Here is a 57,671-nt window from a genome sequence, read left to right as displayed (position 1 = left end):
AGAAATGAGTGAAGAAGACGGTATGAAGGTTGCCGACCTTGAAACTGAATTTGCTGAAATGGACGGTTACTCTGCTGAGTCTAAAGCAGGTGAGCTTTTATTAGGTGTTGGTATTGCTACTGAGCAGCATTATGGCCCAATGTCTGAAATTGCACCGGGTTTTAAACTGCGAGTGTTACTTGCACAGGTACTGTTTTCTGACCCAGATATCATGCTACTTGATGAGCCGACAAATAACTTGGATATTTACACTATCAAGTGGTTAGAAGATGTACTTAATCAGCGTGATTGTACTATGATCATCATCTCGCATGACCGTCACTTCTTAAACTCAGTGTGTACGCATATGGCCGATATAGATTACGGTGAATTGCGCATTTACCCAGGCAACTACGACGAATACATGTTTGCAGCAACGCAAGCACGTGAGCGCCTATTAAGCGAAAATGCCAAAAAGAAAAGCCAAATTGCTGAGCTTCAGCAGTTTGTATCGCGTTTCTCGGCTAATGCTTCTAAAGCTAAGCAAGCAACATCGCGTGCTAAGCGTATCGACAAAATACAGTTAGACGAAGTAAAAGCATCTTCTCGTCAAACACCGTTTATTCGTTTTGAACAAGAAAAGCAGTTATTCCGTAACGCGCTAGAAATGACAAGCCTTAGCCAAGGTTTTGAAGACAACACCTTATTCTCAGGCCTTGAAGGTTTAGTAGAAGTAGGTGAGCGCATTGCCATAATTGGTGAAAACGGCGTGGGTAAAACAACCCTACTTAATACACTTTCAGGGCGCTTAGCACCTAAAGGTGGTGAGTATAAATGGTCTGAAAACGCAAATATTGGCTACTACGCGCAAGATCATGCTGACGAATTTGCAACAGACATGAATTTGTTTGAGTGGATGGAGCAATGGCAGCAAGAAGGCGACGACGAGCAAGTTGTTCGTAGTTTCTTAGGACGTATGTTGTTTTCCCAAAACGATATTAAAAAGTCAGTTAAAGTAATATCAGGTGGTGAGCAAGGCCGTATGTTGTTTGGCAAAATTATGATGCATAAACCAAACATATTATTAATGGATGAGCCAACTAACCACATGGATATGGAATCTATCGAGGCGCTTAACTTAGCCCTTGAAGCTTACGAAGGTACGTTATTGTTTGTATCTCACGATCGTCAATTTGTATCATCGGTAGCGACCCGCATATGGGAAGTTAAAGACGGCAAAATTATTGACTTTAGAGGCAATTACGCAGAATACCTAGCGAGTAAAGAAGCGTAAGCTCTTTTAACTCGTAAACTTTAAAAGCCATGTTTAAAACATGGCTTTTTTTGTTTTTGGCACTTTGTATTAGTCGCAATTAATGTGACTTTGGGTATAATACCCGCCTAAAACCGGACATAAGTCCGCTATTTTAAAATACATTACTGAGGAGTATTTATGACTGTTGGCATTATTATGGGTTCTAAATCAGATTGGCCAACCATGGAACACGCAGCACTTATGCTAGAAAAATTTGGCATTGAGTACGAAACCAAAGTGGTATCAGCCCACAGAACTCCTCAATTACTTGCAGATTATGCAAGCTCAGCGGCCGACAGAGGCATTAAAGTAATTATTGCAGGTGCTGGCGGCGCTGCGCATTTACCGGGTATGGCTGCTGCTTTTACATCGCTTCCTGTACTGGGCGTGCCAGTTAAATCTAAAGCGTTAAATGGTGTTGATTCGCTACTTTCTATTTGCCAAATGCCAAAAGGCGTAGCAGTAGGTACATTGGCTATTGGTGAGCCGGGCGCTGCAAATGCTGGTTTATTAGCGGCTCAAATTTTAGGGTGCCAAAACCCAGAGATTTTTGCAAAAATTGAAGCATTTCGTAAAGAACAAACCGACACTATTTTAGCTAATCCAAACCCTGCAGAGTAATAATGACTATTTTAATTTTAGGTGCAGGCCAGCTAGCACGTATGATGAGCTTAGCCGGTGCACCACTTAATTTAAATGTGGTTGCTTACGATGTTGGCACCCAAAAAATTGTTCACCCGTTAACTGGCGAAGTGTATACAACCACGCTTGAACAAGCTATTGAATCAGCTGATGCAATTACCGCTGAATTTGAGCACATTCCAGATGATGTACTCACGCTTTGCTGTAACAGTAATAAGTTTTACCCAGGAAAAGCCGCTATTAAAACCGGTGGTGACCGTGCTCTTGAAAAAGCATTGCTTGATAAAACAAATGTAACCTGTGCGCCGTATCAGCTAATTACCGAAAAAGCGCATTTAGAACTTGCCGTTAAAACCTTAGGTAAGCCACTGGTTATTAAAACATGCCAAGCAGGCTATGACGGAAAAGGGCAATGGCGATTAAAATCTGATGATCAAATAGCACAAATTTGGTCAGAAATGGCTGACTTTATAGCATCAGGCACAGAAGATGCGCCGCATACAATTATTGCTGAAAAAATGATCCCGTTTGATCGTGAAGTTTCTATTATTGGTGCGCGTGATAAACACGGTAATGTCGCTATTTATCCGCTAACTGAAAACGAGCACACCAATGGTGTGTTAACGCTCTCTATTGCGGGTAAAAATAATCATCAGGTTGAACAACAAGCTATAGAGGCATTTACTAAAATAGCGAATGAGCTAAATTATGTAGGTGTGTTAGCCATTGAGTTTTTTGATGTGCAAGGCACATTATTAGTTAATGAAATTGCGCCGCGAGTTCATAACTCAGGGCATTGGACGCAACAAGGTTGTCACTGTTCTCAGTTTGAAAACCATATGCGTGCTGTTGCAGGCCTGCCACTTGGTAATACAGAACTTAAACACATTACAGCGATGATCAACGTGTTAGGCCAGCCAAGTATTCCAAGTGATGTACTTAAAACGGTTGATGTAACGAGCCACTGGTATGGTAAAACAGCTAAGCCAGGTCGTAAAATGGGCCATATTAATGTATCGGCGGTTAATATTGGTGAGCTTGCAGACAAACTTGGCGAACTGACAGAGTATCTACCTGAGCAAGATTATCCTGGTATTTTAAAAGCAGCTGCCAATTTAGTCCTCAGCGAATAGTTATTATACCTTTATATAAATACCGGCTTAAGCCGGTATTTTTTTGTCATAAAAATGGGCTTTGAATATGCAATACTGTTAAAGTCTAATTTTAAATTTGTGAATTAAAACAATGAAACTAAAAACAATATATGGCGTTCTAGCCATTACTTCATTATTTAGCTTAAATGCATTTGCATCGGAATCTCTTCGTATTGCTACCTTTAATGTAAGTATGGATGCAACTAATCACACGCCAAAAGGTGAGCAAATTAAAAGTGATGCATTAGTTAATGCACTTAAAGCCAACCACCAGCAAATTAAAAACATTGCTGAAATTATTCAGCGTGTACGCCCAGACATTATTTTACTCAACGAATTTGACTACATACCTAAAGAGCAGGGCGTTGAGTATTTTAAAAAACATTATTTAAACGTTAGCCAAAATAATCAGCAAGCTATTGATTTCCCATACAGTTTCATAGCCCCCGTAAATACAGGGTTAGCCACTCATTTTGATTTAGATAACGATGGTAAAAGTACTGGCATAATGGCTGATGCACAAGGCTTTGGATTTTTTGAAGGTCATTATGGCATGGCTGTGTTGTCTAAATATCCTATCGATTTTGATAAAGTAAGAACGCTGCAAACCTTTAAATATAAAGACATGCCAGACGCTCAAATGCCAACAGATTCTAAAACAGGTGAGAACTGGTATAACAAAAACGAGTGGCAAGCACTTAGGCTAAGCTCTAAATCGTTTTGGGATTTACCTATTAACGTAAATGATAAAACCATTCATGTTATTGCATCTCACCCAACACCGCCTGTATTTGATGGTGACGAGGACCGAAATGGTAAGCGTAATCACGATGAAGTAAGGCTAATTGGTGATTACGTTTCAAATGCCAAGTATATTTACGATGATAAAGGCGAAAAGGGCGGTTTAAAAACTTACTCTCGTTTTGTTATTTTAGGCGATTTAAATGCTGCACCAGAGGGCGATAAAGCACGTACAAATACCACCGATCAACTACTTAAAAACCCGCTTATTAACGCTCAATTTGTTCCAAAAAGTGAAGGCGCTAAAGAGCAGTATGATGCGCCTTATGCACAAAATTACAGTGCTAATTGGCAAGCGCGTGTTGATTACGTACTACCGTCAAATTATGGCTTAAAAGTTAAAGACGGTGGCGTGTTTTGGCCAACTAAAACCAGCGATGAATATCGTTTAATTAAAGACAGAAACGCTTCAAGCGATCATCGACTGGTGTGGCTTGATTTAATAGTTGAATAGCGTCCACTAAATAAAGGGGCGCTAGTAAACTGAGCTTTACCCTGTTTAATGGCTATTTATCTTAAAAAATTGCAATAGCTTGAGTGCTTCTGCTTAAATACGGCTTAATTATAATAACCGTATAGAAGCACTATGATTTTTAATCTTTCTTCATCTAAAACGTTAGTGGCATTGGCCGTCGCCTCAAGTGTTATGCTTGCCGGCTGTAGTGCAACTGCTAATACTTCCTCTTCACAGCAAAGCGCTTTGCCAGCAACTAAAGTTGCTGCGGTTGTAAACACACCAGCAGATATCGGCTCGCAAAATATAACGCTTGAGCAAGCAATGGCCGATCCTGATTGGATGGGTAACAAGCCTGAAAATGCCTATTGGGCAGCTGATTCTTCTACTATTATCTATGCTCAAAAACAGCAAGGTAGTACGCTTCGCGATGTATATAGCCAATCAGTTACAAGTCAAACAGCGCAGCAAGTAGCGCTTAATAAATTACATACGGTTGGGTCATCAAAAGCTGTTTATTCAAAAAATAAAACGCTTGCTGCTTACACTTTTAAAGGCAATGTATTTGTTAAAAACCTAAAAACGGGTGAACTTAAACAAATTACAGCCACGTCAGCTAGCGAATCTAAGCCCCAGTTTTTAAATAATGGTGATTTAGTTTACCGCCAAGGTAATGTGTTTTTTAAGGTTGATTTAAAAACAGGTTTAACTACTGAGCTTGCTAACTTAAAACTTGCTGATGAGCCTAAAGGCATTGAAGAGCCAAGCACCTATATTGCTAAAGAGCAGCATAAACTGATCAAATTTGTGGCGCTTCAACAAAAAAATAAAAAAGATAAGCAAGCACGTAATGAACAAATTAATGAACAAAACGATTCAATTGCTAATACGGCTTACTACTTAGGTGACGGTAATAAAGTTGCAGAGGCTCAGCTTTCGCCAAATGGTGATGTGTTATTAGTTGTTGTACAAAAACAAACTGATTGGCGTGGTGACGGCGATATTATGCCAAATTACATCACTGATGATGCAACCATTGAGCCTAAAAAAGCACGCCGTCGAGTAGCTGATGCTAAAGAAGAAACCTCAAAGCTTGTCTATATAAATTTAGCTGATAAAGAGCAAACATCACTTAGTTTTAATACTTTACCGGGTTTTGATGAAGACGTTTTAGAAAAAGTTAAAAAAGAAAATTATGCACGTGATGGCAAAACATATAAATCTGAAAAAACACCACGTGGTATTAATTTAATTATGGACTGGGGTTTTGAGCAAAGCCCAATAGTGTGGAACGATGATGGCTCGCAAGTCGCTATTATGCTTGAAGCATGGGATAACAAAGACCGCTGGATAGCAACGGTAGACTTTGAAAGTAATAAACTTGTATCGCAACACCGCTTGCATGATGACGCGTGGATTGCTTACGCATTTAATAACTTTGGCTGGCTACATAATTCAAATACGCTTTATTACCTTTCAGAAGAATCTGGCTACAGCCAGCTTTATAAAAAGCCATTAAATGGTAAAGCAAAGGCGCTAACACAAGGTAAATTTGAAGTATCAAACTTAACGCTAACAAGTGACAACAGCGCAATTTACTATAAAGCTAATGTTGAACACCCGGGCCTTTATGAAATTTATCGTGTTGATCCACAAACAGGTAATAATGAGCAAGTTACCGATTTAAACGGTATGACTGATTACACGCTAAGCCCAGATGAGAGCAAGTTACTTCTAAATCACTCTACCATAATGAAACCAACAGAATTGTACGTTGCAGATGCTAAGGCAAATACTACTGCTACGCAGTTAACACATACAGTTTCTGATGAGTTTTTAGCTAAAAAGCTAACCGCACCTAAAATTGTTGCTGTACCATCGAGCCATACTGATCAACCTATTTATGCAAAAGTGTATTACCCAAGTGATTACGTAGAAGGCGAAACGGGTAAAACACGTAAAGCGGTTATTTTTAATCACGGAGCTGGGTATTTACAAAACTCTCATATGGGTTTTTCAGTGTATTTTCGTGAGTTTATGTTTCATTCGTTACTTGCTGATGAAGGCTACATAGTAATGGACATGGATTACCGTGCATCTAAAGGGTATGGCCGTGATTGGCGTACTGCTATTTATCGTCAAATGGGCACACCAGAAACACAAGATTTAGCCGATGGTGTTAAATGGATGGCGCAAAATGCGAACGTTGATACCAAAGCGGTAGGTACATATGGCGGGTCATACGGCGGCTTTATGACCTTTATGGCATTGTTTACAGCACCTGAGTTGTTTCAATCGGGTGCGGCGCTTCGCCCAGTTACCGATTGGGCACATTACAACACAGGTTACACAGCGAATATTTTGAATCACCCGGATGTAGACCCTATTGCTTATGAGCGAAGCTCACCAATTTACTACGCAGAGGGATTAAACAAACGCTTGTTGATTAACGCCCCTATGGTTGATGATAACGTGTTTTTTCAAGACTCAGTGCGTTTAGTACAACGCTTAATTGAGCTTAAAAAACAAAACTTTGAAACAGCTATTTTCCCAGTTGAACCGCATGGTTTTGTGCAGCCTTCTAGCTGGTTAGATGAATACCGCCGCATTCATAAGCTATTTAAAGAAACGCTTTAATCTTAAATTTTTAAATTGAAGTATAAAAAACGCCGCGTTAACTAACGCGGCGTTTTTATTAATATTGAAAAGCTTAATCGCTATTTTTTAAGTATTTTATCGCCAAAGGTATGCCAAGTAATGTACCGCCTACAGCACCAATTAAATGCGCATCTATTGCAACAGTTGAGTTAATTAACTTGCCTATGTCGGCATTTGGGCCGCTAAATTGCTCAAACGCTATTTTTATCCATACACCTATAAACAACAAATAACCCGACTTAAGCCCTAACGTGACATCTTTAACAGCTCCCCAAATAATTACACCATGAAGTAGGGCGCTGAGCCCTGTATAGATATGAATGCTTGGGCAAAACCAATAAACACCGAGTCCACACCAAAGAGCCAGTAAACAGATATTAGCGGTATACCGTGAAGGAGTCGTGTATTCGCCGTGCAGCAACCAAATCAGAAATATACCACTGCAATTTAAGCTTAAATGAGCCCAATTAGCATGTACAAACTGACTGGTAAAAATTCGCCATACCTCACCTTGTTCAACAAGGTTACGGTTAAATTCAAGTAAATTGTTTAAATCAAATGCAGCAAAAATGGTACTAAAAAGCATCAAAAATAATGGCGGTAATAAATAACGAGGTTGAAAAGGTAAATTAAGCATTTTATTGTAATTTTTTAGTCAAAATTTTTGCATATTGTGCCCGTTTAACTTTAAGATGCCAAATACAACTACGTAATTAAGTGTTTTTAGTATTTTTATGCATTTTAAACTTAACTCATTATTTGCCATTGGCTTGTGTGCAGTAACACTGCCAACAATAGCCAAACCAACTCAAGTCGAAACACGCGAACCAGAAGCCACTACTGCCATTGTACAAAAGCAATTGGTTACTGGTGAAAAGTATATGGTTGCGGCAGCAAACCCCTATGCGTCTAAAGCGGGTCAACAAATTTTAGCTAAAGGTGGTAGCGCAGTTGATGCTGCTATTGCTACTCAACTTGTACTTACACTTGTTGAACCACAGTCGTCGGGGATTGGTGGCGGTACATTTATGATGTACTACAACAAAGCAAACAATAAACTGACCAGCTTTGATGGCCGTGAAACTGCACCCGCAAATGCAGACGAAACACTGTTTTTAGATAAGCACGGTAAAGCCGTTAAATGGATTGAAGCCGTAGTAGGTGGTCGCTCTGTTGGTGTACCGGGTATTTTGCATGCATTTGCCAATGCTCATAAGCAATATGGCACATTACCTTGGCAGGAGCTTTTTAAACCCGCCATAGAACTTGCAGAGCAAGGCTTTGAAGTATCTCCCCGTTTACATGGCCTATTAGCGCGTCAGTTAAACCCGGGTGTACTTAGCATGCCAGTTATCAACGAATACTTTTACCCAAATGGTAAATTGATTGAAGCAGGCACTATTAAAAAAAATCAGCCACTTGCTGATTTATACAAAGACATAGCTAAACAAGGCATTGATGCATTTTACAAAGGCGATAACGCCAAGCAAATGGTAAATGCTGTTCAGCACTCTAAAATTGCACCTGGTAAGCTTAGCGTACAAGACCTAGCTGAGTATAAAAGTAAAGAACGCGATGCCGTGTGTATTGAATACCGCGCATATAACGTATGTTCAATGGCACCACCAAGTAGCGGTGGTGTAGCTGTGTTACAAATGCTTGGACTTTTAGAGCACAAAGACATGAGCGCGCTTAAACCAAACGGCGAAAAAGCGATTCATTACTTTAGCCAAGCATCACGTATTGCTTTTGCCGATCGTGATATGTACATGGGCGATCCTGATTTTACTCAAGTGCCTACCAAAGAGCTTTTAAACAAAGATTACATTGCATCACGTGCCAAACTAATAACCGAGCAAGATACAAAAGCAGTAGCAGGAAACCCTGTTGGTTATTTAAGTTACGCAATGGATGACTCGTATGAGCTTCCATCTACTTCGCATGTATCTATCGTTGATGCGAAAGGTAACGCTGTTTCAATGACCAGTTCAATTGAAATGGCATTTGGCTCTACAGTTATGGTGAATGGTTTTATTTTAAATAACCAACTAACTGACTTTTCACTTTCTCCGCGTAAAAATGGCAAGTTGGTAGCAAACCGTGTAGAAGCAGGTAAACGCCCGCGTAGCTCTATGTCGCCGGTAATGGTATTTAATAAAGATGGCAGCTTACGTTTGGTTGTAGGCTCACCTGGTGGCAGCCGTATCATAGATTACGTTGCCCAAGTTGTTGTAGGCGTTATTGATTGGGATCTAACCGCGCAAGAGGCTATAAATTTGCCGCGCACCACTAATCGTAACGATTACACCAGCCTTGAAAAAGGCACAGCCCTAGAAGCCATTGCGCCTGCACTTACAAAACGCGGCCATAATGTACGCGTGCTTGATTTAAACTCAGGTTTGCATGCAGTTGAAGTTAAAAATAATACTTTATTTGGCGGTGCCGACCCACGCAGAGAAGGTGTTGCGCTATCTGATTTAACAGACAAAAACGCCACTATCAAATTTTAATTTATGTATAATGCACATGCAGGCAGTGAGGCCTGCATGTGTTTCTCTCAATGGTCTGACAAGCTTAATTGTCATTGCAATTAAACCTTTAACAATGATAATGACAGATCATAACTTAAGACTCCGTTAAAGCCTGGAAATATGACAACTAATACTGATCCTAATTACTTATATATTCATCACTCTGGCCCTGGCCTAATTGAAACGCCGCTATTAAACAAAGGCAGTGCCTTTAGTAAAAAAGAACGCGAAAATTTCAATCTAGCTGGTTTACTTCCTCCACGCTTTGAAACTATTGAAGAACAAGTAGAGCGTTGTTATCAGCAGTATTCTAGCTTTACCGAAAACTTAAATAAGCATATTTATCTGCGTGCCATTCAAGATAACAACGAAACATTGTACTACCGATTAGTACGCGATCATCTTGAAGAAATGATGCCTATTATTTACACGCCAACCGTTGGCGATGCATGTGAAAAATTCTCAGATATTTATCGTAGTGCCCGTGGCTTGTTTATTTCGTACGAAGACCGCTTTCAAATTGACGACATTTTACGTAATGCGACGAAAGGTAAAGTGAAAGTAATAGTGGTAACTGATGGTGAGCGAATTTTAGGCTTAGGCGATCAGGGTATTGGCGGCATGGGTATTCCTATTGGTAAACTATCACTTTACACAGCTTGTGGCGGTATTAGCCCAGCTTACACGTTACCTGTAATGCTAGATGTAGGTACCAATAACGAAAAACTACTTAACGACCCAATGTATATGGGCGCACGCCATAAGCGTATTGCGCAAGACGAGTACGATGAGTTTTTAGATTTATTTATTAAAGCAGTTAAACGTCGTTGGCCAAGTGTATTACTTCAATTTGAAGATTTTGCACAGCCAAATGCAATGCCTTTACTAAAGCGCTACCGTGATGAAATTTGTAGCTTTAACGATGACATTCAAGGTACCGCAGCAGTAACTGTTGGCTCATTATTAGCAGCGTGTCGTGTTAAAGGCTCTACGCTTAGTCAGCAAAAGGTTGTTTTTGTTGGCGCAGGCTCTGCAGGTTGTGGTATTGCTGAACAAATCATTAGCCAAATGGTATTTGAAGGTATAAGCGAAGCACAAGCGCGTAGCCAAGTATTTATGGTTGACCGTTTTGGTCTTGTATCTGAGGGTATGGAAGGTCTACGTGATTTTCAACAAGCACTAGCGCAGCCTACAGCAAGCTTGAGCGAATGGACTTACAGCGGTGAATACGCATCACTATTAGATGTTATGCACTGTGCTGCACCTGATATTTTAATTGGTGTTTCTGGCCAACCTGGTTTATTTACTGAGCAAGTAATTCGTGCAATGCACGCTAGTTGTGAACAGCCTATTATTTTCCCATTAAGTAATCCATCTAAGCAGGTAGAAGCGCACCCAGCCGATGTAATTGAGTGGACAGACGGTAAAGCACTAGTAGCCACGGGTAGCCCGTTTGATCCTGTTGAATACAATGGCGAAAAATTCCCAATTCCACAGTGTAACAATAGTTATATTTTCCCTGGCATTGGTTTAGGTGTAATAGCGGTAAAAGCGACGCGCATTACTGATGCAATGCTAAGTGTATCTAGTGAAATGTTAGCGGAGTCATCTCCTCGTGCAAATACAGGTAAAGGTAGCTTACTACCAGCACTTACAGAAATTGAAACGCTAAGCAAACGTATTGCATTTGCTGTTGCTAAAAAAGCGATAGAAGAGGGCGTAGCACTTGAGTTATCTGACGATGCGCTATGGGCTGCTATTGATAGAAATTACTGGTTACCTAAATACCGTAATTACAAACGCTGTAGTGTTTAATTACGGTACTCGTAATTTAAAGTAAATAAGGCTGTACGTTAAGTTACAGCCAATAACAAAAAACAGGCAATTGCCTGTTTTTTTGTGCTTGTTCATTTATTGTTAACCACGTAGGCTCTTTAATAGAGTTAATTAAATACAATGGATAACGCTATGAAATCACTCACACTCTTTTTAGGCAGTGCATTAGCTTTAACTGCTTTTAGCTTTAATACGCTTGCGGCCTCAACACCAGACGCACCTCATATTTATGTTAAAGGTGAAGCAACCTTAACTACAATGCCTGATTATGTTCAGCTAAGTGTTGGCATTACTGAAATTGATAAAGACCTTATTGCAGCTAAAAACAAAACAGATACCGCAATGGCTAAAGCAATTAAGCTAGTTAAAAAAGTTGGAGTAAAAGAAGGGGATATTAATGCAGGCCATATTTCAATAAATCGTGAAAGCCAATATAACCGCACATCGGGTACACACGATTTTAAAGGCTTTAGAGTATCGCGCACACTCACTTTAAAACTAAGTGATATAAAAAAATACCCAGAGTTATTACAAAGCTTAGTAAACAACGGGATAAACCAAATTAATCAAACACAATTTTTAGCTAGTAATTACAATGAGCTTCATAAAAAAGCGCAAAAGCTTGCTATTAAAGATGCCCGCGATGCGGCAAAAGAATTTAGTGAAGACTACGGCGTGCAGCTTAAAGGGCTTTATACAGCTTCGCTTAGCCCAATGAATGTGCCATCTCAGCCTTATATGCGCGCCGAGCAAACAATGATGAAAGCAGATAGCGCACCAGATAACTTTGTACCCGATGCCTACCACGCTGGTGAAATAAAAGTGACGGCTTCAAGCTATGCTGTTTACTTTATAGAGTAACTATCTGAACAGTCACTAAAACTGTGATTAATCTTGGTGGCGCTCAAAACGCGCCACTAATTCCTCACCTTGTTGCTCACTTATTCGGGCTATTGAATTAAGCATATTTTTAATTTCTTGCCTGTCGTACTCATTCGTCACTTGCTCATTAATGTCATCTACTATGGCGTTTAAATAGTTAAATAAACTATTACGCGCATCTTCATCGTTATGAGCCACAAACAAAATGTTTTTAAATGCTTCAAGCACGTTAGTCATTACATAGGCATCGCTTTTAGCGTAATTACGCAGTGGCGTAAAATTATCGTGTAATAGCTCATCAAAACTTGTTTCGTGTATAAATAGTAGCGGATCGTTATCGCTGTGCTTAAACGAGTAATTTGTGTCACTAAGCTCTAAGCGCTTAATAAGCAAAATACTCAGCATATCAATAGATTTAACCGCAGTACCCGGATCGTTTATCCCTGGACTCATTGCTTTAACCGCTATTTCAGAAATTTGCGTTAAACCATAACGATAATGATCGCTAATATACTCTTCTATATAAAAAATAAAGCAGTCTAAAATTTTAGCTATTAGCTCTTCATCGGCTGATATGTCTTTATCGCATTTTAAAAACGGATAACCCTTAACTGTAAAGTAACCTTGATTTACAGAGATATAAATACGAATGTTTTCTTGCTCTAAAAGCGCACAAAGTTTGTCGGTGTGAACGCCCTTGTAATAACCCTCTGTTGTACTTTTAATTGAATGCCACTGCGTAAAATCTGGGAAGTCATTAAAAGGACACTCTGCTTGCCTAGCTTGTATGCTTTTTATCTCTGTTTTAGTTTGTCTAAACAAGCCATTTAATACGTTATCAACCTGTATTGCTTTAGAAATTGAGTGAATAAAAAATACAAACAACCCTAGCGATATCAAACCAAATACCAGCGCAAATAAAACCCCTAAAGAGGGTATTGCTGTATCGCCACCTTCAAGCTTATTAATATTGATAAGCATAATAATTGAGTAAATTATGCTACCTAAATAAAAGCCAAGCACCATTTGGTGAGATTTGCGGGTAATAAGTCCAGGCACAACACGTGGCGATAAACTTGCACTAGCGGAGTTTAAAACCACCATAACCATAGAAAAACTAAATACGGTAAGCGATATAATACTGCCCGCAAGAGTACTTAAAATGGTGCGCGCATTTTCAGCGCTATCAACTAAAACCACTGAAATAAATGACTTTATTTGTTCAACCGGCGCTACATATTCAAGTGACATAGTAATAATGGCAAACAGTAAAAAACCAATAGAAAATAACGAGGGATAAAAACCAATACTGTTTATCATTTCACGATAACTATCGGCTACTTTACGAGGTACAAACATAAAATCCTTATGTGAGCTTAAAAAACTATTTAACTACATTAGCATAGTTGAGCATTAAACTTCTGATAATGCTTATCAAATTATATGTTATTATTGCACGCTAAAATTGCGAGCCTAACGGCTAATGTAAAATTCAAATAATAAATGACAGGAATACACTGTGATCATTTCAACTTATGCTGCTTTACTTGCGTTTTATTACATCTACCTGAGCTTTAATGTGATTAAAGTGCGTAAAAAAGAGCAAATTTCACTTGGTGATAACGGTAACGCTAAATTACAGCGTGCAGTTCGCGCTCATGCAAATTTTATGGAATATGTACCCTTTACTATCATTTTGCTTTTTTTAGCAGAATATCAAGGCCTTGCTAGTCATTACTGCAACATATTGGGCGCCGCGCTACTAATAGGGCGCGTGTTTCATAATTTAGGCATAGTAGAGGCAAGATTTAAGTATCGTCAAATAGGTGCTGTAGTTACATTTTTAGTCATGGTTATTAGCGCATTTTTACTGCTTGTTACACGTAATAGTTAAATGAATAAACTATTTATAATTGGCCTTCCGCGTACTGGCACGACAAGTGTGTGCCATGCGTTTTTAGAGCTTGGCATTGCAACAGCGCATACTGCCTACACGCAAGCTTGTTTTAAAAATGCTACGGCGATTGCCGACACCCCCATATTTAACGACTACCAGGTACTTGATAAGTACTATCCGGGTTCTAAATTTATTTACCTAGAACGCGAACTAAGTGCGTGGTTGCCTTCTATTAAACAGCTTTTAATGCGTATGTATACTAATTTAACGCGCGGCGATGGTGGTTTTAATATTCATATAAAGCGCTGTTATTTAAATACCTTTAGTGAAATGTCGCTTGAAAATATTAACGATGATAGTTATTTAGAAAATTGCTACACCAGCCATTTTGAATCAGCTCAAAGTTACTTTAAAAACCGCCCGCAAGATTTTTTATCCATTGATATAGCTAAACCTGCAAGTTACAAAGCACTGTGTGATTTTTTAGAATTAACAAGCGATAAAACAGATTTTAAAAAAATGAATATGGGCGGAAAAGTAACTGCTTGGAATGATATAAAGCACGCCTTAAAAGTAGAGTCGACGGCGAAAGGACGTATAGATAAACATTTGCCTTATCAGATTTAATTTTACCAACAGCACCAAGATTTTTATTACAAAATACGCTAAAATCCCCGCATTATTTTTTAAGTAGTACAGAAAATGTTTGAATTAAAATACCAAACCCCATTTGAATGGACCGAAGTTGTTTTAGCCGACTTTAATACTTTTTTGCAAGACCATGCCGCTGCTGAAAAAAAAGCATCGGGTATGGCTATGTCTATGCTTTCGCATTACCCAGACAAACGCAAACTTGTAAAAGCGATGACCGACTTAGCGCTTGAAGAGTTAATACATTTTAAACAAGTACTTAAGTTACTTATTGAACGCGATACTAACTTAGGCGACGATAAAAAAGATCCGTACATCAAACAAATTCGTGCTTTGTTTAGACATGGTCGCGATGGCTTTTTAATGGACCGACTTTTAGTCGGCGGTGTTATTGAAGCCCGCGGACATGAGCGTTTTTCGCTTGTAGCTCAAGCACTCCCTGAGGGTAAAGAAAAAGACTTTTATGTAGCGATTGCGAAGTCAGAAGAAAAACATAAAAACTTATTTGTTGAGCTTGCTTACGAATACTTTGATAAAGAAGAAGTTGATGTAAGGCTAGAAGAGTTATTAGTTGCTGAAGCTAAAATTTGTGCAAGTATACCGTTTACAGCAGCACTTCATTAACTAACACAGTAGTTAATTAAATGAGCGCAGTATTTTACTGCGCTTTTTGTTTTATTAGAACCGCTATTTATTTACCTATTATTGTTGATTTGCAATTTGCGAATCAAAATCAAAAACCTTTCTTAGTTTTTATCTAACCAACTAAAAAATAAAGCTTATTTCCTTGGGCTCATACTTGCTAACTAGTTATACCAGTCCGCTTAATTAAGTGATCTATTTTGAGGATGGAAAAACGTGTTGTTAGCTAGGCAAAAAATTTGATATTTAGTTGTTCTAAATGAAAATTTTTTAACGCAGGTAGCGACACGTTTAGCCCCGCAAAATGATTAAGTATTATTGCGGATTGGTATTAGTCAGGCAAATTGAGGGAAAGGCTTATGTTTAAATTTATTTTTATATTGCTACTGATACCATTTACAGCGCTTGGCAATGAAAGCCATCTAGCTTACATAGAAAACGCTAATGGTGAACGCGTAAAAAAAGTATCTCATTTAGTTAAGTGGACTCATACACGATTTGTATTTAACCGTGATATTGCGCGCATTGCATTAGGGCATGAAACAACCCTTGATGTTAATGTAGTAGATGGGCGCGAGCTTTTAATTTTAGCTAAAAAGCTTGGCCGCACTTCAATGATGGTTTGGTATGACGATAAAAGCTCAGAAACGTTTTTACTTGGCGTAACTGAAGATTACAGTGTACTTGAAAACGCCCTTAACGACATTCATCCCGCAGTAAAATTAACCATAGCCCCAGATAGGCACGCCGTCGTACTTCGCGGAGAAGTACCCACAATTAATTATCGCCATGCGGCTTATGAAGCAGCTAAAAATTACTTATACGCTAGTAGCTCTCAAGCATCGCAACCTGTTATTACCTCAAACCCTAATCAGGGCATGTTTAATTCTTTAGCACAGCGACTGCAAGGAATGGGCAATTTAAATGGCGGTGCATCACAAAGCTCTAGCAAAGTCGCTATCATAAATTTAATTAAAGTTTCGCAAGCCCCAAAACCTAAAGAGGAGCGTATTAGCGACGTTATTAAATCAATGGGTGCTGATAAAGTTACTGTTAAGCGCATATCAGTTGATGAACTTTCAAATGACGAAAGTGATGTTTTTTTACTTTCGGGCTCGGTTAAAAATCAAATAGAGCTAGTACGATTACTTAATACAATTAATAAGCTGTTTGAACCTGAGCAAGCAATGCAAACTCAAGGCTCACCGCTTGATCCTAATAATTTAATGAATGGTGCAGGCTTAAATGAAAGCGCAAGCATTGAAGTATTAGCTAATGAGTCTGGCGGGCTTTTAAATGATGCGGCCTCTGGTGTTACGCTAAGTAACGTAAGCTCTAACATTGCTAGAGCAACGCTTCTTAGCGTAGCTGGAGGTAAAGTACTTTCAAGTATTGAAGTTGAGGACTTACCACAAGTTCGTGTATCTGTGCAGTTATATGAGGTTAATCAACGTCGTTTAAAACAATGGCGACCTGATATAAGCGTTCTATCTAATGGGTACGAAAAGCAAGAAGGCTTATTTGGCCGTGACGGCATGGCAAGTAGAGAGTCAGGTTCAGCAACAATAGAAAATGCCTTGCAATTAATTGGTGGTCAATTAACTAATAACTTACAGCTTTCTACCTCACAATTTGCCATTGATATGTTGTTCTCGTTATTAGAGCAAGAAGGTATATCGCGTACGCTTTCGCGTCCTACTATAACGGTTTTAGCTGGTGAGAGTGCTGTATTTAAAGTGGGCGGAGAAGTGCCTGTACCAACTAGTTACAGCCCATCAGGTATAGCAAGTGGGCAACAAGGTAGTAGCGGCTCTGTATTTAGTGGCACTGAATTTAAATCGTTTGGTGTTGAGTTGAATGTGCGCGCACTAGTAGATGACAAAGACCGCATTACTCTAGATCTAAACCCCGTTATATCATTACCAGATACAACACTTACCGCAGAAATTGCCGACAGCACAGGCAGCAGTTTAAACAGCAGTGCGTTTAATACCCGCAGTATGCAAACTTCAACTCGATTACAAGATGGCCAACCTTTAATTATAGGGGGCTTAATTAGCACTGATAGTAATTCAAGCCATGATTTCGTACCTGATGGTAACGGAAACAGCATGCTAGGAAAGCTAAGCGAAACAACCAGCAAAAGCGAAAACAACAGAGAGTTAATTATTGTTGTAACTCCTAACTTAGTAAGAGATCCAGTTAATACATTACGATTATGGCAACAAGCCGATATAGATACTCAGTTACTTAGCTACATTAAGGAGCAAGGACTATGAAATACATATATATAATTTTAGTTTTAGCACTCTCAGGGTGTGCTCATATTGATTATAAGCCTACAGTAAACCCTTATAATGCTTTAAGTGAGTTAGTGAAAAAATATAATTTAAATGCACAAGCTTTAACGTGTGAAGGTGTAAATGCAAGTGACTGTTTAGCGTTAGTTCACGATATAAATCAGCTAATGCTAGCTCACCCAGACAATACAGCCACACTTTCAGTTGCAGCATACACATTTTATAAAAGTGGCCGTAGCACTCAAGCACAGCAGGTTATAAACACATTGCTCAATAAAGCCAATCCACCATTGAATGTTATTACACTGGGTGTAACACTTGCGATTGATCAAGGGAATTTAGCTAAAGCTAAAAGCATTGCCCAATATGGTGTGGATGTATTTGGTACCGAGGCTTCACCGTATTTACAAATGGCATCGATTCATTATGCTCAGGGGAGTTATACCATTGCATCTAACTATTTACAGCTCTCGGCTAAGTTTGGCTTAGATAACACCACTTATTATTATCATAAAGGGTTAATAGAAGAGGCCAACGCTAACAATATTCATGCTTGTAATTATTACCAGCAGGCGCTTAAAGCAAACCCTAATAACAAAAAGGCAAAAGCAAAATACACTAAACTCTCTATTTTAGGGAACTGTTTATCTTAAGGCCGAAAGGCCTTTTTTTATATTCCATCTCCCTATCGTTATAGCCCCTTCTTTTTAAATTTCATTTAGCGCTTATCTTATTAATACATTTAAATGCATTGTGCAGCACATAAATACCACGCCTAAGTTAAGTAGCTTAATGACCAGCTAACTCTAATAAATAAAGGAACTCTTAAAGTCACTTTTTGCTACTAACTATATGATTTGCATTTTGCAACGCAAAAGAGTTATTTAGATAGGGATATGGTTTATTTTAATGTTAAGCGGTTGATTTGTATTTATTTTATTTAATGGCACGGTCCTCGCAATATTAATATCGAGCATGAGCTCTTCTAATTTAAAGGTGACCATGATGAAAACAATTAACAACTTAAACAGCAAAAAACAAAAAGGTTTTGTACTGACTTCAGAGCTGATCATTCTATCTACTTCTATGGTAGCTGCACTGGTAATTGGTTTGTCTACACTACGAGATTCGGTAACAAGCGAACTAGAAGATGTAGCCGAAGCAATCGGCTCGCTTGATCAAAGTTATGTATTTGACGGCATGATTAACGCCGAAGGTACTGCTGAAATCTCAGGTTCTGGTTTTGTTGATTCGGTTGATGTATATGCCGGTGATGAAAGCTCATTTACTTTTGTTGCATCAGACTTCAGTGAAAATGCAGCACTTATTAGTGCAACGCCAAGTGGCGATGCTGCAACACGTACAGCAGCAGGTGGTTCGCAAGGTAACTAAGTGAACAGCAATAAGTGGCTCACTGCCACAACCGTGTGGCAGTGATGATTTTTTAAGAGGTAACATTATGAAAAGTAAAAGTAACAAAGGCGCCACTACAGCCGCTCTCACATTACTCATTACCTCAGGCATGCTTGCATCTGCACTAGGTATTAGGCAAGTAAACGATGAAAACAATGTTACAGCTTGGGTTGTAAATAAAAATATGTCTGCAGGGCAAACTATCACTGTTCACGATGTTGCTCAAAAAGATATAGATCCAAGTAACTATGCCAACATGGCTTTGAGTATTCAAAACCCTCGTGCGCTAATTGGTAAAAAGTTAGCAACAAATAAAATGATTGAACAACCACTTTTTGACACTGATTTTGTAAGAGCTAAAAGCCAAAACTTATCTGAGGCTATTCCAGCTGGGCGTGTGTTGTACACATTAAAATTAACAACGTTGGATATCCCTCTGTCACGAGTTCATAAAGGCGATCGTTTAGATATTGTTGCTAAAACTAATCGTTTAGTAAGAACGGTTGCACGCGATGTACAACTTATTGGTGTTTCAAAAGGGCCAAAAACACAAGCTGCTAATAGTGGTGTAATGGATAATTTAGCAAAAGAGACAACAAATTCTGCAGGTGTATCGTTGGTATTGGCTGTATTGCCGAAAGATGTTTATTCGCTAGCAGGAATAGACAATGCCGACAAAGTATCAATTATTGTTCACAGTGCTTACGACATTGAGCAAGGTCGTTTGCAAAACTTTTCTCGCTTACAAACCAGTCGAACTATTGAAGTGGTAAAAGGCGTAAAAAACGAAGCTGTATATGTAGCTAAGTGAGTCCTTATGTTTAATTTATCAAGCAAACATGAAGAAGTTCAAACCAATTTAAGTACCTTTGAAGAACTTAAAAAGTTATTACACGATGCTGTAATTGAAGAATACGAACAAGAGCCTACAGCATTACTCTCTGACAATATTTTAGAAAAAATCTCAGCGTTGTGCGTTGAGATCCCGCAGTTTTCAAACTCATCTTTTAATCAGCACCAACAAGCTCAAGTAGTACAAGCCGTTTTTGATGAAATTCAAGGCTTAGGGCCAATAGCGCAGTTTATGCTTGATGACCAAGTGAGTGATATTTTAATAAACGACACGCAAGACATTTGGATTGATAAGCAAGGTAAGCTTCTATGTACAGCCAGTAAATTTGATGACGAGCGCCATTTACGCCGCTTTGTTGATAGGTTACTTGATGGGTGCGGGCGCCAGGTTAACGCACTAATGCCAATAGTTGACGGCAAACTAAAAGATGGTAGCCGTGTTCATATTATTGTGCCACCTGCATGTACTAGTGCCGCTATTGTATCAATAAGAAAATTTAACCATAAAAAAATCAATGATGAATTTTTAATCGCTAATAAGTTTTTAGATAAAAATGTTTTAACGTTTTTACAAACGGCCGTTAAGTCAGGGGTTAATATATTAGTATGTGGCAATGCTGGCGCGGGTAAAACCTCTTTATTAAATGTGCTTGCCAACTCTATAAATAAAAACGAACGTGTTGTTACTATTGAAGAAAGTGCTGAACTTAACTTACATCATAACCATGTTGTACAACTAGAAGCTCACGATACAAATAGCGATGGAAAAGGGGCTGTAAGTTTAAGAGATTTAGTAAAAGCAGCGCTTAGAATGCGCGCCGACAGAATATTAGTGGGCGAAGTTCGCTCTGGTGAAGTTATAGATATGCTTCAAGCTATGAACTGCGGCCATCAGGGTTCTATGACGACCATACATGCTAATAGTGCAAGTGATGCAGTAACCAGATTATCAACGCTCGTTCAGCTTCATAATGCACAGTTAAGCGACGCCCATACAAACGCATTAATAGCATCGAGTATTCAGCTTATTGTTCATGTTTCTCGCTCTACAGATGGAATACGTACTTTAAAAAGTATCGGTGAGATAAAGCGTGTAAATGGAGCTGCTCATTTTTGTGCTTTGTACAGTAAGCCCGGTTTAGAAGCCGTTGAAAATAATTTTGTGCAAGATTCTAGTGTTATTTCATTTATGCAAAGCCAAGGTGAAAATGCACAAACACTTCAAGCATTACTTAAAAGTAAAACGGAGGCAGATCATGACTAAGTTAGATTACTTACTCGCCGTTGCAGCCGTTATTACATTTACCTTAGCAAGTAGTGTACTTATTACCTTATATGTTAAAAACAAAAGCAATGAAGTTGTAAAAAAGCCAGATATTTTAGAAGAAAAAGATGTTTTAACCTTGTCACTAAGAGTGCTTGGTTTAAATATAAGTAATTTTGTATTTATTAGTATGGCAAGTTCACTTTCAAGTAGTGCGTGGTTTTTAGTAAAGCTTTACTACCCAGAGGCCTTAACCAGTGCATTTATTATTGCAATAGTTGTATTTGTAACCTGCTTTATTGTTGTTATTGATTTAGCCCATTATAGGTTAGCCAAGTTTGAGCATCATTTTTTGGAGTATATCGAAACTGTACAGTCATGTTTAAGTACAGGTTTATCACTTCAACAATCAATGAAGTTTGCAGACGAACACGCAGATCCATACCTAAAATTACAAAGTTCACTATTACTGCAAAGAATGAGTATGGGTAGTGATGCGCAAACATCGTTCGCACCATTAATTCAAAGATACAATTGTGAAACAGTTAGATTATTTGCTCATAGCATTATCACGCATACACAAAGTCAGTGCGACTTAACCGATATGCTTAAAAGTGTTTGCAATATGATGGCGCTTAGAACACTTGATCGCCAACAATTAAAAGCCAAGCTCTCAGGTACTAAATATGCGGCTGTGTTTAGTGGTGTATTACCTTATGCGTTAGTGCCTCTATTCAATTATACCGATCCTACCTGGTTTGAACCTTTATTAAACGATCCCAACGGTATTGCATATTTAACAGTTGCATTGCTTTGTCAGCTATTTGGTTTTTTATGGCTACGTCTTAGCTTAAGGATAACATTATGATTGATATACTTTTACTTGTAGGTTTACTGGTAAGTATGGGGTCATTTATCCATATTCACAGACAATCTTTAAAGGTTGAGTTAGATAAAAGCGATACTAAAAATACTAATTGGTATCCGCTCATTGTTATTTCTAAACGCCAGCTAAGGCAAGCCGGTATACAAATTAATAAAATATTATTGAGCTTATATTGTTTCAAAGTAGCGGCCACTTTTAGCGCATTTACTTTAATAGAGCTCAGCGGGTATCAGTTAAGTTCAACCATTACTTTAATGTTGTGTTTCATTTGTTTTTTTGCACCCGAAGGCTGGTTTTTGATTCGTAAAAATCAGCGAAAAACGCTTATCAACAATAGTTTAGAGTTTTTTTTAAGAGTACTTTTGGTATATATGCGCGCTGGCTTTTCTCTAGAGCGTTCGTTTGCATTGGCCGTTGATCATGGCTTAAGCAAAAAGCATCCTTTATACAAAGAGCTTAAGCTATTTTTGTTTGAACTTAGTGCAGGTAAAGACCGTGAATTTGCATTTAACTCACTCTTTGAGCGTACGGGGGTTATGGGCATAAAAAAATTAGCCAATCTAATGCTAATAGGCTCAAAGCTAGGCACGCCATTAATTAATGCAGTTCAAGCTCAACTTGATGGACTTGCGTTAAAAAAGAATATTTTGCTTGCCAAAAAGGTAAACAAAAAAGCCATGCACACCACGTTTCCAATATTACTAATTTGTTTTCCGATGTTTTTGGTATTGGTGTTTTTCCCTGCCGCACTGCAGGTAATGAATGTACTTAAAATGCTTGTTGAAGTGCTATAGGAGCCTGATATGAAAAAACATTACCAACAAGGCTACATTTTAACGATTGAACTAATACTGATAATTACTATTTTAATCATTGGCTCAATTGGCGGTGTTGTTTTAGTAAGAGACGCCTTAATTAAGCGTCATCAAACTAAGGTCGATAATCAAATTACAGTTATTGACGCCAACAATAAACCGCTAGGTATTGCGGTTAGCTTTGACGAGCACCAAGCACCTCTTATTTTTTATACAGATCGCCAAGCAAATGCAACTTACCGTGCACTAATAGGTATTCGCGATGATAGATTTACCTCACGTGAGGCCGTTTATTACGATGCCCCTAATTGCCAAGGCAACCCATGTTTAAAAGGCTTGAGCGATGAAGCAAGTGATAGCCAAGGCATAAGCAATATAAATAACACAGGTAATGTAAGCTATATAAATGCGCTTCAGCAGGGGCCAAATTATGCAATAGGGCAGTTTGGTAATTCTGTTATTGGCCAACTATTAAGAAGCACAGCACAGGCGTGCCCTGCAAATAGCGGACAAATTTTATCGCGTTACGTGTCACAAAAAGTCGTCACTGGCTCACCGTGTGAAAGCTTTGAAATTGATAAACAACCTGCCGATAGTAGCTGTTTGGTAGGCGTAACTGCTTTGGGGAATCCGCTACTTGGCGTGAGCGATCAGAGTTTGTCGCAATCATGCGATAGCTGTCAAAGCGGATACGAATCTCAAGGTGATATTTTAGATTTATATTTGCCGCAAGTAGAGCCGCTTTTAAATACGGCGTTAAATGCACTCTCTTTAGTAGGGCTAAGTGCCAATGTAGATGTAGAGCTGGGGACTATTTGCTGCCCAGAGGGAACTCGCTTAGAAGATGATGAAAACATAGTAGAAACATTAGTGTTTACTATTTTAAAAACCACTTTTGAATTAGCCGGAATAGATTTAATTAATAATTTACTTATTACAGAAACATTAAGTCTTATAGGTATTGAGCCTGGCGTAACTTATTGTCAAACCTCGTTAAACCTTGTTAGTGCTGAGCAAGTTATTAATGTGACTACCGGCGAGCCCGCACTTAGCAGTTTAGCACCTCCATTTAGAGTTAAATTACCGACCCACAGCGGACAAAATAGCACTACCTGGATACATACTCCACCAACAGGAGAACGCAAATGAACGCATCTAATATATTTACTTTACCCAATGAAATAACCAGTGGAATAAAAGAAATAAGCCATGAAGTAAAAGAAACTTTATCGTTATTAAAGCAATTTTATGATGTGCCTATTGTTAAGTATGTAGACTTTAGAGAAGTATATTCTGAACAGATAATTACAAATGACGATGCCAATATAAAAGAAGAGCTTTTAAAATATCAACAGCGTTGTAATGAAGAAAAGTTATATATATTTGAAGATACATTTTTTGAAAGTGTATCTAGCAACACTGAACATCGTATTCGTTTTTATGCTCAGTATCCTATATACAGTAATAACAATACTGTTATTGGCTTATTAGTTATGGCCGACTTAGTGCCTAAAACACTAATAGGCTCGCAAAAAGATCAGTTCATATCATTTGCTCAGCTACTACAAACGCAATTAAATAGAGACAATGACCCAGCTAATTCAATTAATAAAAAATCAAACGAAAAATCTAATAAAGAGACTAAATATATCCACGTATTTAGTTTAGCTCCTGTCGCCTTTTTAATTGCTTTAGTACTGTGTGCTTTTACTGCTTTATTGCTTTATACAATCGAGAAAAAAGAGCTGCAAAGTAACTATAATTTAAAAACTCAGGAGCTTAGAAAAACCCTATTTAATGCATTAGAACGCTTTGATAATCAAGGGTTATATATTTCACAAAAAGACTTAGTGGTAGCTGGTTTTATTCAAAGCCAAAAAGAGTATACAAAAGAGCAGCTTAATAATTTAGTACAAAATCAAGCATCCGAAAATTTGAACTATAAAGGGTATGTAGTATTTGATTCTCAATATAACCAATTAGCACTTTGGTCTAAAAACAACTTTGATTTAGCGGCTTATGGTTTTAAAGGCTGGTTAACTAAATTTGATTTAAGAGCAAATAAAAAGTCAGTGGAAGTGTTTACAGTTGCTGATACTGCTTTTTTAATATCTGAAATTAAACTAAAAAATAACTCCATTTATACTCTTACTGCATTTGATTTAAGTAAGTTTTTAAAAGCTATAATAGGAAAACTCAACACCCAAAACTACAATATATTTATAGTTACGCCACAATTTACACTTAGTAAGCAAGGGGAAGTAAATTCTCGTGTTATTACAAATAGTATTAGCGCTGTTAGTAGCCGTTTCCCTCCAACTTGGCGTTTACATGTACAACCAATTAATAAAATATTAACGCCTACAATCACTAAATATAGTCTATTTAGATTAGGACTAATTGCTTTAGCTGTATTTGCATTTGTTTACTATTTTTTACGCTTACCTAGACGTTTACATGATGAAATTAAAGATAAAAACCAATTAATTTTAAATAGAGAAAAGCTATTTTCAAGTTCTTTAGATGCGCTTCCTCATGGCTTTGCTATTTTTAATAGCCATGAGTTCCCAGTTATTACAAATGATGCATTTAATAAGTTATTTTCCCAGGTTAATAAACAAAATAACCAGCTTTCGTATAGTCAGTTAATAAGTTTTGCGCAGCAACACAATATTATTAACCATTATAAAGAACATAATAAATTAGAAAATGATCATAACCAGCTGATTGATATTGGCTTTACCGATGGCCGATGGATAACTGTAGTGCAAAGACATACGGATTTTGGTGGCTTTGTTTGTTACTTCAGAGATGAAACATCAGCTCATCAAAAAGAGCTTTTACTTGCCGATGTATTAGAAAAATCAAAACAGTCTAATCAATTAAAAGAAAAATTTGTAACTCGCTTGAGTCAGCAACTAAAAGCACCTTTGAGTTCTTTAAAATCTATTATTGAAATTGCCCAAAAACCCATGAGTGCATCAGACTTCAAAGGTCATATTGGAAATATAAATACAGCTAGCGAACAACTAGAGTGTGTTATTCAACAACTCGTTAATGTTAATAAATCACAAACAGGAAAACTGAAATTAAAAGCTAATAAAATTAACTTAAGTAAAATGCTAAGTAATAGCGCGTCTATTTTGAATAAAGATTCAGATATTAAAAACGTGATTACCAACAGCAGTGAAAAAGCAGTTGCTGTAATAAGTGATGAAAAGCTAATTTCTCAGTTGGTTATTCAGCTATCAACAGAACTATTAGAAAGTAGTTACAAGTCACAACTTACTATTGATAGTGATATTGTAAAAAAAGATAAAAGAAATTATTTAAATCTAAACTTTTCAATTAACAACTTAACAATGAGCAATAATTTTTTAGCGCAATTAAAATTAATATCGCAGCAGTCAGCAATAAACTTTAATGATGATATAGATGCCACACTTGATATTAAATTTTTTATATCAATATTTAAAATGCTTGGAGGAAAGGCTATCAGTTTTAACGAAAGGGGGAAAACAACAAGTATTTGTTTATCGTTATTGGTTAACGTAACGAGTATTAATGAAGTAAGTGATATAACTCCAATAAAAAATAATGTTGAACCAATTATGTCTAACAAGTTTAAGTCTAAATCGTTGTTACTCGTTGATGACGAACCGCTTGTTGAGATGGTAATTAAAGCTATGCTCAAAAATGAAAACTTAAATGTTGATTATGCAAGTAGTGCAATAGAAGCAATGCTAATGGTGTCACAAAATGACTATGACATAATTTTAATGGATATAGTAATGCCAGAACTTTCTGGTACTGATGCAATGTTAAAAATCAAAAAGCACAGCAGTGAGAAGCAAACTAAAATTATTGCACACACTTCTGATTCACAAGGAAGTAGCAGTGCTAAGTATGTTGAGTTAGGTTTTGATGACATGCTCGAAAAACCCGTTAAACAAGATGTTTTAATAAATAAGATCAGGAAATTAATTGAGACTGAGAACTTAATTAAATAGGCAGTAACTATTTCATGCATCTACTACTTTATTTCACATTGTAAAAAAGTAATGCTGAATTATAAATTATGTATAGCTTACTTATTTTATACGCTAATACGATTTTAAATCGCTACAAAGCAGGGCACAGCGGTGTTTTTGTTTTGGCGATTGCACTTAGGATAAAAGTTTTAGCCTTAAATCAAACATGGGACGATAATTGCTCTTAACTACTCATACATAAATTTTAATTTAAAAGGAATATTAGTATGAGTAAAACACAATACGTTAGCATTGAAGGCCACCAAATTGCTTATCAAGAAATGGGAGAAGGCACACCGCTATTATTAATACACGGAATTCCAACTAATAAATCACTTTGGCGTAATGTTATGCCCGAGCTTGCTAAGTCACATAACGTTATTGCACCCGATTTACTGAATTATGGTGAATCAAATATGCCTAAAGACATTGACGTATCTATTAATGCGCAGTGCAGAATACTTATTAAGTTTATGGATGCAGTTGGTATTCCTAAAGCCAATATAGCAGCGCACGATATTGGTGGCGGTATTGCACAGTTAATGGCAGTCAATTACCCTGAAAAAGTGAACGGACTAATTTTAATCGACAGTGTATGTTTTGATTCATGGCCAATACCAGAGTTTGAGCCGCTACTTGAGCCAGGAGTTGAGGAAAAAACAACGGTTGATGAATTTGTTGATACACTACAGGATTTTATGCCTAAAGGCGTATATGACAAAAGCATAATGACTGATGAACTAAAAAAAGTTTATTTAGCACAATGGAGTAACGAGCAAGGTAAAGCTGCATTGTTTGCTAATATGCGTCGTTTAAATAAAGAGTACACGCAAGCAATTGCAGGTGAACTTAAAAGCTTACCGCATGAGACCCTAATTTTATGGGGTGAAGAAGATAACTTTCAAAAACCTAAATACGCCCCCATGTTAGAGCAAACCATTCCAAACTCATCGCTCATCTGGCTAGAAAAAGCAGGGCATTGGTGTTTAGACGAACAGCCTGAAAAAATATTACTTTTAATGAGTAACTTCTTAAAGGGTAAAACGTTTTAAATCTTAAAGTTGTATATTAGCAATCTAACGAGGCAGTTATGCCTTGTTAGATTTCTGGGCGTTTATACTTAACTGAGTTAAAAACGCACTATTTACAGTAAAAATCCTACCTAAAATGCATCTGACATCAAAACTTGCTCAATATTAAGCCAGGAAATGTGTGTTTTTGGTGATGTATTGTGCTTATTCACCTTAGTGAAATCGATTAGCAATCAATTTAACATAATGAAATTCTGTATAATTTAACATTTGTATTCAGAAACAGCTCGCCATTCAGACCTTTTGTTATTAGCGCTGCTCAAGGCGATTAAAACTCAATTGATAGGTAGGGCGCTTGTACGTTTTTTAACTTGTGCTTAATTAATACCAATAACCTAGGCTAATATTATTGTTTTACTGATTTTTACTTTTATATTTAAAAACATGTAGTTACTTAAATATTATTGTAATAAGGAGCTGTTAATTTTTATCCTCTTTAAATTGAGGATATAACAATGAAGACAATAATAAAGGCATCAATAGTACTTACAGGTTTATGTTTTGCTCATAGTGCAAGCTAATTGCTTACAAGGTTGCCCAACGGGTTTAAATAATGGCAACACAATTGAGCGAAGTATTTATACATTAAAAAATAATAGATATACAAAGTTTGCTGATTGGGTTGCATACCATGTAACTACCAATACTATGAGTGGACCGTCGAGAAGTAGAAGTTGGAAAGCTGATCCAGATTTGTATTCCCATTATACAAAGGGCGTGCCTGTCTTTCAGGATTAAATTTGTTCAAGCTAGGGGCTATTTAATCGCGGCACGAGCTTTGTAACCTAGTGTGCTAAGTCAAAATCGAGTAACAAAGAGTTAATCGTCCCTAGAAAGAACCTTACAGGCAACGCGTGTTTGGTATTTATGCGGCGTTATCGCCAATTTATGGGGAATAAACCACACTACATAGGCTCTGCCTTGCCTAAAAACCAAACACACTGTTGCAAATTCAATGTCGAATGGCAGGCACGCCCTAAACCCAATGATTATACCGATGCGTACGCAACAATAAATACAGATAGAGGCCATCAAGTCCCATTAGCATCTTTTAGTAATACGGCTGATTGGAAACTGACAAACTTGCTTTCTATTATTACGCCGCAATCATCTGCATTAAACCAGGGACCATGGGTTAGGCTTGAAACCGCAGTGCGAAATCATGTTAGTAATGGTAACGATTTATACGTAGTAACCGGGCCGTTGTACGAATATTACTTTGCAGAATTACCACAAGCTAATGAAGCACATACAATTCCAAGTGGTTATTTTAAAATTGTGATGGAGCAATCTGGTAGCACAATTAAAGCATCGGCGTTTATCATGGAACAATCAGCAAGCCGCAGTGATAATTTTTGTAATACTGAAGTAAGTATTGATGAAGTTGAATCACGTGCTGGTATTAACGTTATGCCAGATTTATCATACAACAACGCGCAAACAATTGAGCCATCAGTGTTTGGTTTAAGTACTGAGCTAGGCTGTAGCTAGAAACTTAAATTATAAAAACATAAGCCTTAAATAAAAGTGTATTTATTTAAGGCTTTTAAAACTAGTAGTTAAAGGCCTTAATTAAAATAGAAGCTTTTTAATTAGGAAAACCAAGAACACAAAAACCATTAAGTGAAATGTTTAATTTTAATTTGTTAACTTAGTTATTGGTTAATTTGAGAGTCGATAAAATTTATCATTTAGTTATTTGTGGATGTTACATTTGTAGGTGTAGCCAACTTAGGATAAATAATATTAACCGTAATTTAAAACTGGCAACTAATGATAATTAAAGAGCGATTACACATATAAGCCAGATCTATATAAAAACAGATGAAAATAGGGGTTATATACATAAAATAATGAAGCTCTTTATCCTACTATTATAATAAAACACTGTATTTAACATAATATAAATTATAGGTAGTTAATGGCTATTTAAAAAGGAGTGTTAATAGCACCCCTTTAATGTCCAATACTAGACGGTATCGGACATAAGCCAGCTTTATACATGTTTTTTATTACTTTAAAAATTAGTGCTTTATGTAACTACTTACAAAAGCTTACTACAAAAAAGCTACAACAAATAACTACAGCGGCTATCATAAATTCATATTTTCTTAATGGCTGAATAAAACTTAATAAAGCTTAAATATTTTCCTTATCACTTAAACTTAAATAACCCATTTTAATTTACTGCTATATGAGTTTTAAACATTAGCAAATTACTATTCAATACTTAGCAATCGTTCTGCTGTGTATTCGTTAGTAATTAAACCGCTGATCATATTAGACCTAACAGCGCCAAGTATTGCTAAAACTTTATCTTCACCGGCAGCAATTGCGTAAATTTGTTTATTACCTTCAATTTTTAAAGGCGTACTGGCAACACGTTGGTTTACCGTGCAATCAATTAGTTGGCCACGCTTATCGTAAACCCAGCTAATCATTTCGCCAACGGCTCCTAAATTTTGTAGCTCTTTAAGTTCTTGCTCATCAATAAATCCATCAATATGCAGTGGCGATTTTTCGCCTAAGCTACCAACACCAACAAATGTTACGTCCGCCTGAGTAGCTAACTTTAAATTACTGGTAATATTATGCTGTGCATGAAGCTGTTGTTTTTCTTCAACACTTCTTGGTAATACTGGCAATGGCATTGGATAATGTTTTGCATTGATATGCTCAGCCATTCTTACCACAACATCATATGGTGACGCCGAACCATCAAGTGCCATATTACCAAGCATGGCCACAACTTTATGTTGGCTACAATCAAGCGTTGGTAATTCATCAACACAGGCACGTAATACACGCCCAGTACCCATAGCTAAAATTTTTGGTGTTTCTGATTTTAAATGGCGCTGAATTTCTGCCGCGCCAGCTTGTGCTAAACCAACAGTAGAATTTGGATCTGATCCGTCACTTGGTACAACTTCACATGACTCTAATCCAAAACGATTTTTTATTTTTTCAGCTAAATCCATGCATTTAGCAATTGGGTGTTCAAGCCTGACTTTAATTAGCCCTTGGCTTACCGATAAAGCGACCATTCGCTGTGCAGATTGGCGAGATACATTTAGCTTTTTAGCTATTTCGTCTTGGGTTTTACCCGCAACGTAATATAACCACCCTGCTCTTGCTGCATCATCAAGCTTACGTATTTCTGTATTTGATAGCTTTGCCACTTAAACCTCTTAATATCAAAGGATCGTGTCCTTGGGTTCGATAACTTTTAGATAAATTACTAAAATACACCGCAATTAATCATTTTATAATATTCGTAAATATATCATTGATTTATAAAATGCCGAAGTGTCACATTAACTTAATAACCAATACTTTATACGTAAACGAGCTCGTATAAAGTATTGGTGCATATTTACGCTTTAAGGTGCGGCATTTTTAATAGTTAAGCCGTTTTTATCAAACCGATGTACTTTATGCTCAGGCGCACTTAAGTAAATAGTATCACCGTATTTTAAAGGGCAATCGCCATCAGCTTTTACCGTTACTGTACTGCCATTTTCAATGGTTACATGTAAAAAGCTTTCAGAACCTAAGTGCTCTATAACACCTACAGTACCTTGCCAAGTACCAGAGTCAGTAGAAATTTCAAAGTGCTCTGGGCGTACACCTAAACTTTGTGTTTGCGCATTGCTATCGTTAGTTACATCAATAAAGTTCATTTTTGGAGAGCCAATAAAGCCCGCTACAAATTTATTTACCGGGTGTTGGTATAGCTCAAGCGGTGTTCCTACTTGCTCTATAATTCCACCATTAAATACTGCGATTCTGTCAGCCATTGTCATGGCTTCAACTTGGTCGTGAGTAACATAAATCATTGTTGTAGCTAAGCTTTTATGTAACTCAGATATTTCTAAACGCATATTTACACGAAGCGATGCATCTAAATTTGACAGTGGCTCATCGAATAAAAATGCCGATGGCTGTCTAACAATTGCACGCCCTATCGCTACACGTTGGCGTTGACCACCAGATAACTGACCTGGTTTACGGTCTAAGTAGTCTGTTAAATTTAATATTTTAGCGGCGTTTGCAATTTTAGACTCTATTTCAGCTGGACTTACTTTTGCACGTTTTAGTGGAAAAGCAATATTATTGCGAACACTCATATGTGGGTATAAAGCGTAAGACTGAAATACCATTGCCAAACCACGTTTAGCAGGTGGTGTATGTGTTGCGTCTTGCCCATCTATTTCAATATTGCCACTTGTTGTGTCTTCAAGCCCTGCAATCATGCGTAAAAGTGTTGATTTACCGCAGCCTGATGGCCCAACAAATACAATAAATTCACCGTCTTTAATCTCTAAATCGAGCGGTTTTATTACGTTAACTTCATCAAAGTTTTTAGTTACTTTTTTTAGTGTGATGCTGCCCATGTGTGTTCTCCTACTTTACTGCGCCAAAGCTTAAGCCGCGCACTAATTGTTTTTGACTAAACCAACCAAGAATTAATATTGGCACAATGGCCATGGCAGAAGCTGCCGATAATTTGGCGTAAAATAACCCTTCAGGGCTTGAGTAACTGGCAATAAATGCCGTTAACGGTGCGGCATTTGCAGCAGTTAATATAAGTGTCCAAAATGCTTCATTCCAAGCCAAAATTACGTTTAATAGTAATGTTGAGGCAATACCTGGTAAGGCAATTGGGAGTAAAACATGAAATATTTCTTCGCCAATTGTTGCACCATCCATGCGTGATGCTTCTAAAATCTCCCCTGGGATCTCTCTAAAATAGGTGTATAACATCCACACCATTATTGGTAAGTTAATTAATGTCATTACTATGACTAAGCCAAGCTTGGTATCAAGTAGTGCAAAGTCTCTGAACAATAAGTAAATCGGAATTAACACACCAACTGGTGGTAACATTTTTGTAGAAAGCATCCACATTAATAGGTTTTTAGTTTTTTTAGTTTGCACAAATGCCATTGACCATGCTGCAGGTACGGCAATCATTAGTCCTAATAAACTTGAACCAAGTGAAATAACCACTGAGTTCCAAAAGTGATCAAAATAAGGCGAACGTGCTAATACATCTTGATAGTTTTCAAGCGTCCAATCGAATGCAAATAACGCAGGAGTTGCTGAAATAGCTTCAGCTTCTGTTTTAAAGCTTGTGATTAGTGTCCATAAAATTGGGAAGAAAATCATCCCACTGATCGTCCACGCAGCAAGGGTATAAATTATTTTTGATTGTTTGGTTGATGCAATAGCCATGAATTAACCCTCCAAGTTTTTGCCAATAAGGCGCATTAAAAATATGGCTACTATGTTGGCAATAATAACTGCCACTATGCCCCCTGCTGATCCGCCGCCCACATCAAACTGTAATAGCGATTGGGTATAAATTAAGTAAGTGATATTGGTAGAGGCATAACCTGGCCCGCCACTGGTTGTTACTAAAATTTCAGCAAAAATAGACAGTAAAAATATTGTCTCAATTAATATTACAGCGGTAACTGCACGTGATAAGTGCGGTAAAACAATGTAAAAAAACTTGCTAAATGGGCCTGCACCATCTAAATCTGCAGCTTCTAACTGTTCACGATCCAACGACTGAATAGCGGTAAGTAAAATAAGCGCTGCAAATGGAAGCCACTGCCAAGACACAATTATAATGATTGAAAACAAAGGCATTTGTGCAAAAAAATCAATGGGGTCTAAGCCAAGCCATAGTGCAAAGTGAGCAAATAAACCATTTACGGGATTCATTAGCATGTTTTTCCATACTAATGCCGATACTGTTGGCATAACAAAAAACGGCGCTAAAACCATAATACGTACATAGTTCCGCCCCCATATTGCTTGGTCGAGGAGAATGGCTAACCCTATACCACCACAGATAGTGATGGCTAATACACCCGTTACTAAGTAAAGGGTGTTAAAAAATGATTCAAAAAATGCTGGATCAGTTAAAAAGAATTCATAGTTTAAAAAGCCTACAAATTCACGCTCTCCAGGTATAAGTAAGTTGTAATCTACAAATGAGAAATACAATGTCATGCACAGCGGTACTATCATCCAACCGAGTAATAAAATTACGCTAGGGAATAGCATCATGCGTGCAAGCGTACGTGATTGTGTCGTTGCCATAGTGTGGTGACCTTTCAAAAGTCAGCATTATCCCTAGTAAAGCCCAGTGTGGGCTTCACTATAATTCTTAGCTAATGCTGACATTAAATACGAGGTAAGTTGAGAGCTTACCTGCCTACTGATTTATTTTGGGTAGCGAGCTTTTCGCATTGTGCGTTCAACTAAGCGTTGTGATGCATTAAGCGCTTGCTCAACGGTCATTTGCCCCGTGAGCGCAGCAGAAAATTGCTGTCCAACTGCGGTTCCTATTCCCTGAAACTCAGGAATGGCTACAAACTGAATACCAACATAGGGCACAGGTTTTACAGTAGGGTTTTTAGGGTCTGCTGAGTTGATTGAATCAAGCGTAATTTGTGCAAATGGTGCTGCACTCATATATTGCTCGTTTTCATAAAGAGATGCGCGTGTACCTGGCGGTACTTTTGCCCACCCCTTATTATCAGCAACTAACTGGCTGTATTCTTTAGACGTAGCCCAGCTAATAAATTTCATAGCTGCGTCGGATTTTTTACTACTCGATGGAATCGCAAGTGTCCATGACCATAACCAGTTACCGCGTTTGCCTAAGCCGTTATCAGGAGCGAGTGCAAAGCCCACTTTATCTGCGACCTCAGAGTCTTTTTTGTTAGTAACAAATGCGCCGGCTACGGTTGCATCAATCCAAATACCACATTTACCGGTTTGAAATAATGCTAAGTTTTCGTTAAAGCCATTTGCTGATGAACCCGCAGGGCCTGACTCTTTCATTACATCTACGTAGTATTGAAGTGTTTCTTTCCACTGTGGAGTATTAAATTGGGGTTTCCAGTTTTCATCAAACCAGCGTGCGCCAAATGAATTAGCCATTGAGGTAATTAATGCAACATTTTCGCCCCAACCTGCTTTACCACGTAAACAAAGACCGTATACACCGTCTTCTTTATTGGTCATTGCTTTTGCTGCTTTTTGAATAAAGCTCCAGGTCGCTGCTTTTGGCATTTCAAGGCCTGCTTTTTCCATTAGATCAGTACGATACATAACCATAGAGCTTTCACCGTAAAATGGTGCTGCATATAATTTGTTATCTATCGTTAAACCACTACGAATAGCAGGCAGTAAATCATCAACATCGTAGTTTTCGCCTAAATCATCAAGCTCAGTTAGCCAGTTTTGTTTTCCCCAAATTGGCACTTCATAAGTACCAATTGTCATTACGTCGTACTGGCCACCTTTTGTCGCTACATCGGTAGTTACACGTTGGCGTAAAATGTTTTCTTCAAGTGTTACCCATTTTAATGAGATGTCTGGGTATTTTTTTTCAAAGTTATTACTTAACTCTTTCATGGTGATCATGTCACCATTATTTACAGTTGCGATGGTAATGGTTTCTTTTGCGGCAGCGTTACTCATTGCCATAACACCGCATGCTAGCATTAATAGTTTAGTTTTCATGGGGGAACCCTCAAGAATATGTTAAATAAGACGCTTAAATAAATTAAGTGTTAAACGCCCTACTAAATAAAGCGATAAGCAATAACCATCATCTTTAAAGGATGATTATTGCAATTAAAAGCAAGCTAACACTTGCTCCTTATTTAAAATTTAACTGAGATTTCTGAGGTGAATCCATCAAAACCAGTACCAATTTGGCCACCTGAGTTTGCACCTTCTTCTTGGTTTACATATTCAACTTTTAGAAGAGTGCTGTCGTTAAACCAGTAACCTGCGGCAACTTGTAAACGCTCAACGGTGTTATCGTTTTGAGAAATAAGATCTGAAGTGTTTTCAGCTTCTGCGTAACGTGCTGCTACGTAAAGTTTTTCTGGAATAATGTATTGCTGAGCTTCAACAACATAATATTGAACTGAGCTTTCGCCCTCAATTACGCTATTAGAGTCATACGTTGTTCCGTTTGCATCTGCAACACCACTTGCGTTACCAAAGTAAGTAATGCCTGCGACTGCATTACCTGCAGAATCTGCAAAAGTAAAATCGTCTGATGATTTACCAAGCATTAAAATAACGCTTGTTTGAGGAGATGGTTGGTACGCTAGGTTTAACTGAATGGTTGTTTGATCAAGACCAGGCATAACACCTACGTGGGTATCACGTTCATTTGAAGGTGAAGCTGAGAAGTTGTAGTTTTCACCATCACCAAAACGGTAGTTCGTTGTAGTAACGCCATCTAGGCTAGCTACACCATTTTCAAAGCGTAATTGATCACCTTGATTTGCTTGTAAATAGTTAAGGCCAGCTTTAAAACCACCTTCAAATTCTAAAGTACCTTGAAGGCGGTAGTTGTAACCTCTGTCTTCTTGAAACGCTTCGCCAAAGCTTGATGTAGTAATATGACCGGTTACATTGTAAGAGCGGATCAAGCCACTATCATAGCTTTTAGTATAACTAAGTTGTGCACCGTTTTCAGCAGTTGCATAATCGGTCATGCCGTTACCAATAAGGGCATTACCTTGGTTATCTGCGCCGTCTTGAAAACCTTTAAACTGAAATGGTGAGCCACCAATGTTACCTAAACGCAGCGTTAGGTTTTCGTTTTCACGTATGTTATCGGTCAAGCCAAATAAATCAAACTCAACACCCGCGAAGTCATTATGAAACGAAAAGTCACGATCCTCGCCACCAAAGTCATTTGGCTCTTCTGCGATGTCTATATCTGCAGTAATAAATTCGTTGATATGAAATTTAAGCATTAAGTTAGCGCGTATGCGGCCAAAACCAGACGATTGTTCTTCATCTTCAGGGCGAAAAGCACCGTCTTTTGCTTGAATCGACTGGAAGTTTTGCATTGCAAGAAAGTTAACTTCAAGTCGATCTAAGTAATCTGAAACTTCTGCTTGAGCAGGAGTAGATGCTGCCATAGCAGCTGCAATTAAACTAACTGCAAATTTAGTTTTTTTATTATTTAACATTTTAAACTCTCTTTATAGTGTGTTGTGTTTATTCAGCGTGTTGAACCTATCAAAGCCTTACAAACAATTGCTGTGTAGGCAATTAAAGCTTAATGAGCATAAGCTCAACTGATGAGCATAATCACAAATAGATAATGTTACGTCAACGAATATTTATTACAAAGAATTTACAATGCGCGTGAATAATAATTTAAAACATTAATTTTCAAGTAGTTGAAGGTATATTTAAAAGGTTATTAATTTTATATTTATGGCTAAAGTCTTATATAAACGTAGATAAAATTGTTTGAATAGCCCTTTTTTGTTACTTCTGTTGCAAAATAAAAAAGAGTTAACATGTTAGGTATCAGGGTGTGTTGATCTTTAGAGGATGAACTTGTAGCAGACTGATTGTTACTTATTCTTACATGGGTGTAAGGCAGTAGAGTAACGCATGAGCAGTTACCAAGCCCACTAGGTTACAAAACTCGCATCGCGATTTAATCTTCCTTAGATTAAACAAATTCCAATCCACAAAGTTCAATACGCCCTAGTAAGTCTTGGCGCACAAATAATCTAGTTATTTATTGATGTGTTCTTGAGCTTATGAGGGGCTTAGCTTAGTATTGAGTAACTTAAGATGTATTTAAATTAGAAGTAATAACATATGGAATTTGTTCGCCCGTTAGAGCCTATCCTCATTATTGATGATGTTAAGGAAATCCGTGATTATTTAAATCAAATATTAACCGAATTAGGCTTTGAAGATATTTTAGAAAGTGCAGATTTTAGCTCTGCTAAACCTGTTATGGATAAAAAATCCCCAAGCGTTATATTTGTAGATGTCGACCTTCCTGACTCTGATGGCACCGATATTTTAGATTACATTAATACTACCTACCCACACACTCACGTTGTTATGTGTTCAGGTCATAATAATCTCGAAAATGTACAAAACACATGGGAACTTGGCGCTAAAGGCTTTATTGCAAAACCATTTAATGCAAAAAAAGTAGATACGGTAATGAAGCGTCTTGAATTAATAGAATAAAATAAGGTGAGCATGCAAAGTACTGTTACAGCGATAATCGACGATCTGTCGAGTGTTATTTTTGGAAAAAAGCAGCAAATAAAGCTGGCTCTTACCTGCTTGTTTAGTCAAGGGCATTTACTAATTGAAGATTTTCCTGGAATGGGCAAAACAACGCTTTCGCATGCGCTGTCGGCTGTTTTAGGGTTAACCTATCAGCGGGTTCAGTTTACGAGTGATCTATTACCAGCCGATATTATTGGTACTAATGTTTTTAACTCAAGCGAGCACAGTTTTACGTTTCATAAAGGCCCTATTTTTAGCCAGGTAGTTTTAGCCGATGAAATTAACCGCGCGGGTCCTAAAACACAAAGCGCTTTACTTGAGGCAATGGAAGAGCAACAAGTAACCGTTGATGGCAAAAAATATTCCCTACCCGATCCATTCTTTGTCATTGCCACACAAAACCCTCTTTATCAGTCAGGGACTTACCCTTTACCAGAATCTCAACTTGACCGTTTTTTAATGCGTATTAGTTTAGGCTTTCCTCCAAAAGAAGCTGAAAAGCGCCTTATTTTAAATATGCAAAAACGAGACTATAGCCAGCTACCGCAGCGGATTAACCAGCAAGAATTAGCACAAATTCAAGCACAAATAAGCGACATAACACTAAGTAGCCCAGTGGTTGACTACATAATTAAACTGGTTAATTACACACGAAACAGTAATGCATTTGCAGCGTCTTTATCTCCTCGTGCCAGTATGGCACTAGCTAAAGCAGCAAAAGCCTGGGCTTATATTGACGGACGTGACTTTGTAATGCCCGAAGATGTACAAGCTATTTTTGCAAGTGTGTGTCAACACCGCTTAGGTTTACATAATGAATCTGGGGATGAGCAAGTAAATAGTATATTAAATGCTGTTTTGGTTCCGGTATAAGCTTTATGCCAAAAAAAGTAGCTAAAGGCCCTTCATTATTTAAGACATTTAAAACTCGTGTATTTAATAAATTATTAAAAAATAAGCATTTAAAAAACACTATTACACTAGAACATAAAACAATTTACGTATTACCTTCATCACTTGGTTGGTATTTTATAGTTGTAGCTGTATTAAATTTTGTGATGGGTATTAATTATCAAAACAATTTAATTTTGATAATGGCCTACTTAATGTTTGTTGTAATTATAATTGCTGTACTTATGGGTTATAGCAACGCAAAAGGTTTAACGGTCAAATTTAAAGACACGTTTAATAGTTTCTCCCCTCAAAAACCTCAAATAAAATTTGAATTGCAAAGCCCTAATGTGTGCCAATCAGTAAGCTTAACCTACCAAGGTACAGTACAAACTAGTCAACACGCTGATCAGGTAAGTAGTAATACTCAGCTATTATCACTGCCTTTACCTTATTTTTTACGGGGTAAATACGACGTACAACGAATTAAAATTTCAAGTAACTACCCTTTTGGTTTAGTAAGTGTATGGAGCTACATTCAATTACAAACGTACGTATTTGTATATCCATCACTTGAAAAGGTGTTAAGTGATGCTCACGTTAATGCGTTAGACGAGCAAAGTGATAATGGTGTAGCTAAAGAAGTTGGCAGTGACGAATTTGAATCTCTCTTGCCTCACTTACCAGAGATGGGGTTACATAGAGTATCGTGGAAACATTATGCTAAAACGCAGCAACTTTTAGTAAAAGAATTCGTTGATTATAAAAAAGCGAATGCCCTATTTGATTTTACTTTTATGAATGGCGACACAGAGCAGCGTTTGAGTCAGTTATGTTTTTTAGTTTGCGAAGCAAGTGAGCAAAACACGCCTTTTATGTTAAAACTCCCAGGTAAAATAGTTAATACCAATACCGGACTTGAGCATAAGCAACATTGCTTAGCATTATTAAGCACATTTAAAGGTGGTGTGTAGTGCACGAAATTAAAAACGAAAAAGTTATTAATTACTCCATGTGCTTTATTTATGCATGTTTAGTCATATTTTTTATTGCTCATCTACCTGTTGTTTTTGTAAGTGTTTTGGCTGTTATTTGTGCGTGGAACTTTTACTTAACCTATAACAATAAACCTAAGCCTAACTCTATTTTGGCAAATATACTTGCAGGCGCGGCATTGGTATTAATGTTATCTAGTGTTGGAATGTCCGATACTGTTATTTTGTTTGTAGCCATGTTAATGCTTTCGAGCTTATTTAAATTACTGCAAGCTAAAACTAAAAAACATTACCACGTAATTACAACACTTACGTTTTTCTCGCTTTCGTCCGTTTATTTATTTAACCAAAGTATTTTAACCACACTTACTGTGAGTGGTTTATACATTTTAAATTTTGCAGTACTTGGTTTATTAGAATCAAAACATAATTTAAAAATAGCCTCTAAGCAAAGTGGTAAATTACTACTATTAGCACTGCCTTTAGCGATCTTCTTATTACTGTTTTTACCTAAAATGCCGGCATTTTGGCAATTACCAGGGCCAAAATTAGCTAAAACGGGGCTTTCTGAGCAGGTTGACCCCTTTGATATTGCAAAACTTTCTAACTCTGATGAGCTCGTTTTTAGAGCAACGTTTAATAACTCAGCGCCTAATGCTCCGTATTATTGGCGTGCAATTGTACATGATGAATTTAATGGCAACGCATGGCTTACGTCTGACTTTTTAAAATACAATAATTTAAAATCAAACTCTAAAAATGATATTGATGAGCAATTTATTGCACGCTACTCTGTTATAGCCGAGCCTGCTTCTCAAAAATGGCTTTATGGGCTCTTTTATTCACGAAGCGAATCGCAAAATGTTGAAGCAAATACATTGGGGTTATTGCGTAAAAAAAACTACCAGGCAAAAAGTTTACAGTACGATGTAACTAGTACACGCTTCACAAGCACGCCTCTTAATGACTTTGAAAACAAACGTTACACTCACCTCGCTCATAAAAAAAATGTTAAAGCGGCTTCACTCGCTAAAAATTTAAAACAAAATACTCAAACGGATCGTCAGTTTTATAATCATCTATTACAGTATTTTGTAGATAACAAATTTACTTATACTTTGACGCCAACCCCTATGAATGGCGATAACACAATTGATCAGTTTTTATTTGATAATAAACGAGGTTTTTGCGGCCATTATGCAAGTGCCGCTGCGTATATTTTTAGAAGTGCGGGTATTCCAGCACGTTTAGCAAGTGGGTATTTAGGCGGAGAGTTAAATTTAGATAACAGCACCCTATCCGTTCGCCAATACGATGCACACGCTTGGGTAGAAGTATATATACACAGCGAAGGTTGGGTTATTTTTGATGCAACAGCAGTAGTAGCACCTGAACGTTTAAACGGATCGCTTTCACAAAATGAAGCACTAAATACAGAGTTTAAAAGTAATTTAGATTTTGGCTTAGTTAGCTTAAGTAACTTCCCTGGCATTAACTGGCTACGCTTAGAGCTTGAAAATCTTGACTACCAATGGTCTAGTTGGGTATTAGGTTTTGATAAACAAAAGCAAAATGACTTTTTAAAATCGTTATTTGGCAGCCGTAATATTTGGTTGGTACCGCTAATAGTTTTACTTACTATCGGAATATGTTTTATAGCTTATTTTGTTTATTTAAACTTACCTAAACGTGCTACTAAATTAGCACCTATGGTTAAAGAGTTTTACGAAATACAAAAATGGGCTCATAAACAAAATATAAAAACGCCAGAGCACTTAACACCAAGCCAACAGTTACAAGTGTATATGGAACAATCCCCACAATCTGCGCAATCATTAAGCGCATTTAGCCAGTTATTTAACCAAGTACGTTATGGTAAAAAATCGTTTACTAATGAGCGTAAAACTCAGGCTAAAGATCTGATAAAATTAATTAAAACATCCAAATAGAGAAAACTATGAATGCTGTTGTTATAGGCGTTATTTTAATGCTGGGGCTATCGTTGGCCCGTGTAAATGTCATTGTTGCAATGACAATTAGTGCCTTAGTTGCAGGCTTAACTGCAGGTTTAGGTATAAAAGAAAGTGTGGATGCATTTAATTCAGGGCTTTCAGCTGGTGCAGAAATTGCGTTAAGTTACGCTATGTTAGGTGCATTTGCAGTCGCTATTTCTAAATCTGGACTGACACGGATCCTTGCCGATAAATTATTAGATAAAGTAAACGCAAAAGGTAGCACTAACCAAACGTTTTTGAGCTACTTTATTTTATTAATTATTTTAGGGTGTGCTATTTCTTCGCAAAACTTAGTACCAGTACATATTGCGTTTATCCCTATTTTAATACCTCCCTTACTTGTTGTTTTTAATCAATTAAAATTAGATAGACGCGCAATAGCATGTATTTTAACGTTTGGATTAGCCACGTCTTACATGGTACTACCTTATGGTTTTGGTGGTATTTACTTGTACTCAATACTGCATAAAAACTTGGTTGATAACGGACTTGATATAGTCAATACACAAGTACCAATGGCTATGATTATTCCTGCAATTGGTATGTTTATAGGCTTACTCATCGCGGTATTTATTACATATAGAAAACGCCGCGAATACAATGCAATGCCTTTAACTACGCAAACTAAAAATTCAGACATTGAAAACCCTAAAAAAGTAATGATAGTTGGCTTATTTGCAGTGCTTTCTTCACTAGTTGCACAAAATTTAAGTGGCTCAATGATTTTAGGTGGCTTAGTCGGTGTAATGATATTTAGTGTATTTGGTGTTGTTAAATGGGAAGAAAATGGCGACGTATTTAGCAAAGGCGTTGCGATGATGGCCATGATAGGCTTTATTATGATTTCTGCACAAGGTTTTGCGTCTGTTATGCAAGCAACTGGCGACGTTGCAAGTTTAGTTCACAGCGGTGCCGCTCTTTTTGATGGCAATAAACCATTAGCTGCAGGTGTTATTTTGCTAGTAGGTTTATTAATAACAATGGGAATTGGTAGTTCATTTTCTACAGTGCCTATTATTGCCACCTTGTTTGTCCCTTTATGTTTAGACCTTGGTTTTTCAGTTATGGCAACCGCAGCCCTTGTTGGTACCGCGGGTGCTTTAGGTGATGCAGGCTCTCCCGCATCAGATTCAACACTTGGACCAACATCTGGTTTAAATGCAGATGGCCAACACGATCATATTAGAGATTCTGTTATTCCAACCTTCATCCACTTTAACATCCCACTAATTATATTTGGTTGGATAGCTGCAATGGTACTTTAAGTATGTTTTAAATGAGGTATGGGACTGCCATACCTCACCTACTTTTAACTACTACATTGGTAGAAACTTTTTTATGTAGCTCTATTGCTAAGTTTATCTTATACAAATAATTAGTATGATGTGTTCTTTTTGGTTGAAAATATAAGCACCTAAATGGTGCTTATATTTTTCTTAATAACTTTAAATAAATAAAAAGTTATTTTTTAAATCCATTAAGCATTTTATCGCAGACTACTGGTGTTGGTCTGTGATCATCATCAACTGCTACAAATGTAAAGCTACCGCTTATAGCTGAGTGCTTATCATCTTTATGCATTGTCTCTAATAAAATATCTACATCTACCTTTAAGCTCGTATTACCAACATGCACTACTTTTGCTATTAACTCTGCAAATGTACCCGCAGGTATTGCTTCTTTAAAATCAACACGGTCAGAAGAAATAGTCACTAAAGGCTTTCTACAAAAACGAGTAGCGGCAATAAATGCCACCTCGTCCATCCAAGCTAAAGCATCACCACCAAAAAGTGTATTATGGTGATTAGTACGACCCGGAAACACCGTTTTAGTAACCGATGTAGTTGAATCTTCTATTCGTTGTGCAATTACAGCATCACGCTCAATGTTAGTCATAGTCTCTACTTTTTATTTGCAAGGGTATCTTGCATTAGTAATGCTGGATCTAGACGTTCACCTTTCCAGTTAAAACGCCAATCTAAATGTGGGCCAGTAACACGGCCAGTTGCACCAATTTCAGCTACTTTATTACCTTGAATAATTTTATCACCTACTTTTACATCTAACTTACTTAAATGAATATATGTAGAGGTAACACCGTGGCCATGATCAATAATTAAAGTGCCACCTGAATAATATAAATCAGGCTCAGCATATACTACAGTTCCACTTATTGGTGCATACACAGGTGAACCTGTTTTATTAGCTATATCTAACCCAAAGTGAGGTCTGCGCGGCTCGCCATTAAAATAACGCTGGCTCCCATAAACACCCGAAATACGTCCTTCAGCAGGCTTTAAAACGGGGTCTAAAAAGTATTCTAAGTCTGAATTTACTTCACGAGCTTTGCGCACTGCTAAAGCTTCGCGGCTAATTCGAGCACTTACTTCTTTTGGTGGCGACACATATTTTTTTGCCACACCTGTAATTTTGTCAATTTTGTAATCGCGTTTTGTTATTGCTAAGTGTTGAGTATGCTTTTTTCCAGAACTGTCTACCCACGTTAACGTATGAGCAGTGTCAGCATCACGGCCAAAACCAAATACAAAATGACCATTTTTTGAAAGCTTTAACTCAGTGCCATCTAAAGTTACAGATTTAACATTATCTAACTTACCGGTAACCAAGCCACCTTGCGTAAGGTGCCCTTTTAGTTCAAGAGCCATTGCGTTAAAACTTGCAGAGGTAATTAATGCTGTTGCCAAAAGTGTTTTAAGCATAACTAATCGATCCTTTTCCGACTCCTTCATAAGCCGTTATTTTTACGTCTTTATCAGGGAATTGAGCTTTCACTTGGCCAGCTACGTGCTCAGCAATACATTCAACCGTAGTATCAACAGGTAAAATATCGCAGCGCGACTCACTAATGGCCATTTCAAAATAGCCCTGTGCAGATGTATATGCAAAACATACATCATCAGGTTTAGCTGATACGTGTTTTAAGTCTTTAGCGTCAATTTTATCTTCACTTGTGGCTAGGTAAATATCTTCCCACTTTTGAGACCATTCTTTTTGCAAGCGAGGCATAGAAATACCATCAAGGCTAATACCAATTTGAGAACGATGGCCATGAATAATGCGCTGACAATTACCGTCGTGCTTTTTAAGCCCGTGACTGTAATGATAATAAAAACTTTGGCTATGCTCTGGTTTGAGTTCAAGCTCAATTTTTTCTATGTTGTCTGGTAATTTAGGTAAAATAGTAGCAATTAAAAATTCTGTTACCGATTCAACATTTACTTGCTCTGCATCTATCATGCAATAAGCTTGATGAGGAGCACTCATTGCTAAATGCTTGTTATCACCAAACGTACAATCAAGTGTTTTGTGATTTTCAAATTCATTAACTGAGCCTGTAAGGCCTGATGGAATAGCTAAACGATGATCAATACAGTCATCAATAATGCCTTTGATTTGCTTTTTAACTAAGCCAAAGTCTAATACCATGGACTCGTCGTTTAGCTTACCGTGCAAAGTTAAATCAACAATCCAGCTCTCGCCAACGGCGCCGCGTTTGTTACATAAGTAAGAAAAATCAATCACTGTTAGTGAGTTAACAAAAAGGATCATAAACTTCCTTTAAACTGGTTATAAGTCAGGGGTAATTATAATGATTTCTGATTGTAATTGCGCGGTTTTATAGTGCAAAAACCAATCGCGTTGATTGATTGGTGATAAAACACGCAATTATTTGATTTTTTAACTGCTCCGAGTTGTTTAGCGTACAAGTGTACGCTAAAGTACTTGGCAATTTCTAAGCGAAGATAAGTGTTATGGAACCTAAAAATAGCTATACAAAAGAAGAGTTGATCCTTTGTGGTCAAGGTGAAATGTTTGGTGAAGGCAACTGCCGCTTACCAAGTGACAACATGTTAATGATGGACCGCATTACTTCTATTACTGCTGATGGCGGAAGCCATGGTAAAGGGGAAATTATTGCTGAGCTTGATATTGACCCGAGCCTTTGGTTTTTCGATTGTCACTTTAAAGGTGACCCTGTAATGCCTGGTTGTTTAGGCCTAGATGCTATGTGGCAGCTAGTTGGCTTTTACTTAGGTTGGTCTGGTGGCCCTGGTCTTGGTCGTGCACTTGGTGTGGGCGAAGTTAAATTTACAGGTCAAATATTACCAACAAATAAAAAAGTAACATACCGTCTTGAAATGAAACGTGTAATTAAACGTAAACTGTTTATGGGCGTAGCAGATGGTACTGTTGAAGTAGATGGCCGAGTGATCTACGAAGCAAAAGATTTAAAAGTGGGCTTATTTCAAGACACTAGTGCGTTTTAATTCATTAAATTGCTAAACAAAAAGGCCTCCATTTGGAGGCCTTTTTGCTTTAATTCGGTTGTAACTAATTAGGTTTTGTACATGTTGCGGTTTTCAATCGCTTCACGCCAACCTCCTAACCACTCTGACTTAGGATCGATTTGTTGATAAGGGCATAGCTCTTTAGAGCGACCAGCTAAACCTGCTTTAAAACCTTGAGAATGAGCTCTTTCTAAACGATCTCTTTTCTGTCTCTTCATCGGTAATATCCTCACCTTTTATTTGTATATTTTTTGTAGCATTAGTGAAATCTACAATTAATGAATAGTTAATAAAAATGTAAAGTTCAAATAGCAAAAGCAATTAAATTGTTTGACATTAACTAAGCTGCTGATGCAAAAATGAATTAACATTTAAAAAAGTAAGTGGTCATACAACATTTAATTTGACCGGTTTTATGCTAAATATAATGCGACTCAATAATCGCTAAAATGTACTTAAGTACATAAATTCCGACTCACCTATTTTCACTTAGTTCCAAACAAAATTGTAACTATGACATTTTTATTTCTAGCTAGTAAAAATTCTATATTGAATTAATTTTATACAATTTAAATTTATACTTGATTATTTAAAGTCGATCGGTCTATATTGTACTTAACAAAAAACAACCAGTTTATTTATTTATGCAAAGTAACGATCAAAGTCCAGTAAGGCGTGGGCGCCCTCCTAAAGTGCCACGTGAAAACGCAGACACAAAAGCGCTTTTAATAAGAACAGGGCTTGAAACACTTACTGAGTTTGGCTTTAGCGCCACTGGCTTAGATACAATTTTAAAAAAAGCAGCGGTACCTAAGGGCTCTTTTTATCACTACTTTAAAAGTAAAGAAGCATACGGTATAGCTTTAGTAGATGCCTACGACACCTACTTTATTGCTAAGCTAAATCATTATTTAAAAGATGAGGCCACGCCTCCTTTAGAGCGCATTGTTAATTTTACGCAAAGTGCCATTAAAGGAATGCAAAAATACGAATTTAAACGTGGTTGTTTAGTAGGTAATTTAAATCAAGAACTTAACCACCTAAGTGACGATTTTAAAATACGATTAATGCAAAGCTATGTTACGTGGCAAAAACACCTTGAGCTATGTTTAAACCAAGCAAAACAACAAGGCACTATTGCTAATAACGTTAACACCTCTTTGATGAGCGAGTACTTTTGGATCGGTTGGGAAGGTGCGGTTATGCGCGCTAAACTTACCAAAACAAGCACCCCGCTTACTTTGTATACAGAAATGTTCTTACGCGCATTACTAACTTAATGCGCTTTTTATTCACACATTAAAAGACGATCGGTCTAAAAGGATATCCCATGAGCAACCCAATTAAAGCCGTTGTTATTAACAAAGACGAAAATAACTATAGCGCTACTTTAACAACTATCGAAAACAGTGATTTACCAAAAGAAAATGTATCTATAGATGTGCTTTACAGTACGCTTAACTATAAAGATGGATTAGCTATTACTGGTAAAGGCCCAGTTGTGCGAAGCTTCCCTATGGTGCCTGGCATTGACTTAGTAGGGAGTGTTACTGAGTCCACCAGCGATGAATTTAAAAGTGGCGATAATGTTATTTTAAATGGCTTTGGCGTTGGCGAAAAACATTGGGGTGGACTTGCTCAAAAAGCGGCACTAAATAGTGATTGGTTAATTCCTCTTCCCGATGCAATTTCACCAAAACAAGCTATGCAAATAGGCACCGCAGGATACACTGCAATGCTCAGTGTTATCGCGCTTGAAAAACAAGGTATTACTCCAAGCTCAGGCGAAGTACTCGTAACCGGTGCTAATGGTGGTGTGGGTAGCTTTGCTATTTATTTATTAAATCAACTTGGCTTTAACGTAACGGCTGCAACAGGTAGATTAGATCAAAGCGATTATTTAAAAGAGTTAGGGGCTTCGCAAGTAATAGATAGAAACGAGCTTTCAAACCCAGGCAAACCATTACAAAAAGAGCGCTTTGCTGGCGCAATAGACTCTGTAGGAAGCCATACACTCGCCAACATATGTGCCTCATTAAAATATGGTGGCGTTGTTACAGCATGTGGACTTGCCCAAGGCATGGATTTACCCGCATCAGTTGCGCCTTTTATTTTACGTGGTGTATCGTTAATTGGTATTGATAGCGTAATGCGCCCTAAAGCTGACCGAGTAGAAGCGTGGAATAAATTAGCCACATTAGTTAAAGCAGATTACCTTGATAAAATCTCTAGTGAAATCACGCTAGATCAAGTAATTGATAACGCTGAGTTACTTATGCAAGGCAAAATTCGTGGCCGTGTAGTAGTTAATTGTCAAAGTTAGGCTAATTATCTTGTTAAAGCCTCGGTATTAAATTTATAATACGCTTTGTATTTTTAATAACGAGGCAACACCTATGAGCAACCAAGAACTTTTCAGTAATAACCCACTGCAAGGCGTAAAATTAGAACAAGTGGTTGAAGAGCTGGTTGAACAATATGGGTGGGAACTTCTTCACGCTTATTTGCAACTTAATTGTTTTAAAAACAATCCAGACATTAAATCTGCGGTAAAATTTTTACGTAAAACCCAATGGGCACAAGAAAAGGTAGACAATTTTTACCTTTACCGTCTTAAAAACTTACCTAAACCGGACGATGTTCAGTACGAATTGCCACCACGCGATAGAGTAATTCCTGAGGATCATAAACCAGGTGAACCGTGCGAATTAAGCTTTAGTGATGCAAAACGAATCATGGAAAAAAAAGAGACTAAACAACGTGCCCGCGCTCGTAAACAACGCTCTAATTCAAGTAACCCTTGGGGTAACTAAGCTTTAGTGAAAAATTTAAACTAAAAAGCCAATCTATATTGGCTTTTTTTGTGGGTAAATTTTGCTTTAGTGGTAAATTGTATAAAGCGAGTGGCTTGAATATTAATACCCTCTTTTTCTCCAAAAATCATTTTCAGAGCCTTGTTGTTCAAGCGCTATATTAAACGTTTTATCTGCAATAACTTTATTATTTAATGTAAGCGTCATTCGCCAATCACCGAGTTTATTTTCAATAGGCTCCCACAATGTATCACCTAAATAAAAGTGCCAGTCGTTGTCTTTAACGAATTCAACTCCATCAAACGGAGCCATTACCTCGCCCTCTTCATTGGGTATATCAGGATGATAAATACAAAAATGGAGCTTTTCGCCTTTGGCTTTTTTAATATTAACTATTAAGCCAAACTCCACATCAAGTTTGGCAGTAACATTAGTTGTAAATTGCTCAATTTGCGGTAACGCTTTGCTTTTGTTATCCCACGTTGAATAAATCCCATAACTTTGAATAGAAACCTCAGGTTTAGACTTTGCCATAACTTATATTAATTACCGTAGAGTGCTAATAAGCTGATTTTATAACAGTTAAGTCAATAGTAAAATCCGACTCATTACTAATTTGTTTAATGTTGACTTATTTTTACACATTACTTGCACAATATTATTTAAAAGTGACTTATCTAAACTCATGACTTTTAATAATGATCAATACGACTCTTTACCTAAGCTCAAAGTCTAAATATGTGTCAATGCTATTCGTTGTTATGCTTTGCTTACTCTCTATAGATACAAGCATTGCGAATGAGAATAAATATAACGCAGTACTTAACATCGAAGATGACACTATTTTTATTAGCGCTACCCTTCCTATATCAGTGTTTTACAATTTGGATAATAACCAAAATGGTATAATTTCTATTGATGAATTTAATACACATAAAAGAAGGATAAAACGAAAAATACACACGCACTTATATTTAAGTAATCAACTTTATAAATTTACTATTAAAGACCTTAAAATCAGCCCTAACGTAGTAAAAGTAAATAATGCAGTCATTAACACTCTAGCCCTAAGCGGTAAATTTACGATGCCTATTATTACAAAAAACTTAAAATTAAATATGAGATTATTTAGTCAAAATAAGCCTGATAGCAGCTACTTAATTACTACAAAAAACAATAAAAATCCTGTACATCAATTTACGATTTCTCAACGTTCACCTTATAACTGGATATTTAATGGTGAGTTGTAAATAATTAAAAGTATTGAGTTTAAAATTAATAATGCTCTGTTTTGTTATAGATTCAACTTTGCAAAAGCTTTGGATTCTTAGGAAAAAAGTGATCGCCTTGTTTAGCGCATAGCTCAAACTCGCGGGTATTTTTATACGGTAGTTTCATAAACCCAGCAACACCTACATCTGTAATGTTTACCGCGTATTGCATTAACTTATTAAGTAGGCGCTTAAACTCTACCTCTTTAGTAGAGTCTAATAGTCGGTAGTAATGGTGAATCTTCATTCTATCGGGCAACGCTTCAAAAATAATACACCCAGTATGATGAATTTGGTTAAGCTCAAAGACACACTTAATAACTTTTTTAGGCAGTTGTAATTGCTCGTCAGGGTCTTTACCATCTTCAAAGTAGGAATGTGGACGGGTTATTTCATTCGCTTTCATGCTTACTATTTCGTAATCAAGCTCTGGTAAGCTATCAAATTTAAATGCCCCTGTACCGTCTCGCTCTAATTGAATAGTTTTACGCGCATCAAATAAACAACATTTAAAAAGCCCTTTTTGTGTAATACCTTGTGCAAGCATTACCGTGTTATTTATTGCATCTGTAAATGCATTTGCGAGTGTTTCGTCGTGCATAATAAGTGACGACTCAACAAATAAAGAGTCATCCTTCCAATGAAAACTTAACCCCCCTACAGCAGGGTATTTAGCTAAACGGCTAATAGACGCTAAAAAAGCTTTTTCGGTATCGCCGGTATCAAACAAAAATTCTTTATAGTAACGGTCAAGCTGCGCATCGTTTACATCTAATAGCTGTTGTTTATGATCTGCTTGGCGTAAAAACTGTTTACGAGAGCTATAAACTACCGTGTCAGGTTTATCGCCGCCACCAAACCAATATGGGATAGCGGGTCGTGGTTGTTGTATTTTTATTTCTAGTAAATACGCTTTGGCCATAGTGGTAATATTACGCATAAAGTAATCGCCCGCACCGTCACGCTCTTCTTTATTTTTAGAAAGCATGCCATCAATCACTTTAGCCAGCTCTTTAGGCAAGCCTAAAGAACTCGCAGGAATAGCTTGCGCGCCAAAACGGCATGATTGCGCCGACGCTAGCGCATACAAGGTTGCTGCAACGCCTTGTTCGTCAAAACGTGGGGATGATTGCTCACCCGACATTTGTGCTTCGCCAATGAAGTACACATCCCCCATACGCGCATTAGTCGTGCTTAAATCTCCCGACATTAAATCCATAAAGTTACTGGCAATAGGCTCACCGTTACTATCAACTTGCGCATACACAGAGCTTCCCCAATCAACAAGTGAAAGCGCATCGGTTTTTTCATCCCACACAAGGTTAGAAGGCTTAATATCGCCATGCACAATAGGTTGTGGGCTAATGCCGTTTTTATGGCTTCGTAAATCAACTAAAACGTTACGAAGCCTTAGAGCAAGTGCCATTACTTGCGATGCACTAAAACGCCCTTTTTTTAGAGATACTTTTTCAAGGTCTTCGCCTATAGCGCGTGCCATCATTAATATGCCTTGCTTTTTAATGCGCTCAAACGCGTAAAAGGTTGGCACTAGCGGATTGTTAATTTGTGAGAGCATATACGCTTCGTCTTCAAGGCGATCGCGCACACTTTGGGCAAGCGTAATACGTGAGAACTTAAAAACCCAAGGTAAGGCGTTATCGTCATCACCGGCAAACACAAAACCAAAGGCACCAGAGCCTATCATTTCTACATTTTTATAACCAAGCAGCGTTAATTGTTTAATACAAATGTTAAGCCACTGACGATGCTTTTTAGCATCGCGGTGCGAAAGCAAATAAACAGATTGCTCTTCGTTAATGTAAAAATTTCGAATTTCTTTGGCTTTCAATACAGACTCTCTAATTGAGTGATTTATGAAGAATTTTTTAACACGATGATTATTAGTTTTATATAACGATATTACAATAGCTTGCAACGTAGTTTTTAAATTACAAAGCTGAGAAAGTATTTAAATAATTACAATTAAACAACAAATGTTGCATCCAATAAAATTACTAAGCCGTATTTAATTTAACAGCACTAAATAGTAAGCATATTAAATAGGGACTTTAAGCATGATAACACTAGCAATTTTAACTATAGGCACTTTATATAGCGGCTATGTACACGCAAACATAGAAAAACTAACTGTATATGGCCACCGAGATGGGTTAATTGGTGAGTCAATCAGCGCATCTAGCGGCATTATTGGCCAAGGAGAAATAGAGCAGCGCCCTATGTTAAGAAGCGCCGAAATGTTAGAGCTAATACCGGGTATGGCGGTTACTCAACACAGTGGCTCTGGTAAGGCTAATCAGTATTTTATTAGAGGCTTTAATTTAGATCACGGTACCGACTTTGCCACCAGCATAGATGGCATGCCCATTAATATGCGAAGCCACGGACACGGCCAAGGCTATACCGACCTAAATTTTATAATTCCTGAGTCTATTTCAACCATTAACTATCAAAAAGGCTCATATAGCGCAAGCCAAGGCGATTTTTCAGCCGCAGGTAGCGCACAGTTTAAATTGGCTGATAACCTAAAACATCAACAAATAGAACTAAGCATAGGAGAAGACAACTATAAACGTGCTGTTGTACTTGGCTCTACTAACTTAACAAAAGGCAAAATTGTTGCAGCAGCAGAATGGCAAGGCTACGACGGCCCGTGGGATAATATAAACGAAGACGTAAATAAAAAAAATGCCCTACTACGCTATGTTGGTAAAGCCTTTAATGGTGACCTCTCAATCACTGCTATGGCATACGACAATACATGGAATTCAGCAGATCAAATTCCACAGCGTGCGGTCTCGCAAAATTTAATATCTCAGTTTGGCTCACTTGATACTACGCTTGGCGGTAGCTCTAGCCGTTATAGCTTATTGAGTAACTGGCAAGGAGATCATATAAAAGCCAGCGCTTATGTCATTAATTACGATTTAAACCTGTATTCTAATTTTAGTTATTTTTTAAATGATCCAATTAATGGTGATCAGTTTAATCAGCAAGATAGCCGCAATATTTATGGCTCTAATATAAGCTATCACTTTGAAACTAAAACATCAGATATAAACATGCAACACACTGCAGGTGTTGAGCTTCGACACGACGACATAGATAACGTTGGGCTTTATAACACGCAAGCAAGAAAGCGACTTAGCACTGTAAGGCAAGATGAACTAAAGCAAATCAGCTACTCAAGCTTTTGGGAGTCTAAATTTTTACTTACCCCAAAATTAGAGGCCACTGCTGGTGTGAGGTACGACTACTTTGGTACTAACGTTACCAGTAATACTGGTGCAAACTCAGGTAAAGCAAACGATGATTTAGTCAGTTTTAAAGGAAGTTTAAATTACCGCTTTACTGATTTACTAGCCGCATATGCTAATTGGGGTCAATCTTTTCATTCTAATGATGCGCGTGGCTCTACAATTAATATAGACCCAGTTACAGGTGAGCAGGCAGAGCAAGTAGATTTGTTAGTAAAAAGTGAAGGCGCTGAAATTGGATTACGATTTGCTGATGAGCAAAAGTTTAATTTATCGGCTGCACTTTGGTGGTTAACGCTCGACTCAGAGCTATTGTTTGTAGGTGATGCCGGTAATACAGAGCCCAGTGATGCGTCTAAACGCTATGGCTTAGAAATAAGTGCTTATTACTGGATTAACGACAAATTTAGTATTGACGCAGAAGCCTCGTTTACACATTCTCGCTTAGATATTAATGGGGATAATAATTACATTGAAGGCGCTGTACCTGTTGTTGCAAGTACAGGTTTAAATTGGCATTTAACACAACAATGGCAGTCATCAATTAGAGTTCGTCATATTGGCAAACGTACATTAACAGACGACGGTGATAAACGCTCAGAACCCTTAACGGTTGTTAATAGCTCAGTAAGCTATAAGCAAACCCATTGGAAAGTAGACTTTGAATTACTTAACTTATTTAACAGTACCGACCACGATATTGATTACTATTATGCATCGCGTTTACCCGGTGAGGCTGCTCAAGGCGTTGAAGATAATCATTTTCACCCTATTGAGCCTAGAACAGCGCGACTAACATTAAGCTTGTTATTTTAGTATTCATTGAGATTTACAGTGACACTGTATATAAAAACAGTACCACTGTAAAACATACCCCTAGCCAATAAGTAGCTTAGTAATTAATCCGATGCTTTAACAAGCTGGCTGATGTTACTCAACAATGCGAAGTTGATTTATTGAATTAACATCAACATGTGTTTGATAATAATATTTATTGGTTTTCCTGCCTTTACTTAAAAAGTCGATAGTTGCCCGCTTTGCTTCACCTGTCACTTCAATTGTTTTACCAATAAAAAACGTGTCGGCTGGTTGTCCGTATTTTTCTGTGAGTTTAGCAGCTACTTTTGAACCAATTGAAATTGTAATAGCGCGTCGATCACGATAGTCAGCTTCGGTATTTAAAAACACGTCACCGTACTGAGAGCCCGCAGTTTTAATATAAAACTTAAATGTACCGCTAACACCTTGCGGCGCGCTCTGCTCCGAAAGAGCTATTAAGTTCATATTTGCAGTAGTGCCTTCGCCAAGCGCCGGTAAGTGTTGTACAGAGCTGCAAGCACTAAGTGTTAATACACTTAAAAGAGTAAGGTATTTCAAGATATAACATCCTTTTTTATAAGTAGATGTTAATAGTAGCATTTATGAATTTTAAGTTTCTATAAAAGAAACAAGTTTAGCCCAGTTAAGGGCTAAATTAATTATATTTTAAAAGTGTTCGTTAAGGGGCATTTCGCTGAGAAGGATCTGTTTTAAAGCTTTTTATCATTTGATGAGGATCTACATTTTCACTATGCTCTTTTGCAGCTTTTGCCCACCAAACCATCTGTGAAAAAGTACGATGAAAATAATTAAACCACGAAGATTGTTCTTGCCCAGTTTGTACACTGCCGTCGTCATTAAAAACTTCTTGTGCTTTTGGTACGTGGATCATTGCAGATACAGGTAAGCAGCCAAGCTCAGATAAAAATGTGCGCATACTTATTGCAGCTCTTAATCCGCCCCATTGCCCAGCAGAATAAGTAACAATGGCACTGGGTTTGTACGAAAAGAGTGAGCTACCAAAGTGATTAAGTAAGTCGCTCAGGGCTGGGCTCATACTATGGTTATACTCAGGGCTAACCATTACATAGCCATCAGCCGCTTTAATCTTGTCGGCTAAGGTGTTGAGCATAGAAGGCGCCTTACCTTGTGCATACGCAAAGTGAGGCTTAAAAACTTGCTCATTTGGGTAATCAAGTGCATCTATTAGTTCAAACTCGTGCTCTGAATACTGCTCATTTAAACATTCAATACAGGCTTTAGCTACACGCTCACCTAATCGAGCAGGCCTAGGAGGCGTGCTATCTCTTACAGTGCCTAAGAAAACTAAAAATTTCATATTAACTCTCCATTTGTATTTTTATACAACAACACTACCCTAACATTTTTATTCGTTAATTTTATAAATTACAAAGTGTTGATTGATATAAAACATAAAAATCACAACGCATAACTAAAACAAGAAGTATTTTATTGTTATGGATTCTTTATCCATAGTGTTTACACATTTAGCCATTAGTATGCCATTGTATATAAAGTACAAACTTATATTTAAAAGGATAAAGCATGAGCTTATTAAAATTTGGCAGCAAGGTAACAGCCCTCGTTACTTGCTCCCTAATACTAACAGGGTGTGATGAAGTAACAGACAAGCCAATTACCCCTACTAATATTGACTCAAATAGCCAATCGGCCACTCAACACTCGCTAAATTTATCTATGTTCAAAAAAGGTGCTTTTTTATCTGAGCCTAACATTGTTGATTGCGAAACAGCACAAGGCACTAAAACTAAGTGTTATGAGTTAATTACATCAGGCGCACCAGCAGGTAGAGAGCCAGGCCCATTTTGCCCGCGCACTACAACCGATGGTGCGGATGTAGCTGGTAGTTGGTTTAGCAAAGAAGGAACAGGCGATTTAGTAGATTTAACTGGCCAATTTATCCTAAAGCTTGATGAATATTACGGTGATGAAAAGTGGGTACTCTACGACACTAAAACAAATAAAATTAGATACACAGCCACTAAAGAATCTTGCTCAGGTGCAGCTCGTCCTGATGTTGAAGAGCAATATAAACAAAATTGTATTGAGTGTGAGCTTTCATACTTAGAGGATAATTTTTCATTAACGTATTTAATTCCTGTTACACCTATTCCTGCAAAAAATTCAGGTCGCTTAAGAACGGTTGGTATAGCATTAGACGGAACTGAGCTATCTGGGCCTGCTCCAATTGATGCCATTTTAGGCAGCTATACAATTGCCGCATTTGATGATTGTGGTGGGCATATTAATTTACACCAAGGATATCACTACCATTCTACAACGGGCTGTACTGATTCTGCTGCTACGGAAGATGGCCACGCTCCTCTTATAGGTTACGCAATCGATGGTTATGGTATTTATGCAATGCGCGATGCAAGCGGTAAAGAAGAGTCACTTGATGAATGTCGAGGAAATACAGACTCTACCCGTGGTTATCATTATCATGCAGCAAGCCCTAGCGAAAACATGTTTATTGGTTGTTTACATGGCCAGTCCGTAAGACCCGCAGGAGGTCCACCGGGAGATCATCAAGGTCCGCCACCAGGCAATAATCCTGACAAACATTAAAGGAAGTTATCATGTTTATAAAAAGTAGTTGTTTGTGCTTGCTTGGTATGGGTTTACTTGCAGCACCTACATTTTTAAATGCGCATTCAGGGGCGTTAAATGGTGTTGCAGTTAAAGCTTGCGCAAATAAAGTTAAATCTCAATCATGTAAATATGAAGGCAGCCATAATGATTTATATATAGGTAGCTGCCAATATATGGCTGATGATTTAATGTGTGTACGAAGTCAGCCGATTCAAAAAATTGATAAGGGAGTTTCCACCCCTATAAATAGCCACACTCACGATAAAGAAAAGAGTGACTCAAAAACCCAATCTTAATAAAACAATGTAAATCTAGGGCTTAATTTGTACTAGCTCAGACTTGATCTGACAGTTACCCATTTTTCTAATGGTGACTGTTAGTTTAGATTTGAGCTAAATTCTTTTCTGCCCAAACCGTTTTTCCATCCAGTAATGTTTCAAGTGGTGTTCGACCGCAACATAC

52 protein-coding genes (1 of these 52 running past the window's edge) are annotated in these 57,671 nt (G+C 37.5%); 36 read left to right on the top strand and 16 right to left on the bottom strand.

Annotation, left to right across the window (positions count from 1 at the left end):
* From CWC11_RS08365 to CWC11_RS08345, 5 genes are all read left to right on the top strand, one after another.
* Positions 1-1,273, top strand: the 3' portion of a protein-coding gene (locus CWC11_RS08365; RefSeq protein WP_104643645.1) for an ABC-F family ATPase. Its footprint begins 317 nt before the window's first position; the window shows 1,273 of its 1,590 coding nt (coding positions 318-1,590); the start codon falls outside the window, past its left edge; it ends in the stop codon at positions 1,271-1,273.
* Between the two features lie 159 nt (positions 1,274-1,432).
* Complete coding sequence (purE, locus tag CWC11_RS08360) at positions 1,433-1,915, top strand: 5-(carboxyamino)imidazole ribonucleotide mutase (protein ID WP_058550060.1); 483 nt, start codon at positions 1,433-1,435, stop codon at positions 1,913-1,915.
* Between the two features lie 2 nt (positions 1,916-1,917).
* Positions 1,918-3,069, top strand: a complete 1,152-nt coding sequence (locus tag CWC11_RS08355; RefSeq protein ID WP_138682317.1) for a 5-(carboxyamino)imidazole ribonucleotide synthase — start codon at positions 1,918-1,920, stop codon at positions 3,067-3,069.
* A 112-nt stretch (positions 3,070-3,181) separates the two neighbouring features.
* Positions 3,182-4,345, top strand: coding sequence for an endonuclease/exonuclease/phosphatase family protein (locus tag CWC11_RS08350; RefSeq protein ID WP_138682316.1), 1,164 nt, complete (start codon positions 3,182-3,184; stop codon positions 4,343-4,345).
* Positions 4,346-4,477: 132 nt separating this feature from the next.
* Positions 4,478-6,982: a S9 family peptidase gene (locus tag CWC11_RS08345; RefSeq protein ID WP_138682315.1), complete on the top strand. Its 2,505-nt coding sequence runs from the start codon at positions 4,478-4,480 to the stop codon at positions 6,980-6,982.
* 73 nt (positions 6,983-7,055) lie between these two features.
* On the opposite strand, the gene rrtA is transcribed toward CWC11_RS08345, so the two are convergent.
* Positions 7,056-7,640 (bottom strand): rhombosortase, encoded by a 585-nt coding sequence (gene rrtA, locus CWC11_RS08340; RefSeq protein WP_138682314.1) that lies wholly within the window; start codon positions 7,638-7,640, stop codon positions 7,056-7,058.
* A gap of 97 nt (positions 7,641-7,737) precedes the next feature.
* Here rrtA and ggt point away from each other — a divergent pair, with 97 nt between their 5' ends.
* The 3 genes from ggt to CWC11_RS08325 all read left to right on the top strand — a co-directional run bounded on the left by ggt (position 7,738) and on the right by CWC11_RS08325 (position 12,231).
* A complete protein-coding gene (ggt, locus tag CWC11_RS08335; protein ID WP_138682313.1) occupies positions 7,738-9,513 on the top strand; it encodes a gamma-glutamyltransferase in 1,776 nt (591 codons plus the stop codon).
* Between the two features lie 141 nt (positions 9,514-9,654).
* Positions 9,655-11,349, top strand: a complete 1,695-nt coding sequence (locus tag CWC11_RS08330; protein WP_058550054.1) for an NAD-dependent malic enzyme — start codon at positions 9,655-9,657, stop codon at positions 11,347-11,349.
* Between the two features lie 153 nt (positions 11,350-11,502).
* Positions 11,503-12,231, top strand: coding sequence for an SIMPL domain-containing protein (locus CWC11_RS08325; RefSeq protein WP_138682312.1), 729 nt, complete (start codon positions 11,503-11,505; stop codon positions 12,229-12,231).
* Between the two features lie 27 nt (positions 12,232-12,258).
* Here CWC11_RS08325 and CWC11_RS08320 read toward each other — a convergent pair whose 3' ends face one another.
* Positions 12,259-13,611, bottom strand: coding sequence for a DUF2254 domain-containing protein (locus CWC11_RS08320; RefSeq protein WP_138682311.1), 1,353 nt, complete (start codon positions 13,609-13,611; stop codon positions 12,259-12,261).
* Between the two features lie 160 nt (positions 13,612-13,771).
* Here CWC11_RS08320 and CWC11_RS08315 point away from each other — a divergent pair, with 160 nt between their 5' ends.
* From CWC11_RS08315 to CWC11_RS08245, 15 genes are all read left to right on the top strand, one after another.
* Positions 13,772-14,146: an MAPEG family protein gene (locus CWC11_RS08315; protein ID WP_138682310.1), complete on the top strand. Its 375-nt coding sequence runs from the start codon at positions 13,772-13,774 to the stop codon at positions 14,144-14,146.
* A complete protein-coding gene (locus CWC11_RS08310) occupies positions 14,147-14,776 on the top strand; it encodes a sulfotransferase (RefSeq protein WP_138682309.1) in 630 nt (209 codons plus the stop codon). It begins immediately after the preceding gene.
* Between the two features lie 75 nt (positions 14,777-14,851).
* Positions 14,852-15,424, top strand: a complete 573-nt coding sequence (locus tag CWC11_RS08305) for a MiaE family protein (protein ID WP_058550049.1) — start codon at positions 14,852-14,854, stop codon at positions 15,422-15,424.
* Positions 15,425-15,801: 377 nt separating this feature from the next.
* Positions 15,802-17,721, top strand: coding sequence for a pilus assembly protein N-terminal domain-containing protein (locus tag CWC11_RS08300; RefSeq protein ID WP_138682308.1), 1,920 nt, complete (start codon positions 15,802-15,804; stop codon positions 17,719-17,721).
* Positions 17,718-18,395, top strand: coding sequence for a tetratricopeptide repeat protein (locus tag CWC11_RS08295; protein ID WP_138682307.1), 678 nt, complete (start codon positions 17,718-17,720; stop codon positions 18,393-18,395). The genes CWC11_RS08300 and CWC11_RS08295 overlap by 4 nt, the downstream gene beginning before the upstream one ends.
* Before the next feature lie 352 nt (positions 18,396-18,747).
* Entirely contained in the window at positions 18,748-19,134 is a 387-nt protein-coding gene (locus CWC11_RS08290; protein WP_138682306.1) for a hypothetical protein, read from the top strand.
* 67 nt (positions 19,135-19,201) lie between these two features.
* Entirely contained in the window at positions 19,202-19,966 is a 765-nt protein-coding gene (locus CWC11_RS08285) for a hypothetical protein (RefSeq protein ID WP_058550045.1), read from the top strand.
* 6 nt (positions 19,967-19,972) lie between these two features.
* Complete coding sequence (locus CWC11_RS08280; RefSeq protein ID WP_138682305.1) at positions 19,973-21,271, top strand: TadA family conjugal transfer-associated ATPase; 1,299 nt, start codon at positions 19,973-19,975, stop codon at positions 21,269-21,271.
* Positions 21,264-22,139 carry a type II secretion system F family protein gene (locus CWC11_RS08275; RefSeq protein ID WP_138682304.1) on the top strand — a complete coding sequence of 292 codons (876 nt, stop codon included), beginning with the start codon at positions 21,264-21,266 and terminating at the stop codon, positions 22,137-22,139. Before CWC11_RS08280 ends, CWC11_RS08275 begins: the two co-directional genes overlap by 8 nt.
* Positions 22,136-22,951, top strand: a complete 816-nt coding sequence (locus CWC11_RS08270) for a type II secretion system F family protein (RefSeq protein WP_138682303.1) — start codon at positions 22,136-22,138, stop codon at positions 22,949-22,951. Before CWC11_RS08275 ends, CWC11_RS08270 begins: the two co-directional genes overlap by 4 nt.
* A 9-nt stretch (positions 22,952-22,960) precedes the next feature.
* On the top strand, positions 22,961-24,121 hold the full coding sequence (locus CWC11_RS08265; RefSeq protein WP_138682302.1) for a hypothetical protein: 1,161 nt from the start codon (positions 22,961-22,963) through the stop codon (positions 24,119-24,121).
* Complete coding sequence (locus tag CWC11_RS23300) at positions 24,118-26,982, top strand: response regulator (RefSeq protein WP_249330698.1); 2,865 nt, start codon at positions 24,118-24,120, stop codon at positions 26,980-26,982. Before CWC11_RS08265 ends, CWC11_RS23300 begins: the two co-directional genes overlap by 4 nt.
* Before the next feature lie 248 nt (positions 26,983-27,230).
* Complete coding sequence (locus CWC11_RS08255; protein ID WP_138682301.1) at positions 27,231-28,055, top strand: alpha/beta fold hydrolase; 825 nt, start codon at positions 27,231-27,233, stop codon at positions 28,053-28,055.
* 549 nt (positions 28,056-28,604) lie between these two features.
* Positions 28,605-28,832 carry a DNA/RNA non-specific endonuclease gene (locus CWC11_RS23295; protein ID WP_502704794.1) on the top strand — a complete coding sequence of 76 codons (228 nt, stop codon included), beginning with the start codon at positions 28,605-28,607 and terminating at the stop codon, positions 28,830-28,832.
* Positions 28,833-28,961: 129 nt separating this feature from the next.
* Positions 28,962-29,585 (top strand): DNA/RNA non-specific endonuclease, encoded by a 624-nt coding sequence (locus CWC11_RS08245; RefSeq protein WP_249330697.1) that lies wholly within the window; start codon positions 28,962-28,964, stop codon positions 29,583-29,585.
* Positions 29,586-30,313: 728 nt separating this feature from the next.
* Here the strand turns inward: CWC11_RS08245 and CWC11_RS08240 are convergent.
* The 6 genes from CWC11_RS08240 to CWC11_RS08215 form a co-directional block, all read right to left on the bottom strand.
* Positions 30,314-31,273, bottom strand: coding sequence for a sugar-binding transcriptional regulator (locus CWC11_RS08240; protein WP_138682300.1), 960 nt, complete (start codon positions 31,271-31,273; stop codon positions 30,314-30,316).
* 201 nt (positions 31,274-31,474) lie between these two features.
* Positions 31,475-32,488 (bottom strand): ABC transporter ATP-binding protein, encoded by a 1,014-nt coding sequence (locus tag CWC11_RS08235; protein ID WP_138682299.1) that lies wholly within the window; start codon positions 32,486-32,488, stop codon positions 31,475-31,477.
* A 10-nt stretch (positions 32,489-32,498) separates the two neighbouring features.
* Complete coding sequence (locus tag CWC11_RS08230; protein ID WP_138682298.1) at positions 32,499-33,329, bottom strand: carbohydrate ABC transporter permease; 831 nt, start codon at positions 33,327-33,329, stop codon at positions 32,499-32,501.
* A 3-nt stretch (positions 33,330-33,332) separates the two neighbouring features.
* Positions 33,333-34,205, bottom strand: coding sequence for a carbohydrate ABC transporter permease (locus tag CWC11_RS08225; RefSeq protein ID WP_138682297.1), 873 nt, complete (start codon positions 34,203-34,205; stop codon positions 33,333-33,335).
* Positions 34,206-34,328: 123 nt separating this feature from the next.
* Positions 34,329-35,636 (bottom strand): ABC transporter substrate-binding protein, encoded by a 1,308-nt coding sequence (locus tag CWC11_RS08220; protein WP_138682296.1) that lies wholly within the window; start codon positions 35,634-35,636, stop codon positions 34,329-34,331.
* 143 nt (positions 35,637-35,779) lie between these two features.
* Positions 35,780-37,111 carry a hypothetical protein gene (locus CWC11_RS08215; protein ID WP_138682295.1) on the bottom strand — a complete coding sequence of 444 codons (1,332 nt, stop codon included), beginning with the start codon at positions 37,109-37,111 and terminating at the stop codon, positions 35,780-35,782.
* Between the two features lie 646 nt (positions 37,112-37,757).
* On the opposite strand from CWC11_RS08215, the gene CWC11_RS08210 reads away from it, so the two are divergent.
* Genes CWC11_RS08210 through CWC11_RS08190 form a run of 5 tightly spaced genes read left to right on the top strand, consistent with a single transcriptional unit; the run spans position 37,758 to position 43,352 of the window.
* Entirely contained in the window at positions 37,758-38,141 is a 384-nt protein-coding gene (locus CWC11_RS08210) for a response regulator (protein WP_058550031.1), read from the top strand.
* 12 nt (positions 38,142-38,153) lie between these two features.
* A complete protein-coding gene (locus CWC11_RS08205; RefSeq protein WP_138682294.1) occupies positions 38,154-39,059 on the top strand; it encodes an AAA family ATPase in 906 nt (301 codons plus the stop codon).
* A gap of 5 nt (positions 39,060-39,064) precedes the next feature.
* Entirely contained in the window at positions 39,065-40,051 is a 987-nt protein-coding gene (locus tag CWC11_RS08200) for a DUF58 domain-containing protein (protein ID WP_138682293.1), read from the top strand.
* Positions 40,051-42,021, top strand: coding sequence for a transglutaminase TgpA family protein (locus CWC11_RS08195; protein ID WP_138682292.1), 1,971 nt, complete (start codon positions 40,051-40,053; stop codon positions 42,019-42,021). The genes CWC11_RS08200 and CWC11_RS08195 overlap by 1 nt, the downstream gene beginning before the upstream one ends.
* 8 nt (positions 42,022-42,029) lie before the next feature.
* Positions 42,030-43,352 (top strand): Na+/H+ antiporter family protein, encoded by a 1,323-nt coding sequence (locus CWC11_RS08190; protein WP_138682291.1) that lies wholly within the window; start codon positions 42,030-42,032, stop codon positions 43,350-43,352.
* Between the two features lie 196 nt (positions 43,353-43,548).
* Here the strand turns inward: CWC11_RS08190 and CWC11_RS08185 are convergent, their stop codons facing one another.
* From CWC11_RS08185 to CWC11_RS08175, 3 genes are read right to left on the bottom strand one after another with little or no spacing between them, the layout of a single operon-like run.
* Positions 43,549-43,983, bottom strand: a complete 435-nt coding sequence (locus CWC11_RS08185) for an acyl-CoA thioesterase (RefSeq protein ID WP_138682290.1) — start codon at positions 43,981-43,983, stop codon at positions 43,549-43,551.
* A 5-nt stretch (positions 43,984-43,988) separates the two neighbouring features.
* A complete protein-coding gene (locus CWC11_RS08180) occupies positions 43,989-44,807 on the bottom strand; it encodes a M23 family metallopeptidase (protein WP_138682289.1) in 819 nt (272 codons plus the stop codon).
* Positions 44,800-45,657, bottom strand: a complete 858-nt coding sequence (locus CWC11_RS08175; RefSeq protein WP_138682288.1) for a 6-carboxytetrahydropterin synthase — start codon at positions 45,655-45,657, stop codon at positions 44,800-44,802. Before CWC11_RS08175 ends, CWC11_RS08180 begins: the two co-directional genes overlap by 8 nt.
* 203 nt (positions 45,658-45,860) lie before the next feature.
* Here CWC11_RS08175 and fabA point away from each other — a divergent pair, with 203 nt between their 5' ends.
* The gene (gene fabA, locus CWC11_RS08170; RefSeq protein ID WP_058550023.1) at positions 45,861-46,376 is read left to right on the top strand and encodes a bifunctional 3-hydroxydecanoyl-ACP dehydratase/trans-2-decenoyl-ACP isomerase; all 516 of its coding nucleotides are present in this window, start codon (positions 45,861-45,863) and stop codon (positions 46,374-46,376) included.
* Positions 46,377-46,444: 68 nt separating this feature from the next.
* On the opposite strand, the gene rmf is transcribed toward fabA, so the two are convergent.
* Positions 46,445-46,615: a ribosome modulation factor gene (gene rmf, locus CWC11_RS08165; protein WP_004586522.1), complete on the bottom strand. Its 171-nt coding sequence runs from the start codon at positions 46,613-46,615 to the stop codon at positions 46,445-46,447.
* Between the two features lie 426 nt (positions 46,616-47,041).
* Between rmf and acuR the strand changes: the two genes are divergently transcribed.
* From acuR to CWC11_RS08150, 3 genes are all read left to right on the top strand, one after another.
* On the top strand, positions 47,042-47,677 hold the full coding sequence (gene acuR, locus CWC11_RS08160; protein ID WP_138682287.1) for an acrylate utilization transcriptional regulator AcuR: 636 nt from the start codon (positions 47,042-47,044) through the stop codon (positions 47,675-47,677).
* A 50-nt stretch (positions 47,678-47,727) separates the two neighbouring features.
* On the top strand, positions 47,728-48,720 hold the full coding sequence (gene acuI / locus CWC11_RS08155) for an acrylyl-CoA reductase (NADPH) (RefSeq protein WP_138682286.1): 993 nt from the start codon (positions 47,728-47,730) through the stop codon (positions 48,718-48,720).
* 73 nt (positions 48,721-48,793) lie between these two features.
* Positions 48,794-49,210, top strand: a complete 417-nt coding sequence (locus CWC11_RS08150; RefSeq protein ID WP_138682285.1) for a VF530 family protein — start codon at positions 48,794-48,796, stop codon at positions 49,208-49,210.
* Positions 49,211-49,312: 102 nt separating this feature from the next.
* On the opposite strand, the gene CWC11_RS08145 is transcribed toward CWC11_RS08150, so the two are convergent.
* A complete protein-coding gene (locus tag CWC11_RS08145) occupies positions 49,313-49,744 on the bottom strand; it encodes a DUF3859 domain-containing protein (protein WP_138682284.1) in 432 nt (143 codons plus the stop codon).
* A gap of 164 nt (positions 49,745-49,908) precedes the next feature.
* On the opposite strand from CWC11_RS08145, the gene CWC11_RS08140 reads away from it, so the two are divergent.
* Positions 49,909-50,460 carry a hypothetical protein gene (locus CWC11_RS08140; RefSeq protein WP_138682283.1) on the top strand — a complete coding sequence of 184 codons (552 nt, stop codon included), beginning with the start codon at positions 49,909-49,911 and terminating at the stop codon, positions 50,458-50,460.
* Positions 50,461-50,512: 52 nt separating this feature from the next.
* Here the strand turns inward: CWC11_RS08140 and CWC11_RS08135 are convergent, their stop codons facing one another.
* Complete coding sequence (locus tag CWC11_RS08135; protein WP_138682282.1) at positions 50,513-52,330, bottom strand: protein kinase domain-containing protein; 1,818 nt, start codon at positions 52,328-52,330, stop codon at positions 50,513-50,515.
* A 226-nt stretch (positions 52,331-52,556) separates the two neighbouring features.
* On the opposite strand from CWC11_RS08135, the gene CWC11_RS08130 reads away from it, so the two are divergent.
* Positions 52,557-54,572, top strand: coding sequence for a TonB-dependent receptor (locus CWC11_RS08130; RefSeq protein WP_138682281.1), 2,016 nt, complete (start codon positions 52,557-52,559; stop codon positions 54,570-54,572).
* Between the two features lie 114 nt (positions 54,573-54,686).
* Here CWC11_RS08130 and CWC11_RS08125 read toward each other — a convergent pair whose 3' ends face one another.
* Together CWC11_RS08125 and CWC11_RS08120 are read right to left on the bottom strand one after the other, a co-directional pair.
* Positions 54,687-55,133 (bottom strand): hypothetical protein, encoded by a 447-nt coding sequence (locus tag CWC11_RS08125; RefSeq protein WP_138682280.1) that lies wholly within the window; start codon positions 55,131-55,133, stop codon positions 54,687-54,689.
* Positions 55,134-55,254: 121 nt separating this feature from the next.
* Positions 55,255-55,914: an NADPH-dependent FMN reductase gene (locus CWC11_RS08120; RefSeq protein WP_138682279.1), complete on the bottom strand. Its 660-nt coding sequence runs from the start codon at positions 55,912-55,914 to the stop codon at positions 55,255-55,257.
* 227 nt (positions 55,915-56,141) lie between these two features.
* Between CWC11_RS08120 and CWC11_RS08115 the strand changes: the two genes are divergently transcribed.
* Entirely contained in the window at positions 56,142-57,185 is a 1,044-nt protein-coding gene (locus tag CWC11_RS08115) for a YHYH protein (protein WP_138682278.1), read from the top strand.
* Between the two features lie 11 nt (positions 57,186-57,196).
* The gene (locus tag CWC11_RS08110; RefSeq protein ID WP_138682277.1) at positions 57,197-57,505 is read left to right on the top strand and encodes a hypothetical protein; all 309 of its coding nucleotides are present in this window, start codon (positions 57,197-57,199) and stop codon (positions 57,503-57,505) included.
* The last annotated feature ends 166 nt before the right edge of the window (positions 57,506-57,671 follow it).

It is taken from the genome of Pseudoalteromonas sp. S3178 (assembly GCF_005886985.1).
In the GTDB taxonomy this organism is placed as follows: Bacteria; Pseudomonadota; Gammaproteobacteria; order Enterobacterales; family Alteromonadaceae; genus Pseudoalteromonas; species Pseudoalteromonas carrageenovora.
This window is presented reverse-complemented; position numbering and strand designations above follow the sequence as displayed.

Excerpts from the sequence above, each read along its gene's own strand:
- CWC11_RS08295 (WP_138682307.1), top strand. The coding sequence starts at position 17,718 with ATGAAATACATATATATAATTTTAGTTTTAGCACTCTCAGGGTGTGCT.
- CWC11_RS08320 (WP_138682311.1), bottom strand. The coding sequence starts at position 13,611 with ATGTTTGTACCTCGTAAAGTAGCCGATAGTTATCGTGAAATGATAAAC.
- CWC11_RS08220 (WP_138682296.1), bottom strand. The coding sequence starts at position 35,636 with ATGAAAACTAAACTATTAATGCTAGCATGCGGTGTTATGGCAATGAGT.
- CWC11_RS08210 (WP_058550031.1), top strand. The coding sequence starts at position 37,758 with ATGGAATTTGTTCGCCCGTTAGAGCCTATCCTCATTATTGATGATGTT.
- CWC11_RS08265 (WP_138682302.1), top strand. The coding sequence starts at position 22,961 with ATGAAAAAACATTACCAACAAGGCTACATTTTAACGATTGAACTAATA.
- ggt (WP_138682313.1), top strand. The coding sequence starts at position 7,738 with ATGCATTTTAAACTTAACTCATTATTTGCCATTGGCTTGTGTGCAGTA.
- CWC11_RS08200 (WP_138682293.1), top strand. The coding sequence starts at position 39,065 with ATGCCAAAAAAAGTAGCTAAAGGCCCTTCATTATTTAAGACATTTAAA.
- CWC11_RS08225 (WP_138682297.1), bottom strand. The coding sequence starts at position 34,205 with ATGGCAACGACACAATCACGTACGCTTGCACGCATGATGCTATTCCCT.
- CWC11_RS08140 (WP_138682283.1), top strand. The coding sequence starts at position 49,909 with ATGATCAATACGACTCTTTACCTAAGCTCAAAGTCTAAATATGTGTCA.
- acuR (WP_138682287.1), top strand. The coding sequence starts at position 47,042 with ATGCAAAGTAACGATCAAAGTCCAGTAAGGCGTGGGCGCCCTCCTAAA.
- CWC11_RS08230 (WP_138682298.1), bottom strand. The coding sequence starts at position 33,329 with ATGGCTATTGCATCAACCAAACAATCAAAAATAATTTATACCCTTGCT.
- CWC11_RS08130 (WP_138682281.1), top strand. The coding sequence starts at position 52,557 with ATGATAACACTAGCAATTTTAACTATAGGCACTTTATATAGCGGCTAT.
- CWC11_RS08180 (WP_138682289.1), bottom strand. The coding sequence starts at position 44,807 with ATGCTTAAAACACTTTTGGCAACAGCATTAATTACCTCTGCAAGTTTT.
- CWC11_RS08115 (WP_138682278.1), top strand. The coding sequence starts at position 56,142 with ATGAGCTTATTAAAATTTGGCAGCAAGGTAACAGCCCTCGTTACTTGC.
- CWC11_RS08325 (WP_138682312.1), top strand. The coding sequence starts at position 11,503 with ATGAAATCACTCACACTCTTTTTAGGCAGTGCATTAGCTTTAACTGCT.
- CWC11_RS08285 (WP_058550045.1), top strand. The coding sequence starts at position 19,202 with ATGAAAAGTAAAAGTAACAAAGGCGCCACTACAGCCGCTCTCACATTA.
- purE (WP_058550060.1), top strand. The coding sequence starts at position 1,433 with ATGACTGTTGGCATTATTATGGGTTCTAAATCAGATTGGCCAACCATG.
- CWC11_RS08235 (WP_138682299.1), bottom strand. The coding sequence starts at position 32,488 with ATGGGCAGCATCACACTAAAAAAAGTAACTAAAAACTTTGATGAAGTT.
- CWC11_RS08350 (WP_138682316.1), top strand. The coding sequence starts at position 3,182 with ATGAAACTAAAAACAATATATGGCGTTCTAGCCATTACTTCATTATTT.
- CWC11_RS08280 (WP_138682305.1), top strand. The coding sequence starts at position 19,973 with ATGTTTAATTTATCAAGCAAACATGAAGAAGTTCAAACCAATTTAAGT.
- CWC11_RS23300 (WP_249330698.1), top strand. The coding sequence starts at position 24,118 with ATGAACGCATCTAATATATTTACTTTACCCAATGAAATAACCAGTGGA.
- CWC11_RS08150 (WP_138682285.1), top strand. The coding sequence starts at position 48,794 with ATGAGCAACCAAGAACTTTTCAGTAATAACCCACTGCAAGGCGTAAAA.
- CWC11_RS08175 (WP_138682288.1), bottom strand. The coding sequence starts at position 45,657 with ATGATCCTTTTTGTTAACTCACTAACAGTGATTGATTTTTCTTACTTA.
- CWC11_RS08245 (WP_249330697.1), top strand. The coding sequence starts at position 28,962 with ATGCGGCGTTATCGCCAATTTATGGGGAATAAACCACACTACATAGGC.
- CWC11_RS08190 (WP_138682291.1), top strand. The coding sequence starts at position 42,030 with ATGAATGCTGTTGTTATAGGCGTTATTTTAATGCTGGGGCTATCGTTG.
- acuI (WP_138682286.1), top strand. The coding sequence starts at position 47,728 with ATGAGCAACCCAATTAAAGCCGTTGTTATTAACAAAGACGAAAATAAC.
- CWC11_RS08185 (WP_138682290.1), bottom strand. The coding sequence starts at position 43,983 with ATGACTAACATTGAGCGTGATGCTGTAATTGCACAACGAATAGAAGAT.
- CWC11_RS08310 (WP_138682309.1), top strand. The coding sequence starts at position 14,147 with ATGAATAAACTATTTATAATTGGCCTTCCGCGTACTGGCACGACAAGT.
- CWC11_RS08255 (WP_138682301.1), top strand. The coding sequence starts at position 27,231 with ATGAGTAAAACACAATACGTTAGCATTGAAGGCCACCAAATTGCTTAT.
- CWC11_RS08205 (WP_138682294.1), top strand. The coding sequence starts at position 38,154 with ATGCAAAGTACTGTTACAGCGATAATCGACGATCTGTCGAGTGTTATT.
- CWC11_RS08355 (WP_138682317.1), top strand. The coding sequence starts at position 1,918 with ATGACTATTTTAATTTTAGGTGCAGGCCAGCTAGCACGTATGATGAGC.
- rrtA (WP_138682314.1), bottom strand. The coding sequence starts at position 7,640 with ATGCTTAATTTACCTTTTCAACCTCGTTATTTATTACCGCCATTATTT.
- CWC11_RS08330 (WP_058550054.1), top strand. The coding sequence starts at position 9,655 with ATGACAACTAATACTGATCCTAATTACTTATATATTCATCACTCTGGC.
- CWC11_RS08305 (WP_058550049.1), top strand. The coding sequence starts at position 14,852 with ATGTTTGAATTAAAATACCAAACCCCATTTGAATGGACCGAAGTTGTT.
- CWC11_RS08120 (WP_138682279.1), bottom strand. The coding sequence starts at position 55,914 with ATGAAATTTTTAGTTTTCTTAGGCACTGTAAGAGATAGCACGCCTCCT.
- CWC11_RS08270 (WP_138682303.1), top strand. The coding sequence starts at position 22,136 with ATGATTGATATACTTTTACTTGTAGGTTTACTGGTAAGTATGGGGTCA.
- CWC11_RS08290 (WP_138682306.1), top strand. The coding sequence starts at position 18,748 with ATGAAAACAATTAACAACTTAAACAGCAAAAAACAAAAAGGTTTTGTA.
- CWC11_RS08345 (WP_138682315.1), top strand. The coding sequence starts at position 4,478 with ATGATTTTTAATCTTTCTTCATCTAAAACGTTAGTGGCATTGGCCGTC.
- rmf (WP_004586522.1), bottom strand. The coding sequence starts at position 46,615 with ATGAAGAGACAGAAAAGAGATCGTTTAGAAAGAGCTCATTCTCAAGGT.
- CWC11_RS08110 (WP_138682277.1), top strand. The coding sequence starts at position 57,197 with ATGTTTATAAAAAGTAGTTGTTTGTGCTTGCTTGGTATGGGTTTACTT.
- CWC11_RS08215 (WP_138682295.1), bottom strand. The coding sequence starts at position 37,111 with ATGTTAAATAATAAAAAAACTAAATTTGCAGTTAGTTTAATTGCAGCT.
- fabA (WP_058550023.1), top strand. The coding sequence starts at position 45,861 with ATGGAACCTAAAAATAGCTATACAAAAGAAGAGTTGATCCTTTGTGGT.
- CWC11_RS08300 (WP_138682308.1), top strand. The coding sequence starts at position 15,802 with ATGTTTAAATTTATTTTTATATTGCTACTGATACCATTTACAGCGCTT.
- CWC11_RS08275 (WP_138682304.1), top strand. The coding sequence starts at position 21,264 with ATGACTAAGTTAGATTACTTACTCGCCGTTGCAGCCGTTATTACATTT.
- CWC11_RS08145 (WP_138682284.1), bottom strand. The coding sequence starts at position 49,744 with ATGGCAAAGTCTAAACCTGAGGTTTCTATTCAAAGTTATGGGATTTAT.